Origin of the sequence: Citrobacter sp. Ce006, from assembly GCF_030336535.1 — a bacterium.
Classification (GTDB): domain Bacteria; phylum Pseudomonadota; class Gammaproteobacteria; order Enterobacterales; family Enterobacteriaceae; genus Citrobacter; species Citrobacter europaeus.
In genome coordinates, this window is record NZ_JAOWDO010000068.1 from 1 (window position 1) to 57,671 (window position 57,671).

Annotated in this window: 40 protein-coding genes, 1 other RNA gene and 5 pseudogenes (1 of these 46 running past the window's edge); 18 read left to right on the forward strand and 28 right to left on the reverse strand. The window is 49.7% G+C overall.

Annotated elements, in window-relative coordinates:
* On the forward strand, window positions 1-2,202 hold a 2,202-nt coding region (locus OGV94_RS12115), incomplete at its 5' end, for an autotransporter outer membrane beta-barrel domain-containing protein (RefSeq protein WP_286523158.1).
* A 36-nt stretch (window positions 2,203-2,238) separates the two neighbouring features.
* Window positions 2,239-3,753, forward strand: coding sequence for an EAL domain-containing protein (locus OGV94_RS12120; RefSeq protein ID WP_286523422.1), 1,515 nt, complete (start codon window positions 2,239-2,241; stop codon window positions 3,751-3,753).
* A 58-nt stretch (window positions 3,754-3,811) separates the two neighbouring features.
* Here OGV94_RS12120 and OGV94_RS12125 read toward each other — a convergent pair whose 3' ends face one another.
* Window positions 3,812-4,168 carry a KPN_00521 family repetitive protein gene (locus OGV94_RS12125; RefSeq protein ID WP_003826111.1) on the reverse strand — a complete coding sequence of 119 codons (357 nt, stop codon included), beginning with the start codon at window positions 4,166-4,168 and terminating at the stop codon, window positions 3,812-3,814.
* Window positions 4,169-4,624: 456 nt separating this feature from the next.
* On the opposite strand from OGV94_RS12125, the pseudogene OGV94_RS12130 reads away from it, so the two are divergent.
* Window positions 4,625-4,820, forward strand: a pseudogene (locus OGV94_RS12130) (tail fiber assembly protein); the annotation flags it as partial.
* Window positions 4,821-4,862: 42 nt separating this feature from the next.
* On the opposite strand, the gene OGV94_RS12135 reads toward OGV94_RS12130, so the two are convergent.
* Window positions 4,863-6,002, reverse strand: coding sequence for an acyltransferase family protein (locus OGV94_RS12135; RefSeq protein WP_286523424.1), 1,140 nt, complete (start codon window positions 6,000-6,002; stop codon window positions 4,863-4,865).
* 175 nt (window positions 6,003-6,177) lie between these two features.
* On the opposite strand from OGV94_RS12135, the pseudogene OGV94_RS12140 reads away from it, so the two are divergent.
* Together OGV94_RS12140 and OGV94_RS12145 are read left to right on the forward strand one after the other, a co-directional pair.
* A pseudogene (locus tag OGV94_RS12140) lies at window positions 6,178-6,267 on the forward strand (hypothetical protein); the annotation flags it as partial.
* Window positions 6,268-6,335: 68 nt separating this feature from the next.
* Window positions 6,336-6,555: pseudogene (locus OGV94_RS12145) on the forward strand (ogr/Delta-like zinc finger family protein).
* A gap of 321 nt (window positions 6,556-6,876) precedes the next feature.
* Here OGV94_RS12145 and OGV94_RS12150 read toward each other — a convergent pair.
* The 10 genes from OGV94_RS12150 to OGV94_RS12195 form a co-directional block, all read right to left on the reverse strand.
* Window positions 6,877-7,206, reverse strand: coding sequence for a TA system toxin CbtA family protein (locus OGV94_RS12150; RefSeq protein ID WP_238984293.1), 330 nt, complete (start codon window positions 7,204-7,206; stop codon window positions 6,877-6,879).
* A 47-nt stretch (window positions 7,207-7,253) separates the two neighbouring features.
* Window positions 7,254-7,595: a type IV toxin-antitoxin system YeeU family antitoxin gene (locus tag OGV94_RS12155; RefSeq protein ID WP_275300191.1), complete on the reverse strand. Its 342-nt coding sequence runs from the start codon at window positions 7,593-7,595 to the stop codon at window positions 7,254-7,256.
* Between the two features lie 21 nt (window positions 7,596-7,616).
* Entirely contained in the window at window positions 7,617-7,838 is a 222-nt protein-coding gene (locus OGV94_RS12160; protein ID WP_238984300.1) for a DUF987 domain-containing protein, read from the reverse strand.
* Between the two features lie 13 nt (window positions 7,839-7,851).
* Window positions 7,852-8,331, reverse strand: coding sequence for a RadC family protein (gene radC, locus OGV94_RS12165; RefSeq protein ID WP_238984292.1), 480 nt, complete (start codon window positions 8,329-8,331; stop codon window positions 7,852-7,854).
* A gap of 11 nt (window positions 8,332-8,342) precedes the next feature.
* Window positions 8,343-8,738 (reverse strand): antirestriction protein, encoded by a 396-nt coding sequence (locus OGV94_RS12170; protein ID WP_238984299.1) that lies wholly within the window; start codon window positions 8,736-8,738, stop codon window positions 8,343-8,345.
* Between the two features lie 332 nt (window positions 8,739-9,070).
* A complete protein-coding gene (locus OGV94_RS12175) occupies window positions 9,071-9,892 on the reverse strand; it encodes a DUF932 domain-containing protein (RefSeq protein ID WP_238984298.1) in 822 nt (273 codons plus the stop codon).
* A 79-nt stretch (window positions 9,893-9,971) separates the two neighbouring features.
* Window positions 9,972-10,313, reverse strand: a complete 342-nt coding sequence (locus tag OGV94_RS12180) for a hypothetical protein (RefSeq protein WP_196359164.1) — start codon at window positions 10,311-10,313, stop codon at window positions 9,972-9,974.
* A 20-nt stretch (window positions 10,314-10,333) separates the two neighbouring features.
* On the reverse strand, window positions 10,334-10,798 hold the full coding sequence (locus tag OGV94_RS12185) for a YfjT/YkfB family phage-associated protein (RefSeq protein ID WP_286523436.1): 465 nt from the start codon (window positions 10,796-10,798) through the stop codon (window positions 10,334-10,336).
* 28 nt (window positions 10,799-10,826) lie between these two features.
* Window positions 10,827-11,081 carry a hypothetical protein gene (locus tag OGV94_RS12190; RefSeq protein WP_286523438.1) on the reverse strand — a complete coding sequence of 85 codons (255 nt, stop codon included), beginning with the start codon at window positions 11,079-11,081 and terminating at the stop codon, window positions 10,827-10,829.
* A 211-nt stretch (window positions 11,082-11,292) separates the two neighbouring features.
* A complete protein-coding gene (locus OGV94_RS12195; RefSeq protein WP_286523440.1) occupies window positions 11,293-12,180 on the reverse strand; it encodes a GTPase family protein in 888 nt (295 codons plus the stop codon).
* Window positions 12,181-12,506: 326 nt separating this feature from the next.
* Between OGV94_RS12195 and OGV94_RS12200 the strand changes: the two genes are divergently transcribed.
* Complete coding sequence (locus OGV94_RS12200; RefSeq protein ID WP_238984288.1) at window positions 12,507-13,943, forward strand: YfjI family protein; 1,437 nt, start codon at window positions 12,507-12,509, stop codon at window positions 13,941-13,943.
* 426 nt (window positions 13,944-14,369) lie between these two features.
* Window positions 14,370-14,954, forward strand: coding sequence for an inovirus Gp2 family protein (locus OGV94_RS12205; RefSeq protein ID WP_238984287.1), 585 nt, complete (start codon window positions 14,370-14,372; stop codon window positions 14,952-14,954).
* A gap of 53 nt (window positions 14,955-15,007) precedes the next feature.
* Here the strand turns inward: OGV94_RS12205 and OGV94_RS12210 are convergent, their stop codons facing one another.
* Window positions 15,008-15,748 (reverse strand): hypothetical protein, encoded by a 741-nt coding sequence (locus OGV94_RS12210; RefSeq protein ID WP_286523443.1) that lies wholly within the window; start codon window positions 15,746-15,748, stop codon window positions 15,008-15,010.
* A 114-nt stretch (window positions 15,749-15,862) separates the two neighbouring features.
* Here OGV94_RS12210 and OGV94_RS12215 point away from each other — a divergent pair, with 114 nt between their 5' ends.
* Window positions 15,863-16,090 carry a helix-turn-helix transcriptional regulator gene (locus tag OGV94_RS12215; RefSeq protein WP_286523445.1) on the forward strand — a complete coding sequence of 76 codons (228 nt, stop codon included), beginning with the start codon at window positions 15,863-15,865 and terminating at the stop codon, window positions 16,088-16,090.
* A gap of 248 nt (window positions 16,091-16,338) precedes the next feature.
* Here the strand turns inward: OGV94_RS12215 and OGV94_RS12220 are convergent, their stop codons facing one another.
* The gene (locus OGV94_RS12220) at window positions 16,339-18,678 is read right to left on the reverse strand and encodes a KAP family P-loop NTPase fold protein (RefSeq protein WP_238984285.1); all 2,340 of its coding nucleotides are present in this window, start codon (window positions 18,676-18,678) and stop codon (window positions 16,339-16,341) included.
* A 617-nt stretch (window positions 18,679-19,295) separates the two neighbouring features.
* On the opposite strand from OGV94_RS12220, the gene OGV94_RS12225 reads away from it, so the two are divergent.
* Genes OGV94_RS12225 through OGV94_RS12240 form a run of 4 tightly spaced genes read left to right on the forward strand, consistent with a single transcriptional unit; the run spans window position 19,296 to window position 24,721 of the window.
* Window positions 19,296-19,535 (forward strand): hypothetical protein, encoded by a 240-nt coding sequence (locus OGV94_RS12225; RefSeq protein ID WP_055317743.1) that lies wholly within the window; start codon window positions 19,296-19,298, stop codon window positions 19,533-19,535.
* 51 nt (window positions 19,536-19,586) lie between these two features.
* On the forward strand, window positions 19,587-19,877 hold the full coding sequence (locus OGV94_RS12230; RefSeq protein WP_004104673.1) for a helix-turn-helix domain-containing protein: 291 nt from the start codon (window positions 19,587-19,589) through the stop codon (window positions 19,875-19,877).
* Window positions 19,858-20,829, forward strand: coding sequence for a reverse transcriptase family protein (locus OGV94_RS12235; protein WP_286523451.1), 972 nt, complete (start codon window positions 19,858-19,860; stop codon window positions 20,827-20,829). Before OGV94_RS12230 ends, OGV94_RS12235 begins: the two co-directional genes overlap by 20 nt.
* 40 nt (window positions 20,830-20,869) lie before the next feature.
* On the forward strand, window positions 20,870-24,721 hold the full coding sequence (locus tag OGV94_RS12240; RefSeq protein ID WP_286523453.1) for a hypothetical protein: 3,852 nt from the start codon (window positions 20,870-20,872) through the stop codon (window positions 24,719-24,721).
* Between the two features lie 606 nt (window positions 24,722-25,327).
* On the opposite strand, the gene OGV94_RS12245 is transcribed toward OGV94_RS12240, so the two are convergent.
* Window positions 25,328-26,773, reverse strand: a complete 1,446-nt coding sequence (locus tag OGV94_RS12245; RefSeq protein ID WP_206640345.1) for a caspase family protein — start codon at window positions 26,771-26,773, stop codon at window positions 25,328-25,330.
* Between the two features lie 744 nt (window positions 26,774-27,517).
* Window positions 27,518-28,420, reverse strand: a complete 903-nt coding sequence (locus tag OGV94_RS12250) for a LysR family transcriptional regulator (RefSeq protein WP_286523458.1) — start codon at window positions 28,418-28,420, stop codon at window positions 27,518-27,520.
* A 97-nt stretch (window positions 28,421-28,517) separates the two neighbouring features.
* Between OGV94_RS12250 and OGV94_RS12255 the strand changes: the two genes are divergently transcribed.
* Entirely contained in the window at window positions 28,518-29,126 is a 609-nt protein-coding gene (locus OGV94_RS12255; protein ID WP_049095464.1) for a short chain dehydrogenase, read from the forward strand.
* Window positions 29,127-29,244: 118 nt separating this feature from the next.
* Here OGV94_RS12255 and OGV94_RS12260 read toward each other — a convergent pair whose 3' ends face one another.
* Window positions 29,245-30,426 carry an MFS transporter gene (locus OGV94_RS12260; protein ID WP_286523461.1) on the reverse strand — a complete coding sequence of 394 codons (1,182 nt, stop codon included), beginning with the start codon at window positions 30,424-30,426 and terminating at the stop codon, window positions 29,245-29,247.
* A 99-nt stretch (window positions 30,427-30,525) separates the two neighbouring features.
* Between OGV94_RS12260 and OGV94_RS12265 the strand changes: the two genes are divergently transcribed.
* Window positions 30,526-31,422: a LysR family transcriptional regulator gene (locus OGV94_RS12265; RefSeq protein WP_286523463.1), complete on the forward strand. Its 897-nt coding sequence runs from the start codon at window positions 30,526-30,528 to the stop codon at window positions 31,420-31,422.
* 409 nt (window positions 31,423-31,831) lie between these two features.
* Here the strand turns inward: OGV94_RS12265 and OGV94_RS12270 are convergent, their stop codons facing one another.
* Complete coding sequence (locus OGV94_RS12270) at window positions 31,832-32,602, reverse strand: AraC family transcriptional regulator (protein ID WP_286523465.1); 771 nt, start codon at window positions 32,600-32,602, stop codon at window positions 31,832-31,834.
* 84 nt (window positions 32,603-32,686) lie between these two features.
* Here OGV94_RS12270 and OGV94_RS12275 point away from each other — a divergent pair, with 84 nt between their 5' ends.
* From OGV94_RS12275 to OGV94_RS12290, 4 genes are all read left to right on the forward strand, one after another.
* Entirely contained in the window at window positions 32,687-33,895 is a 1,209-nt protein-coding gene (locus OGV94_RS12275; protein ID WP_286523467.1) for an MFS transporter, read from the forward strand.
* Between the two features lie 38 nt (window positions 33,896-33,933).
* The gene (locus OGV94_RS12280) at window positions 33,934-34,569 is read left to right on the forward strand and encodes a DUF1349 domain-containing protein (RefSeq protein WP_053065101.1); all 636 of its coding nucleotides are present in this window, start codon (window positions 33,934-33,936) and stop codon (window positions 34,567-34,569) included.
* A 389-nt stretch (window positions 34,570-34,958) separates the two neighbouring features.
* The gene (locus tag OGV94_RS12285; protein WP_286523468.1) at window positions 34,959-36,833 is read left to right on the forward strand and encodes a beta-glucoside-specific PTS transporter subunit IIABC; all 1,875 of its coding nucleotides are present in this window, start codon (window positions 34,959-34,961) and stop codon (window positions 36,831-36,833) included.
* A gap of 9 nt (window positions 36,834-36,842) precedes the next feature.
* Window positions 36,843-38,246, forward strand: a complete 1,404-nt coding sequence (locus tag OGV94_RS12290; RefSeq protein ID WP_023345586.1) for a glycoside hydrolase family 1 protein — start codon at window positions 36,843-36,845, stop codon at window positions 38,244-38,246.
* A 91-nt stretch (window positions 38,247-38,337) separates the two neighbouring features.
* Here the strand turns inward: OGV94_RS12290 and OGV94_RS12295 are convergent.
* The 10 genes and pseudogenes from OGV94_RS12295 to OGV94_RS12340 all read right to left on the reverse strand — a co-directional run.
* A pseudogene (locus OGV94_RS12295) lies at window positions 38,338-38,469 on the reverse strand (VapC toxin family PIN domain ribonuclease); the annotation flags it as partial.
* Window positions 38,470-38,568: 99 nt separating this feature from the next.
* Window positions 38,569-39,798, reverse strand: coding sequence for a hypothetical protein (locus tag OGV94_RS12300; protein WP_286523470.1), 1,230 nt, complete (start codon window positions 39,796-39,798; stop codon window positions 38,569-38,571).
* Window positions 39,799-40,390: 592 nt separating this feature from the next.
* A complete protein-coding gene (locus OGV94_RS12305; RefSeq protein WP_286523472.1) occupies window positions 40,391-41,611 on the reverse strand; it encodes a diguanylate phosphodiesterase in 1,221 nt (406 codons plus the stop codon).
* A 235-nt stretch (window positions 41,612-41,846) separates the two neighbouring features.
* A pseudogene (locus tag OGV94_RS12310) lies at window positions 41,847-43,565 on the reverse strand (efflux RND transporter permease subunit); the annotation flags it as partial.
* Window positions 43,566-43,971: 406 nt separating this feature from the next.
* Window positions 43,972-45,213 (reverse strand): integrase, encoded by a 1,242-nt coding sequence (locus OGV94_RS12315; protein ID WP_238984276.1) that lies wholly within the window; start codon window positions 45,211-45,213, stop codon window positions 43,972-43,974.
* A gap of 203 nt (window positions 45,214-45,416) precedes the next feature.
* Window positions 45,417-45,780: a transfer-messenger RNA gene (ssrA, locus tag OGV94_RS12320) on the reverse strand.
* Between the two features lie 72 nt (window positions 45,781-45,852).
* Entirely contained in the window at window positions 45,853-47,016 is a 1,164-nt protein-coding gene (locus OGV94_RS12325) for a beta-barrel domain-containing protein (RefSeq protein WP_087050841.1), read from the reverse strand.
* Window positions 47,017-47,023: 7 nt separating this feature from the next.
* Entirely contained in the window at window positions 47,024-49,210 is a 2,187-nt protein-coding gene (locus tag OGV94_RS12330; RefSeq protein WP_043017243.1) for a type I secretion system permease/ATPase, read from the reverse strand.
* Window positions 49,207-50,616 (reverse strand): TolC family outer membrane protein, encoded by a 1,410-nt coding sequence (locus OGV94_RS12335; protein WP_213732882.1) that lies wholly within the window; start codon window positions 50,614-50,616, stop codon window positions 49,207-49,209. The genes OGV94_RS12330 and OGV94_RS12335 overlap by 4 nt, the downstream gene beginning before the upstream one ends.
* 100 nt (window positions 50,617-50,716) lie before the next feature.
* A protein-coding gene (locus OGV94_RS12340; RefSeq protein WP_286523475.1) for a BapA/Bap/LapF family large adhesin crosses the window boundary here: on the reverse strand, window positions 50,717-57,671 show its 3' portion. The gene runs 4,316 nt beyond the window's last position; the window shows 6,955 of its 11,271 coding nt (coding positions 4,317-11,271); its start codon lies off the right edge, out of view — the gene reads right to left on this strand; the stop codon is at window positions 50,717-50,719.

The window sequence follows — 57,671 nt, forward strand, 5'->3', positions numbered from 1 at the left end:
CTGGCCGCTGATACCGGTTTTGACATGAACGGTTATAGCCAGACTGTCGGTAAGCTGACGGCGGCGGCTGACTCACTGCTGGACATCAATGGCGGTAGCCTGACCCTGGCGCAGGGCGGCACAGCCGATGGAATATTGACCGGAAGTGGCGCGTTAAACATCAATGGCGACACGCTGACCATCACCGGTGAAAACAGCACGCTGACGGCAAAAACGACCATTGCAGAAGGCGCGCGCGTGCTGATGAACACGACGCTGGGTCTCGGCACCGGCGATATTGTGGCGGCGGGGACGCTGACGATGAGCAAGGCCGTAGGCGCGCTTTACAACAGCATCAGCGATGCCGGACGGGTTGAACTCAGCGAAAGCGATGTCGCGCTGGTGGGCAACAACAGCGCCTTTACGGGGCAATTTGCTGTGGATGCGGATTCCCGGCTCACCGCGTTCACAGCAGAAAATCTGGGCAGCGCAGAGGTGAGCAACAGTGGTTCACTGGTGCTGAACAGTAATACCGACTGGCAGCTTGATAACGATGTTTATGGTAGCGGCGATGTGACCAAGCTGGGAGCCGGCTCCATTACCGTCGGCAATAACGCCGCCTGGACGGGCAAAACGGAGATTGAGCAGGGCGGCCTGGTACTGGGGGACGGCACATCTCCGGTCACGCTGGCCAGTAGCGAAGTCAACATTGCGGCTGCGGGGATGCTCTCGGGCACGGGGGGCGTTGCAGGTCATGTGAATAACGCCGGTGTGCTGCTGGTGGGAACCGGGACCGGCGACAACCTCCTGTTCACGGTGGGGGGCGACCTGGTTAACAGCGGTACCCTCGCAACCGGTGTGAATGGTCAGCAGGCCGGTAACCAGCTGGTGGTCAATGGCAATTACACGGGTAATGATGGCCATCTTTCCCTGAACACCGCGCTGGGGGATGACAATTCCGTTACGGATAAGCTGGTGGTGAAAGGCGATACCAGTGGCACCACCTCCGTCAGCGTCACCAACGCCGGTGGGAAAGGGGCCGCCACGATTGATGGGATCGAAGTTATTCATGTTGATGGCGCATCGGACGGTGAGTTCACCCAGGCTGGCCGTATTGTGGCAGGGGCATATGACTACAGCCTTGGGCGCGGTCAGGATGAAAACAGTGGCAACTGGTATCTGACCAGCGGCAAAACCAATCCGGATCCCGAACCAAATCCGGATCCGGATCCCGATAAAGATCTGCGTCCGGAAGGCGGCAGCTACACGGCTAACCTGGCGGCAGCCAACAACATGTTCGTCACCCGTTTGTACGATCGCCTGGGCGAAACGCAGTATATCGATGCCCTGACCGGCGAGCAGAAAGTCACCAGTATGTGGATGCGCCACGTTGGCGGGCACAACAACTGGCGTGACGGCAGCGGCCAGCTGAAAACCCAGAGCAACCGTTATGTATTGCAGCTGGGAGGCGACATTGCGCAATGGAGCCAGAACGGACTTGACCGCTGGCACCTGGGCGTGATGGCGGGTTACGGGAACGACCACAGTAACACCCGGTCATCACGCACGGGTTATCGTTCCCGGGGTTCAGTCAATGGCTACAGTACCGGCGTGTATGCCACATGGTATGCCAATGATGCGTCGCATAACGGCGCCTGGCTGGACAGCTGGGCTCAGTACAGCTGGTTTGATAACAATGTTAAAGGCGATGATCTGCAGGGCGAGTCATATAAATCGAAAGGGGTGACCGCCTCGCTGGAAATGGGATATGCCCAGAAAATGGGCGAATTTGCCGGCAGTCATGGCACGCTGAATGAATGGTACATCCAGCCTCAGGCGCAGGCGGTCTGGATGGGCGTGAAGGCGGACGATCATCAGGAAAGCAACGGCACCCGTATCACCAGCAACGGTAACGGCAATGTACAGACCCGGCTGGGCCTGAAAACCTGGATTAAGAGCCATCATCAGATGGATAACGGTAAAGAGCGTGAATTCCAGCCGTTTGCCGAACTGAACTGGCTGCACAATTCACGAGATTTCAGTACGACCATGGACGGCGTGAATGTTCGTCAGGACGGGGCGAAAAATATCGCCGAAGTAAAAGTGGGTGTGGAAGGACAGGTGAGTCCGCGTCTTAATCTGTGGGGCAACATCGGGGTCCAGGCTGGCGACAAAGGCTATAACGACAGCGCTGCGATGGTCGGTGTGAAATGGAACTTCTAAGCTGATTCTGCCGGGCAAGTTCAGCCAGACTGGCGTATGTCAGTCTGGTTATTTCCTCCTGAAATAACATCTAAAAAGCGTCCTTCAGGGCGCTTTGTTCAACAACACGAGTTAATCATGTCTGTAACCAAGAAAATCACACCCATCATGCTGGTGTTGCTTTTTCTTCTGGCCGGTGTGCTGACGTCATGGCAGCAATGGGATAGAGAGGGACAACTTGTCAGGGAACACGCGATAAATAGCCTGATCGAAGAAATCGACACGATATTTGACGACGTAAATACGCTGGCTGTGTTGGCCAGCGCAAATATCCAGGAAAATTGCACCGACGATCTGCTACGAAAATTGCGTCTTCTTACGGCATCTGGCGAGAAGATTCGTTCAGTCAGTATTATCAGGAATGGTGAGTGGAACTGTTCTTCTCTCGAAGGCAGAGAATCGCCGGGGATTGTTTCCAGAGGAACGATCACACACTCACTGATGATTGAACAGATTTATCGGCTGAAGACGGAGATGTATATCCTCTATTTTCCGTTTCAGGGGCAGGTGGTGGCGGTTGCGGTATATAAAGCGGCGATCGATAAAATTCTCATGGATTTTGCCCGTAAAGCAAAAATTGATGTGCATTTTTTATTGTATCCAGCAAAACATCCTTTCGTGCAGATGGCCTCACAAAACTATCCTTTCTGGATTGTGACGGATTCACAGGATGGCATTGCAGATTATGTGCGAGATAATCATTATCTTCTTATTTTATTTGTTCTACTGTCGTTGCTGTTATATTTCCACTTACGCCGGGTGCAGCGGATTTCACCGATAAAAATACTGCAGCGTGCGATTCATAATGATGAATTTGTTCCATTTTATCAGCCCGTCGTCGAACTCGCTTCCGGAAAAATCGTCGGGGCTGAAGTTCTCGCTCGCTGGAATCACCCTGAGCAGGGAATTATTCCCCCTAACGAATTTATCCACACGGCTGAACATAGCGGCTTGATCAATGCGCTGACGCTGAAACTTTTGACGCAGGTAGAGACTGATATGCGGTGCCTCAGGGATCATTGCGATATACCCTTTCACATCGGTATTAACATACCTCCACTGTCACTGGAAGATAATGAATTTACCGATGCCACTATCGCCTTTATTCGGCGGATGAACTTGTTTCATATTGGTGTGATGCTGGAAATCACCGAGCGACAGCAGAATCTGATTCGTGAAAGCGTGCTGAAGCGCTTGAAGGAGGCGGGAGCGGCACTAGCCCTGGATGACTTTGGGACCGGGTATTCTAACTATGCTGCGCTGCAACGTATTTCGCCGCGATTTTTGAAAGTTGATAAGATGTTTATCGATTCATTGGGTAAAGGTGGCGTGAGTGATAGCATTATCAGCAACATTGTTCACCTCTCTGAACTGGCCAGGATCCCATTGGTAGCGGAAGGGATAGAAAGTGAAGAGCAGATGGAGAGGCTGCGACGGATGGACGTTAGCTTTGGTCAGGGATACCTGTTCAGTAAACCAGTACCCTTTAATGCGTTTCTGCATTTATTATAAGAATAGCTGATAATAAAAAACCGCTTTCGCGGTTTTTTATTATTCAATGTTTAGAAGATTACTCGCTGACTTTTTTCTCAACGGAGGCAGCACCTTCTTTGGTCTTATTCCAGCCTTTCTCGGTACCCTCTTTTGTTGCATTCCAGCCTTTTTCAGTACCTTCTTTGGTTGTATTCCAGGCTTTTTGTGAACCTTCACTTACTTTGCTGCTCAGGTCATCTTGTTTGCCTTCAGCAGCATGTTTGGCTTTTAATTTTTGCTCTTCGCCCTGATTCTGCGCCTGATGCAGTTTTTCTTTTGCGGTATTGGCGTTTTCGTGTGCGGCAGCTACATCATTATCAGTTGCGTGTGTCGTGGCGGCAATAACGGGAGAAGCCAGCAGAATTGCAGATAATGCGATAATTGTCTTTTTCATAATATCCTCGCTTAGCGTTATAAGTTATTAGCGTGGTTAAGCATGGCATACAAACGAAGCGCTGGCTTTAGGAAAAAACTGTAAGTGCGGATAACGCTATTTTTTCCACTTTTGCAGTGTGAGCAATTAATACGGTTACGTTGTCTTGGGGGGAAAACCACATTTAATATTGGGTTAAATAACGAGTTATCATCATTATTTAGCATGGGCCTGCATCATGATGCTGCCTGATATTTATTTGGGGCTGAAATTCGCTTATCAGAAGTGAAGTTGAATTTTAATCACACGTTCACACGTGAAACTATACGTGTACCCCTTTCTCTGGATTTGACCAGTGCTACTGGCAATACAGACACAAAAAAGCCCTCAGCTTTGGACTGACCCATAAAGTTGGACAGTTCATGTTAAGCGGCTATCAGCGCCCGGTTGGATATTCTGCCTCTTTCAACAGAGTAATTATTTGCCATTATGGAGCAGAAGAAAGCGAAACTTCGTTCGATAGCCGATGCTGAAATTAGCTGGCGACAGGATGCCGTTGATGCAGGGATAGCGACGAAAGAGGTTAACTGAATGGAAGAAATACCGTGTCTTGTTGACGCGTGTTGATACATCACTAGCCCCCAATATTGATTTGCCCAAAGTGCCTGTTTGAGTATTTTCAATACGTATTAGGGGGGATATCCCCCCTAAAAGATTATGCTGTTTTGAACTGTAAAAGCACTTTACTAATTCTTCCCGACAGTAATACAGCTGGTTTATCGAAAAGAAGATAGAACCCCCAGGACACTGGTAAGCTTATAGCTACGCAAATTATTATTGATATGAGGCTTGCTGCTAATTCATCAATGCGCAATGACAAGTAGTTAAATGATGGTATTGCTACTGCGTAAATTAAAACCATTTGTAATAAATATAATGAGAAAGATATCTTGCCTAAAAATATTGCTGATTTTGTAGATAGTATATTGTTAATCCCATTGCTCTTTAATGCAAATAAAACAATAAGAATGCCAGAGAATAAAAACAGGGTGTACTCAGTTAAGTAATTATTAATATCGGAGAAAATACTTGAATAGGAATACGATTGTACTTTATATCCAGCAAAGTATAATCCAAGAATTAGGATTGCGACTGATGATTTTTTTGATAGTTTAATATTCGTCTTGTATATTACGGAACCAGACATAAAACAAGCCAATCCATAATATAGTGCGTCGCCACCATTGTAATAGCCTAATGATAGGAATATAAGAAATGCAACCGCTGGGAAAAATGCGGAGTTTGTTTTCTTGGATATAAATAGTAAAGCCAGAATATATGATCCGATGAGTTCAATTTTCATGGTCCATAATACCCAGTTATAGGTCTTAACGCCATCCCCACCAAAAGCACCTATTAGTCCTGTGAATATGGCACCACGTAAGCTGTAATCAAAGGTTCCTAGATTTGAGGCCCATTCGGAAATGCCAGTCCTATTAATATCTATGTGTGAGTATACAGCCCATCCAATCAAACAAGAGAAAAATACTGGCACCATTAATCTTATATATCTTTTTAAAAGGAATGCAAAGAAAAGAATTGAATCAAATCGCTTAGAGAAACTTGAAGATAAAACAAAACCACTTAATACAAAGAATACGTAGACCCCCGCAGAGCCAGAGTAAAAAAAAGAGAAAGGAGAGTTCATTATATAACTCTCAAAAGAATACCTCATGGACTCTGCTGCATGCATATATGGGTAGAAAGTATATGCAAGATGTGAGAAAAACACAGCAAGACAGGCGATGCCTCTGAGACCGTCCGCATTACTATTGTGTTCTTGAGCAACACTCATGAAAATTAACCTATGTTTAGAGTAATGTAGCCTAAAACGCCTAATCAAAAAATAGGCGGATACCTTTGAGGCCATTCTAGCCTGAGGCTAATCAAGATACCATTATGCTTTCAGATCCAATCTAGCTGGAATCGTCGCATCTGTTTCTCGCTAAGTATCAACGCAGTTAGCATCTACCACCCTGAAGCATTCTGTCAGCCCGGATAATGGATTTACGACCAGCATGAAGCTTGTAGTAAAGATTGGTGATCTTGAAAATGAATAATTGGTTCTCAATATTGAATAATTCTGTATCATTATTGCGACTACGGCAAGAGTAGTGGGATAACAGTAATGATGAACTGTCCAGAGTGCGGTCATGCAGCACATACCAGAAGGCCGCTTTCAGGTGTTAGCTACGACAAAAGAACGTTACAACCAGAGCCAAAATATAAATTGTGGCTGTACGTTCGTTACTCATGAAACGTTTGTACGGCACATTATAAAACCGAATTTAATTTCTTCTGCGCCGCCACATCCTGGAAAAGGTGGTCAAGGCCACATGAGCTTCTGAACAGAACCCGCTTTAATGGCGGGTTTTTTGTTGCCGTCAGTCCGATACTCTGTCGCCATTTTGCCGCCACTACCAAAGAAAAAGGGGCTACGTTTTCACGTAACCCCTTGTTTTATTTGGTGGGCTGGCGGAGTCTGAATTGGTTGTGTAACTTGTTGTTTAATTGTTTGTAATCTTCAATTCAATTTTCAATTTGGTCCCATTGTTGGTCCTAAAAGAAAATGTCAGGTTTTTTGCAGGGGAGGGGAGGTTACAGTAGAAGTCTCTTCGTCTGTGAGATTAGCATTTTGCTTTCCTTTAGTCTGCTCTGTATTTAAGCGTTTATTTCACATTAGTTTTTAGTAAGCCGGTAGAGCGCCTTGCTCGCAAAATATCCACTACGGAAAGATACGGGGTCTGCTCTTGCCAGGAAAATCCTTTCCGGTCGATACGGACAAGCCCGTATTTTTCTACCAGAAAGTTCACCGCATCGCTTAGCGATACTCCAGCATCAATATGTTCCCGTATGGTGGTTTCATTACTGAACGGTGTGTCATTCAGCGTTAGGCCATAGTGCTGCGATAACAGATGGGTCAGCAGCCGTTGCCAGGTTTCAACGGGTGACAGACAGGGCTGAGTCGCCCGTGTCGGGTGTGATGATAAGGTTTGCATGATGTTTGCTCTATGAGTTTGAGGGGATAAGCGTTGAGTTACTGCGGTTAAGGCTGATCGGGATAAATAGCGATGTAGACATAACCACAGGAGCCGAGTGTATCCGCTTCGCAAGTCAGTCCATTGTGATATAGCGTGACGCGGTGCTGATGGTGGGAGGTGAGCTCACCGGAAACGAGCATCAACTCCAGCTGTTTAAGCAGCACCGGAAACGCCTGGTCGAGATGGCGTAAATCCGCGTCGCTGAATGACCCGATTATACTGGCCCGGTCAGCCAGATAATGCAGCCGGTTGCCTTCCTGTACCAGTCGTACGCCAAAGCATGGCATGACGGTGGGTTTAAGTCCCCACCAGGGGCCAGCAATATCATGATTTTTGATGTTTTTCATTTAAGCACTCCTTAAAATACATTAATTAAGGGTAACGCTGCGCAAGACGACATACGGGCCGTTGCGGTCCTGGCAGCGTTCAGCAAATACGGCCAGCACCCCGCTGATATCCTGTACTTCCCGACCGGCATAGTGGCAGATACTGCCGGACCACTGGTATCGCCCGGTACAGAAGCGAAACAACCTGGACTGCGGATGCTGGCGGTATATCGCCATCGCCTGGCGCTTACTGATGATTTTCATCACTGTTTACTCCCTACAGCCAGCCGCGTTCGGCAAACGAGGCGATATCCATCCCGCCAATAATCAGATGGTCCAGCAGATGAATATCAACCAGTTCCAGCGCCTGCTTCAGGCGCGCTGTAATCAGCCGGTCGGCTTTACTCGGTTCTGCCTCACCCGACGGGTGGTTATGCGCAAGAACGACAGCGGCGGCATTATTTTTCAGACCGGATTTAACGACCTCACGTGGATGAACGGTGACAGCGTTGACCGTCCCCAGAAACAGCGTGTCGTGGGTTATCAGGCGATGCTGATTATCCAGCCACAGGACGGTGAAGGCTTCGCGGTCAAGTGTGGCAAGCTGCAGACGCAGCCAGTCCCGGACCGCCTGACTGGACGTGAATGACGCGCCGGGTTCACGTAGCTGGCACGCCAGCAGGGTTAACGCATCCCTGATGGTCTGCTGTGCGGATGCCGGTAGTGCGGTGGCAAACAGGGGTAGCTGTTGTTCCATAGCGGCTGGCCTCAGTCGATGATGTGCATGATGGCGCTGCACTCTGGATGATGCAGCGCGTAATTGCGCAGGCGGTAATAGTGCTCCGTCATGGCATCACATTCCGTCCGGCAGGCGTGATGGCTGTACGCCATCAGGCAGACCGCAATCCCGGCAGCCTCAGCGCTGAGTTCACCGCCGTTACCGTTCATGCTGTTAAACAATGACCATTTTTCATCGCTGCCGGCATCGGGAGCCATGAACGCGCCACCGTTGCTGAGTGAATAAAAATTCCAGATACCGCCGCTGTAATCCGCGCAGAAGCGGTCCATCCAGGCAAAGATTCGCGGCTCAAGGGTTATCCACAGCGGTATGCGGCCAAAGTGCTGCGGCCAGAAGGCGGCACGCTGTTCATCGGGTACGGGCATGCATTCGATGCGGTCTGCATCAGTACGTGGTGAAGTGAGAGATTCAGTCACCGGGCTGGTCAGGGTGAGTATGTTGTTCATTTGGTTTCCTTTGTATTTTCATGTGGGTTGTTGTGACGAAGTGAAGGACAGAACTGCACATAGCCATCATCATCACAGCGCGAGGGCCAGTGCCCCTCAGGGATGCTTAAGCTGCACAGGCTGAGTTCACCGGGGCGATAAAAGAGATGAGGCGCACAGGTCGTCGTCACAGATGGAGCGGCAACCAGCCTGGTGGCTCACGGAACATGAATGTGGCGTGACCTGAATCACGCCATCGGGGATGTGCGGCATTACTTCAGGCTCTCCAGCAGGCTTTCTGCCATCACCCACAGGGCACGGTTAAGCTTCACGTCACCGTCGATACCTTTAACCGCACGGGTGTGGGCCCGTTTACCTTTTGTTGTTCTGCCCGGCAGGCCGCCTTTAATCAGGTTCTCCTGAATGCGCTGGTATGTCGTCCACAGGTCACCGCTTTCGTCCTGCCAGCGGCGCGGAGACAGGATTTGTGTTTCCGTCACCGGCTGGTGCTCTTCACCAAAGCGGTATGCCAGCGCGGCTTTTGCAAACGCCTGCTGCGCTGGTGGAGGTAGCATCAGCGACTGCATGGCATCCCGCTTCTCCTCCACCCGGTCAAATACGCCCAGCACTTCGTAAGCCCCTTCAATCACCTTCTCCACTACGTTGCCTTTATGCGGCACACGTACCTCACCAAAGGTTTCGCCACAGACAAGTCCGTTCTGACAGACAAAGCGAAACAGGCCGGGAAGCATCTGGTATGAACTGGAGCCGTCATGGCTGTTGAGGAGGATAATTTCCGGCACCTGCTGGCCGGTAATCTGGCCCTCACGGCGCAGGCGCAGCATATGCTTCGTGTGTTCGCGCTTATCGGGATTACGTACGCGGGTCTGGCAGGCAAAGAACGGCTGAAAACCTTCCCGCTGCAGATTATCAAGCAGGGTGATGGTGGGAATGTATGTGTAGCGTTCTGAGCGTGATTCATGTTTTTCCTCACTGAACACGCTGGGCACATAGTGCGCCAGTTCATCACGGGTCAGGGGACGGTCACGGCGAACCAGGTTCACCGCGCTAAAACGGCTGGCTAAACGCATGATAATTTCCTTTCTGAGAGACAAAAGAAAACGCCCCGCTCGGATGAGCAGGGCGTTGATGAATGGGGAACTAAAGTAAGTGTTACTGGCTGGTATTAAAGGACCAGGAGCCCTGGTCAGTATCTACTGCAATTTCCAGTATTCTGCAGGCCGACATAAACCCTTTACCGACGAACAGCCGGTCCACGGTATTACCGAATCCCAGTCTGACAGGTTTCCAGGGCATCGCTTCGGCATCCTGGCAGTTGCCACGGTTAACGAGAATTTTCTTTATCACCACCGAATCTGACCGGGAAGTGATATAGACCTTGCTGTAAAGTGCCCCTGCATTGCTGGGGCCGGCACTTACTGTAAAAGGTGCTTCAGCCGCCACAGCAGAATACGAAACCAGACCGAGTAATGCGGCGAGTAATATACTTTTCATCAATTTTTCCTTCAGCGATATCAGCGTGCGAACTCAGCCACACAGGAAGAATCTTTATATGCAGGTAAAGTTTTGCCTGCGCCTTTCAGGGTAAAGGTGGCAGGCTTCACGCCATCGCCGGAGACAGTTACCTGTTTACCTGTACGCAGTTTGTCCCACATCCAGGCAAAGTTATCCGCCCCTGCATGACTTGCTGTTTCACTGACATCAGCGGCCTCTTCCCTGTCAATTTTCACCATGAGTAGCTGATTCCTGTCCGTGCTGACCTGTCGCCCGGATTCATCAGTAAAAATAAGCATTTCAGGTTTGTCACCGTAGGTGTCGCAGGCCAGGTAAAGCTGTGACTGCCCTTTGCCGAGGATGGTGTATTCGGCAGTGCCCTGCGCATAGCCGCTGACCCAGGTATCACGGTTGCCAGAAGCCTGAGAGGCAACAGGCAAAATAGCTGACGCCAGAAGAGTGGTAATCAGAAGTGTTTTTTTCATGAAGTATTCCTGTCAGAAACCCGCCATGTCACCAGGAGTGAAGGTAGTGAACAGCAGGCAGGTCATAAAGATGATGAGAGTGATGAACCAGCAGGTCGCTTTTGCGGGCAGTTGCAGAGGGGTTTTCGTGGGCGCTCCCTGACGATAACCAGTACAACAGGCCAGCAAGTATCGGGTCGATAATAAGCCCAGGAGTAAACCAGCCCCGGAATGAACGGCCATTACCGGACGCAAAGAATCCCGGCAGCAGGGCCAGTCCGACCCACAGAAGAGTTAATGGCATACGCCTCCCTGACTACATGAAGATCCCTGCGATTCATCACATTGATTTCTAATGAATAAAAAAGTAAATGGAGCAGACCCTGAGGGATTTTATAACCTGAAACTGATTGGGGATAATGAATAAACCCGATCGGTTCGATCGACAAAATCGATCGTCGTTAAGCAAAATTATTTATCGATACAACAATTCTGGTTGTGCGGCAGGGAGGCGATTAACCAAAGAAAAATCCCCAGAGAGAACGGGCCGCACGGGCGACGGTATGGGTGACGGCCTGCAGTGCACTACGGGCCATCTGCGGTAAAGGAGCCAAATCAATGATCCGGTCAATTACGTCCACTACGGCATCACCGAAACTGCTGCTGGCAGTGCTGATGACAGCTTCCGTGCGATAGCCGGTCTGCAGGTGGGGAACCAGCGGACTGCGGGCCTGCTTTGGGAGCCGGATTATCATCGCCTCTACCAGACGTGACAGCCGGTAACGCCCCCGGACCGAGACAGGCAGAATATCGGTTTCGGCGATGCTGAGCTGGCGGGCGACGGCCTGCACCTTTTGTGTAATGCGTTCAGCCTGCAGTGCCGATGGCTGAGCGGACGGCCAGTTCCACTGCTCAGCAGGTTCAGTTTTGTCCACCTGATTGAGTACCCACAACACCGGTGGCAGTGGCCCGCAGTACTGCGCGAATACGTCCTGATAAAACTGCTCTTCAACCGCATAAGCCCGGTCATCGGCTTTGAGCACCCACAGCACCATATCGAGCTGCGGCATCAGTTCACGGTAAAGCTCACGATATTCACCGTCACGGGCCTGACTCTCGCCCACACCGGGCAAATCGACCAGTGTCAGATAGTGGTTGCCAAAGCGCAGCCGCACACGCTGAGGCTGTCGGGTGCAGGCTTCAACCGCATTCACGGCACAGACTTCACTGCGGAACAGCGCATTACACAGCGAGGATTTGCCGACACCAGTTTTACCCATAATGCCAATTATGGGTTCATACGTAACCAGCCGGTTAAGTTCCAGCAGCAGATGCTGGCGCAGCGAGCGCGGATAACGCCGCAGATGGCGGCGGATAAGGGCATAGCCCGAGGGATGTTTCATGCTGACCTCTGAATAAAAAGGCCATCCGAAGGAAATGGCCTGCTGAAGTGAAACGAATGGAAGTTCATGAAGGTGATATATAACTGAAAATTATTTAAGAGTGCATTTCGTGACATCTTAACCGGCCGGATTATTACCCGACAGGCGATGTCCGCTGGGCTTAATTAAAAAGATAAAGCAGGTAAAAGATAATTTTTGACAAAGCCGGTTAACTAATTTAGTCCGATACTATCCGACAGGCCTGAATATTATTTTGGCATGTTGACTTGCTACAGGGCTTGCGATTTATACTTCACCTGGAAGCTAAATAATTAACAGGTGATTTTATGAATGAATTCCCATTGAGTGCTGTTCCGTCATTTTTACGCGAGGCTATAAAAGATGTTAATAAGCTGACGCAGGCACCTTTCCCACTTATTGCATCGTCAGCAATAAGCGCGATGTCACTGGCCTGTCAGAGTCTGATTGATGTCAGGGTAAATGAGAGTGTGACGTCACCAGTATCACTTTTTCTGCTGATAATAGCAAACTCAGGCGAGCGGAAAACATCAGTCGACAGAAAAATACTTAAACCATTCTATCAACATGATGCGGACAACCTGCATCAGGTCAGATTAAAAGAAAAAGAACATGAGCCTAAGCAGATTGCCTGGCGTGAAAAACAAAAGGGCATTTTAAGTCAGATAAGAAAGGCTGCTGTAAAAGGGCAATGTACTAAAGCACTGGAGAAACGCCTACAGGAATTAAATGATGACAAGCCTGAGCCACCTAAAAACAGCAGGATTATTTACAATAACGTTACCCCTGAGGCTTTACAGTCAGCGATGTATAACCACTCATCCAGTGTCGGTTTGATTGCAGATGAGGGAGCCAATATACTGGACAGACAGGCCATGAACGATCTGAGTTTTATTAATTCAGTGTGGGACGGGGTCAGTTTCCACGTGGAGCGTAAAACAACGAAGAGTTTCACAATAGAGGACGGAAATATCACGCTATCCGTGATGGTACAAAAAAAGGTATTTGATTCATATATAAAAAGACAGGGGCAAAAAGCACGGGGCAGTGGTTTTTTTGCGCGTTGCCTGGTGGTTCATATCGATGAGAGCCTTTCCACACAGGGGGAGCGGTTTCTTCGTAATCATTACCATGATACATATTTTCTCGATCTCGTTCATCAGCGTATAGTCGATTTGTTAGAAGAGCAGCAGCCAGATGAAAATTCAGGGGTAAAAAAACATTCCGTTTTTGAGCCAGCAGCCCGGTACGAGTGGGAGAGTATTTACAACCATATTGAAAGCCGGATTCGCCCTGACAAAGAATATGGAGGCATGAATGACTTTGCCTCTAAACTGGCTAACAACGTTGCACGATTATCAGCCCTGTTTGCCTATTTTATTGACGGTTCCACTACAATTGAAAAAGATTACGTGGAAAGCGCCTGGATATTGTGCGAGTGGTATATGCAACAGGCCACGAACCTTTTTGCATATGAGGAAGGGTATTACGAGGCGTTATTATTGTCATGGTTGCATCGTAAAATGGATTCCACAGGAAAACGTCCTCTGAGGTTTAACGATATCAGGCGTTTTGGCCCTAATATCCTGCGAAAAGGAACGTTACTGGAAACCGTCATCAGTAACCTTGAAAAAGCAAAAGTGATAGATATTGATTATGGTCTCTACGGGGCCAGGATGGTGTTCAGAGGTCGTCATTTTAATGATAATGACTATACCAGAAACCCCGTTTTTTCATTCTATTGAGTTGCTACCGTTGCGACTGTAGCAGGTTATCACAGGGGCTGAAGGGTAAATAGTGGGGATAATATCAGGGTGAAATTATAACATTTGTTATTATCTGCGTTAGGCTTATTCAGGCAGAGGTGCTTATTGTTATATTTTTACTGATGGAATAACTGTCGGTATAGTAATATATGTTTATTAGTAATATATATCCACTATCTACCCGGATTAATTATTATTAACTTGCTAATACACTATACCTTACATTCGGTTAATTTTAACGCAATACCCATTGAGTGTGTGATGCCATACGGTTAATTATTACCACCCGATAATGTTGATGTACATATCTGCATGTAATATTACTACGAAGATTAATCGTATGGTTACTTATTCTTACTTACCTCAATGTTAATTATTGCGCGGATTATTTATACAGGTTTATATATGTCAAATGATTCCCTGAATGCTGATTACCAGAAGGCATTTTACGATCTTATCCGTAATGCAGTAGATGAGTTTCCACGTACGCTGGCTTTACGTGTTGATTTGCGTTTTCCGGGAGATTATCAGTATGGTGATTCGAACAGGGAGGTTACCCGTTTTATTGAATCCCTGAAGGCTAAGTTGCTGGTAGATTGTCGACGCAAAAACAGACGCTGGAGGCGTAACTGGAATAATCGCTTACGGTATGTATGGGTGCGAGAAATCGGTGAACGTAACCGCCGTAAGCATTACCATGTATTACTGTTACTGAATAAAGACTTTTATCACGGTGCCGGAAGTTATAATGCTGATGACAGTTTGTACGCATTAATCCAGCAGGCATGGTGTAGTGCGTTAGGCCTGGATACAGAGCAATATTCAGGTCTAGCGAATATGACTGAGAATGGGTGTTATTACTTAAACAAAAGATCACCTAATTATATGCAGCAGGTTACCGAATTGCTGAAACGTATGGATTACCTAGCGAAAGACCATACCAAGTGTTATGACGATGGGTATCGTTCAATTGGAATGAGCCGCAGGTAACATGCGCGTAGTGAGATGGCAGTTTGGTTTTTAAGTCTTAAACTGCCAGCATATTAGACCTCAAGTACATCTATTTTTTTAGGCTTTACGACACTATCAAAAGCAGCTTTGATTTTCTCATCCTGACTTGACCAGACCTCAACCTGGCGTATCTTCATTGCAAATATTTCAGCCCCGGTTTTGGACAGATTATTCTGGTCACGGGCAGATGGCCATTCCAGTTCATTAATCCCATTCTCTATGCCCTTCAAAGCTTCTGATTTAGTATCCCACCCGCCTGAGGGGCAAGCTTCCTGCAAAAGCCTGATAATTTTGGCTTTAACGGGATCAAAGCGAGCAGCTTTACTTCTGCCCCCCCGCACCGGAACATCTAGTTTTGTGGTCTGTTGCTGTTGCCACAATTCTTGATCTTCAAGACCGCAGCAGTAATCAAGGTATTCAATACCAAGAAGTAGGCACTTTATCGCTTCATTTTTATTCGTGTTCAGGAGCCCAAGCCCTAGGTGCCAGTTAACGTCAGCCAGAAAAACAAGCTCACCTATAGTTTCGCTAACCGTGTCCGGTTCATCAAATGACATCCTGTAGACTTGATCATCAAACTTACGGCGTACTGCCGGGTTCTTAAGCATGCTTTCAACCAGTGATAATACAAACTCATGATATTCATTTGCACCTGAAGCCACCTTTTCCTGTTCCCGGCCAGCCGCCTGGAGTCTATGGGACAATCTTGCGCTCTTATTATTGAACGTAGTTTTCAAATAAACGAGAAAATCATCAAAACTAAAATTATCCATTATTCAATCAGTTAAGCTCCGTAAAAAATGAGGTATTGCAGCCGTATGTCGTACAGTTGTACCAGCAGATAGTCTGGCTTCCGTACAAAGCATACCAAGAGAGGAAGCTTTTTAATGGAACCAAAGTCTGTAAAAATCCTGCGTTTACCCGCACTTGTCAAGAAGTTAGGCATTGGTCGTTCAACGGTATACGACTGGCTTGACCCTAATTCAGATCGTCATGATCCGACATTTCCCCAAAGGATTAAACTGGGAGCAAAGACGGTAGGTTGGCTAGAATCCGAGATTGATGCTTGGATTTTGAGCAAAATAAAACAACCACTAACGCCTGTTTCGCCATAGTTTGGAAGATTATGTGGGAGAGAGCGAGGATCCCACTCCTCCCATTAGCTTTAATTCTACTTCCGCATTTGCAGCCGTAGTTTTAGATAAAAAACACAGATCGCTGAAGTTGCTGAGACCGCTGAACAAGGCACTGCACAATATTTTCTTACTGCTCATGTGCACCTCTCTTTAAGGCATTTTAAATGACTCTGAGGTGTCTGTGAAACCCGTGGATATTCAATTTCGATGTAAGTAGCTACTGCCTTCTAGAAATCAGAAATGTCTTTTTCTCGCAATCCGAGCCACTTTTCGAGATTTCTAAGCAGAGTTCGCAGAGCCTCTTCGTGCTCGGGGAACTGGGTGGGATTAATCGCATCACACTTAGCCTTCGCCACATCAATGCCAATAAAATCGTCAATTGTCTCTTTGTTGAAACTGATGTACTGCGTGGAGACTCGATCATCATACGCATGGCTCGTGCCTATGCTCATAAGGCGTGTGACCATGGTTGCGAAGCCCAAGTCGGTTTGAATGGCTTTCCTCACCCACTCTCGAGGTTCATCCAATGAATCTGTATATTTTTTCCAGCGATAGAGCTGTGATATGAGATCCGGTTCAGCAATCAGCGCGTCGCTGTCTGCTGCGCGGATCTTTATCAACCGCAACCATTCAGCCTTCATTGCCACAACGGTGTTGAGATCTAACGCTGGCTCGAAGGCTCTACTCTCGCCCTCATTCCGATCGGTGGGATCGCTAAGATGGATCAGGATTGAAGCAACGGATAGTGCTTCAGTTTTACGGAGTGCTTCAAGAGCCAAACTGCCTCGAACATCTTCAGGAATCCCCTTCAGGTACCAATTTGTCGCTCGCCACGCTGCCATATATGACGAATTGAAAGTGCCAATGTTCGTGCCTGCTAATTTTTCAGCGATTCTGAACATCCCAGGGAGTAGAACAGCTGCGTTCTCGGACGGTAATCGATCGACGGATTCGTCGAGCCTCGCAACGAGCGAATTCAGCAGCCCGTCAGCTTCGACGGCTGCGATTGCAGCAAGGAGCTCGTCCTCTGTCGCTGTTGCATCGAGAAAATCAACGAAACGGCGCTCAGACATTTCTCCAACCGACGTTTGAAGCTCAAAGTAACGTGGGAAGTAGCGCGAAGTACATACTCTTTTCTCCATCAACCACCGGCGATGGAAACCGTCTGCATAGTTCGTCCCCCCATATGCCCATTCAAGGGGAGGAAATAAGTCTTTAAGCGCATCACGAATGATATTACGGCGCTCTTCTGAGACGATCTCAAGAAGTTCCTTAGCTGCTATTTGGTCCACCTCCCGTCGGCCATCACGGAAGAAGCGCCCTTCCTGGAGAACCAATCCTCTCTCACGGAACAGTGCATCGTGGAGGTCTGGTTCGAAGACCCGGAGTGTTTCCAGAAGCAAGAAATCTACAATGTTCACCTCGAATACGTTGCCGACCACATGCAGTGGCATGTGTACAGCAATAGATGAGATGAGACGACGTGCATCACGCATGTTGCGAAGCAGGGGCTGGATGCAGCCAATACAAGCGTTACCCCAACGTCTCTGAGAGAACCCGTTGGCCTCAGTCGCGTATGGGCCCGCTATTTCAGAGAGTTCTTCCTCGAACATACGATGCACGAAAGATGTCGGTACGACTGGTAAATCAAAGTTAGCCTGCACGATCTTTTCAAGGAAGGCTCGACCGTCGTTATCGGCAACCGGATCTAGCGCTCGCTCTACGATACTGGGCTGGAACAGGAGCACAAAAACAATATTCGGTAGATTAGCATTCGCCTTTACCTGCCGAAGCAGCATCCTAATCTGCTCAGGCTCGAGCCGGTCAATGTCATCGACGAAGACAACCAGCGGCCGGTCAAGTTCGCGAAGACGAGCCTCAAGTGCTCTGCGTACCTTGTCGAGAGACTCGCCGCTATGGTCACGCCCGAGATACGATAGTACGCGTCCGAGAAGAGGTACTCCGACCGAGAAAAAGGCAAGAACAGCCGCAACCTTTGCAACTGTCGGAAGGTCATATCCAATAGCCGACGCGATCGCTATAACCGAAGCATTTGTTAGCACCGTCGAGATTAGAAGGCCTGAACTCCCAGCTTCTTTAAGAGGCTTACTGACCCCGGTAAGGATCGCTCCGTAGCGTCGCAGTGCTTCGGCACGATCGAGTGCAGCCTTCGAATGCTCGCCTCCCAATCGATCTGCTATCTGGCCAAATAGCGCGCGGGCGATTGCATCGCCGTCTCCCCATTGCCATGGGTTAAAGTCGAGCCAGTCCGCTCCACTGCTCTTGGCATCGAGCCGTTCGGTGATAAGGTTTTTCAGTGATGATTTGCCGAAGCCCCATCCCCCACGAATAGCGAACACTCGGCCTTCGCGCAAACTAAGCTCCGAAAGAACGTCGGCTATACGAGCCGCGAATCCGGACCTTCTAAGGCGATCTTCGGATGCTGTCCGAATCGGCGCTTCAGCCCCAATCCCTCCGTCCGGCTGTTCGTTCCTTACCATATCAGCATTAGGCTTCGCGCGACGGCGAGCACGCCATGCCGCCAGACGGAACAACAGCTTACTCATCGCACACTATCTCCCAAAATGCATGTATCAATCGACCTATTGTTATAAGCTTCACTGGTTCACAGACCGAGCAAGTTAAAGCCCGTGCGAGCCTTGTCTGCACAAGTTCAACCTATTATGTAAGCAAACTGAAGGGGACCCGCTGCAAACGCAAACCAGTATAGCGGTTCTGTCTACTCAACATGAAGCCGCAGATAAAAGGTGTACTGACTAGGCAATAGAATTTCACTGTCAGTAAAATTCTATTGCCAAATATCGAAAGGAATGCTTTACTTATCACAGGTCAGGCGTTCCGCCTGAGCTGTGTTCTTTAAAATGATTGTTCTCATCGTAACAGCGAAGGTCTAGCGTAATTGCCTGCTTATCAGGCCGCTCCTTCATCCGGTGTTGGAGATTTTGACGGGCAGACTAGCGTCATCGGTCAGTCTGAAGCACGTTCGTCATGATGGTGATTTGTAGCCAGTCGCGATACGCGGCTACTAGGCAACTGCACTATCGAAATTAACGGGGCTTCATCGTCGCGAAGACTGGTGTTGGGCTTGCGCATCGGGTTGGCTCCTTTCGGCCATCGCCTTGTTACGGGGCTTCGGCGTTTTGCCGATTCAAAGGAGAGCAACATGAATCACGATACTTTAAAGAACACCATCGCAACGCTTGAAAAGCTGCGCGATGCTCACTGCAGCCAACTCGATGCTGGCGCTCTGGCAGAGCTGGAAGATGTATTGCGTCAGTTACGCATACATCTTGACAGCCCGGTAAGAAGCGGATTCCGGTTTGACGATATCGTCTTCCGGGCACTGCGTATTATTGACGTTGTAGTTCGTTTGATCACAAATATTGATGATTGGATGAAATAATGCAACAGAGCCAAGACGCAGCAGGCCCAATATTTATTTGCGGAGTTAATTATGAATATCGGACAGGCTATCAAGTTATGCCGAACCAGAAGGGGAATATCACAGACGGATTTAGCTCGGAAGGCAGAATGTTCTGTTTCTTATCTTTCCATGCTCGAAAACAATAAGCGAGATCCGACGCTTTCAACCCTTAACAGCATTGCTTCTGCTCTCAACATTCCTGTCAGCATTATTTTCTTTATTGCAGCAGAGGCCGGTGATCTTAACGGTATTGATAAAGGACTCCAAGGAGAACTTGCGCGTACTGCGTTGGAGCTGCTTAATGATTCACACTCTGTCTGATTCCCCCTTCTATAGCAAACGACGCATCAGCAGTATGACAGCGCTATCAAAAGCGCTGAACATCTCTCCTATCGAACTACTTAATCTAGCCAATCGTGCGGACCATATGTACCGACTCGCCAGCACGATCACTAAGCCTGACGGAAGTACGCGTCAGACTTGGGATGCATATGCACCTCTAAAAAAAGTACAACGCAATATCAGGCGCAATATTCTTGATTACGTTGTTTATCCAGCATATTTGACAGGTAGTCTGAAAGGTTGTGATTATAAAACCAATGCAACTTTACACGCTGGTTCTACGATTGTTATTAATGAAGATATCACGCGTTTTTTCCCGTCAACTTCAGACACAATAGTGCATAACATATGGCAACATTTCTTTGGCTTCGATAATGAAGTAGCTGAATGTTTAACCAAGCTGACGACCCGACAAGGGGAGCTACCTCAGGGTGCCATCACTAGTTCATTTCTGGCTAACCTGGCGTTTTGGAAAGATGAACCGGCACTGCAAGCCAGTTTTCGAGCAAGAGGAATAATTTATTCCCGATACGTTGATGATATCGCCGTCTCGTCAGTAAACTTTCTTGATAAACCAGCTAAAACGAATGTGATAGCCTCGATTTATGGCATGCTTTCCAGGCACGGTTACCAGCCTAAACGAGCTAAACATGAAATCAGAACATCTGGGCAACGGATGGAAGTTACCAAGCTTTCGGTGAATTCAAAACCTGGTCTCTCTTCAGCCAAGCAAAGTCAGATACGATCGGCAGTCCATCATTTGGAGCAAGCCATTCTTAGGGGCGAAATTCTCGAGTTCGATAAGGGCCCTTATGCACAAACATTGGGACTAGTTCATTTATTGGCCAGATTCCATCCTGGCAAAGCAAAAAAACTTAAACAGCGCTTGCTTGCTCTTAAGAGTTCGGGGCGCATGAATATGTATACATAGTGTAAGAACCAGGGCAAAAAATTTTTACTAAGGTGAATGCGTGGCAATCTTTGACATTGAAAAGGATGAATTACTTCGGCTCTCCGATACTCAGCTAGAAGAGCTGATAGCTCGGCTAGCAGAAGCTGAAGTGGCAATACATGGTCATAGCCCTGCATGTGTAAATTGGTCTGGCTCAATTACAGCCCCTGACGGAGGAATTGATATCCATGTTCAGGTTCCAGTTGATCAACTGAAATCAGGCTTTCTTATAAGGCCTAATACGGTCTTTCAGGCAAAGAAACATAAAATGCCAAAGGCTACAATTGAGAAGGAAATGGGCACCGGCAACGCGCTTTCACCCATAATCTCTGAACAAGCCAGAAAGCAAGGTAGCTACATCATTGTCAGCCTGGGTGATGATTGCTCGCCGTCAGGAAAGGCGGATCGTCTCAAAGCGATGAGGGATGCAGTAAAAGATGATCCTAACAAAAGCAATCTTCATCTCGATTTCTACGACCGTTCCAAACTCATTCAATGGCTGCGCCAACATTCATCAGTCATGCTGTGGGTAAAAGGGAAGCTTGGGCAAGGGTATTCCGGCTGGCGACCCTACGGAGCCTGGAGCAATCCACCACAAGGTGTTACAGACACTTTAATCTCAGCCCCAGGTGTAACCATTACTTTACCGTCGGGAAAAGGGCAAAAACTTAAAATTGATGAAGCAATTAGCCCAATGCGTGCCCTTATTCGTTCGACGAATAAGGCAGTTCGTATTACAGGATTGTCTGGTGTCGGGAAGACTCGGATCGTTCAGGCGCTCTTTGATGAAACTGTTGGAACAGATGCGCTTGACCGGACAGTAGCTATTTATGTTGATACTGGCTCTGAGCCAGTACCGTCGGCTACAGCAATGCTTGATAAGCTTATCGCTGAGGACCGACGAGCAATTATGATCCTTGATAATTGTCCATCAGAACTCCATGCTTCGCTTGCCAGCAAGATATCAGCCGCAGGTAAAGAGGTAAGCCTCATCACAATCGAGTACGACATAAGGGATGACAAACCACAGACAACTGAGGTCATCCATATTGAGACAGATGGTCCAGAGGTGGCAGAGCAACTTCTTATCCGTCGCTTCCCTTCTATTGGTCAGAATAATGCCCGTCGTATTGCTGAGTTTGCAGATGGGAATGCAAGAGTTGCTTTGGCTATAGCTGAGAGAGGGGAGGAAGGCGAGAGTTTGGCTCTACTTTCTGATGCGCAGTTGTTTAATCGCTTGTTTGAACAGCGTAATCATCCTGATGGTAATTTACGGGAGCAAGCTGAAATATTGTCACTGGTGTATTCATTCTCGGTATCTAGTCCAGATGCTGCTACCGATGAACTGGAAATATTAGGGGCGCTCTTTGGGTATTCCAGAACCCAGTTATTTAAAGCCGTTACGAAGCTGATGGAACGTCATATCATTCAGAAAAGATCTCACTGGAGAGCTATCTTACCCCATGCTATTGCTAATAGATTGGCAGCATCCGCACTCGACAGTATTCCCGTTGATCAACTTAGGGCGACTTTTGAAGCTCCGGATTGTGAGCGTTTATTAATGTCTTTTTCGCATCGCCTAGGGTTGTTGCATGACCATCCTGTTGCCAAAGAAATTGTAGAAGCCTGGCTTCAGCCTAAAGGGATGTTGGGAAGAATAGCCGAGTTAAATGATATTTCGTTACGAATACTTGGGTATATAGGACCGGTTGCACCTGAAGCATTGCTCAACAGAATTGAGGCCGTACTCTCATCATCTGATTTGAAAGGTATGGAACCGGGCTACAATCCGCAGCGACGTAGTATTTTGCGTCTTTTACAATTGATGGCATACGAACCGAGTGCCTTTGAACGATGCGCCAGGCTTCTTATTCAAATGGCAGAGGACGAAGCCGATAATAATGACCTGGATTCTGCTCGAAACATGGTCCCAAGGTTTTTCCAGGCGTATCTGTCTGGTACTCATGCCTCCCTAAGCCAGCGTATTGCTTTAATGAACGAATGCATTGCATCAAGCATTATTACGCGTAGATCTTTGGGCTTAAAGATGCTGTCAACTGCACTGGATGGCCCACCGTGGTCAGGGTTTGGGGTTGGTGAGTTTGGAGCTCGACCAAGAGACTATGGATACGAACCCAACTATGATGAACTTGTCGAATGGCGCAGCGCCTTTATTGACGTCATTATCCAATTAGCGGCATCCGGAGATCCTGAGCTTGAAAGGCCTGCAAGATCAATCCTGGCTGACAAATTCAGGGAAATTTGGTTTCAAGAAGCAATGCGAGACAAACTCGTCGATGCTGCCCGTACATTAAATGCTTTAAGTCCTTGGGGGGAAGGTTGGAAAGCCGTTCGTTCAACGGTCTATTTTGACTATACCAAGCGTAGCGATGGAGATGATGTTGAGCCGTTGCCGGATAATCTTGCTGCCTTAGAGAAGGAGTTGGAGCCCATTGCGTTAATTCCAACAATAAAGACATACGTGTTGAGTACAAATCATGATTATTGGGCGCTGGATGCGGATTTTGATCATGAGGACTCCGATAAATATACCGCAGCCGGAAAACGACTTGAAGCTAAAGCACTTCAATTGGGACAAGACTTTGCCTTATCAAATCATGTACTTGAGGAGTTAGGAGTAGATCTGTTCTCCATCGGTGGAATGCCTTATCGTGCTGTCTTTGGTCGAGGACTTGCTCGAGGGACACATGATCTACGTATTGGCTGGCAGCGACTTGTTGAACAAATTGAAAAACAGCCAGATGCTAACAAAGACTTTGGAGTTATTGGGGGGTTCATCGAAGAAGTGGACTCTGTCGATCCATCATTAGCACAGAAGTTTCTCGAACAATGTGCGCAGCATCCTGAACTTCGACAGGTATTGGTTGGCTTGCATCCTTGGGGGACATTTACGGTAACTGATTTGGATCGCTGCATAAAGCATTTGGATGATCCAGACATTAGCCCTTTCATGTATGAGCCTATTCTATGGCGAGAACAATATGCCAATTTGCCGAGAATTCGTCTTCTCGAGCTTGCTGAGCAACTCCTGAGTAAAGCAAGCGGAGATAATGTCATTTTGCATGCGCTCTCCATGAGACTGCATGGTAAAGACAAATCGGTAGATACGCTTGGCGCAGACTTTCGGTTGATTGGTCTTGCTGCTGCAATCCAGCGGGTTAAAAGCAGCGACAGAGGCCAAAGAGGGACAATTGATTTTTACATGGAGCGAGTTATCGATGCCGCATTGCGTTTCGATGGTAATGAGGCAAAAAAAATTGAGTGGTTGGACGCAATTTTCAATGTTATTGATGAACACTATGGATATTTTTTGGGATTCGAGAAGACTATAGCAACAACTGTTGCGTTAATGCCTGAATCATTTCTCAATGGCATTTTTGAATGCACCGAGGAACAGCAGCAGGGAAGACAGTTCTTTATTCGTCGTGGCGGTTTACGCCTTTCTCCTCTTGCTGATGTAAGTACTAGCATCTTGATTGAATGGTGCCGTGCCAGAAATGATCCCAGTGTTTGGGCTGCCATTGCGGCTGGTGTGACTCTCTGGTCAAAGAATGATGAACAGAATGTACTAACCCTACACGAAGCTGCTATAGAACTGTTAGAGGCCTCTCCTGAGCCATTAGCTGTGCTGGAGTCTTTTGCTGATCGAATCACTCCATCCTCTTGGACTGGTAGCCTGGCGAACATAATGCAAGCTAGATCAAGCGCCATCGGTGCGCTGAGTAAACACGAGCGTCCAGATATCGCCGAGGCTGCCAAAACAGTTTGTGAAAAAATGAATCAGTGGGTCGAACGCCAAAAAGAACGCGAACAAAGGGAAGATAGTGAAAGGGAACAGCGGTTTGAATAAAGGCTAGAAGCCTATACCAACGTTCTGCGATAAGGAGAAAGTAATGAAATCTGCACGTGATAAACGTGTAAGTATCCCTACAAAAAGAACTATCAACTTTTAGAGAGTCTCTGGCACACTTAGTTCCGCTCCTGGCACACAGCGGACCGCCTGCAGTGTTGCGAGGTCTGCTATGAGCGAGGAGCGGAAGTTAGCAATTGAACTCGCAGCCAAATAGTCGCATTGGCGTGTAAATCAACGGGTAACAGGTCAAGATATCTGAAGTGGTCTTTTTTTGCCTATTTGCCGATGATACGTCCTTTGTTTCACGGTGACGTGTTAATATCCATATCTCCTGCAATGTGGGAAATTTGAGTATGGTTTTCCCTCATGAGCGAGTAACGGATGTTAGTTATTTTCCTCACATATACTTAAGCTATTTTGTGTGCTAATAAATGTGAAAAAGTCATTAAATTTTCGGTATCACTAAAAATATTTATTCTGTAGGTGAGTGTCATTTCTGGTCCGCTCCGTGCCCTAAGCGGATGTCAGGGTAGCTATAAGCTTGGAGCGGACTTTAATACGATGGTCTTACTGTTTTTTTGTTTTAACCAACGCCTTTAAAATTTATTTTGCCACCGTATGGCCATACGGGAATAAAATTTTTGATTGACCATCAGCTGCAAAATCAAAATTGATTGTAAGTTTAGCATTTGGTATGAGCATTTCTTCCGACAAGCGTCTTTCAAATGCTAGCTTTCTTAGTGCCTCATATGGGACAACCCCCTCATCTTCATAGTATCCAAAGTCCTCATCTTGCCGGAGGAGGTTTACACCGCCCAGATAAACACCTATCACCTTGTATTCATCTTTATCATTAATTATAGTTTCCACATCTACTGAAACATTTCTATTTTTACCTGGGATTATATGAAACTTATTAGGGTAGATCGCTAAGATGTCTGATATGAATTTGAATGATTCATCAAATTCTGAATATCTTTGAAGTTCAAATACGCTATTGAACTTGGAAGTTTTGAAGTTATCTCTTAACTCACCATTTGAGTTAAAGAAAATCTCAAATAACATCCCATCTAATATGGCAGATCTCAATTCCTCTATGATGTCGTGAGTTTTATCACGGAACGAAGATATAAATTCGCTCGCACCATGAGCTCCTCCACAAGCTGCCTGATAAATATTCCTACCTAAAACAAAAACCGAGTCAATATCTGATTGATTAATATCTTCAGTCTTAATGCTTCTTGCGGCAGGAGTTTGAATGTACCAGTCATGAGATTTTAATTTGGTTATTACCCCGTGGAGCCTGATGCCTGCTTTAACATTAAATAAGTTATCGGCAATAGATTCCTTTCCATATTTTCCTATTGAGCTAACCAAACTTATGTTAAAGAAAAAATCGCCTGATAAAGAGGTATGTTCCCAAGATGTCTGTTTACTTTTTGTAAGAACAGCTAAAGAGTTTCTTACCCTCTTAAACATTTCTTCAATTGGAATATCTGGCGATTTTATATGTTTAAGTAAAGCTTCAGTATAACAACCATTTCTCCCTACTCCGTCGCCGGCGACCTCACCTGGGGAAGTCGCAAAAGCTACAATAGTTCCTTTCGGTGCAAACAATGGAGCTAAACCTCTTTGAGCTGGGGCTCTATGCCACGCTCGCTCGTAAGGATTATTCCGGCAAGCATCCAATATAATAATATTGGTTTTATTGCCACTTTTTTCCATTATCTCAATAACTTTATTTAATGGGTAGGATGAGTATTTTGCATCAATCTCGGTACCAAAATCAGTATCTACAGCAGTAATGTAGTTTTCGCCATTTATCTGCATCCCGTGACCAGCGAAATAAAAAAGGCCTATATCATTGCTGTTCAAGTTATCCCTGAATGATTTGACCGCCTCATCTATTTCTCTTTGGGTTGCATTGGATAAATGGATTACGGAGAATCCAAACTCACTAAGCGCCGTATACATATCTTCTGCATCGTTAGTGCTATTTTTTAATTCCTGCCCCGGATAACTTGCATTTCCGATAACCAACGCAGTCATTTTTCGATTCATTAGTTTAACATACCTTAAAAGTAAACAGCGTTTCTTCACAAGAATGACGTCTTAGGCCATCGTCATCAACCTATGCAATGTATCTTGATATGCTAAAAAACTATAAAGATACATTTATACATGAATTACAACAGAAATGATGGATATATGCTATTAACAAATGTGTTTTTTGGGCGGCGTCTATTGATTGACACTTCGAGATGTGAGTTATGTCCGCTCCTGGCACAGAGCGGACTTTACTGACCAGACATGATGCCAGAGGTCAGGGTGGACGTTCAGGGTAAATTAATGAGTGCCGCTTCGTCGTTGATTTGCCGGCAGGACGACTTATCCACTTTTAGCAATAATTAACCCCCTCTTTCCCATATGGCAATAATCCATTCATCGCAACAATCAGAGATGATTAGCGCCCTATCAGCACCAATTGTTTTCATCCTTTCCTGAGATCCGAAAAAAGGTAAAGTCGGAACCTGCGCTAATCCTTGCTGGCTTATGTCAGAACAGCGAATGGAAGAAGGTCGAATCCCACCTACAGACGTTGCATGATCTGTTGACTAAGTGGATCAGAACTGGCGATGAGAATCCTCCTTCTGAATATCAAAGCCAGGATTACAAATGAATAAGTTTGAGCTGATGCAAAAGCAGGAGAAAATTCAAAGGGAATCTGGAGCTATAGCTATATGCCATTTGATGTTGTATAAGCCGATCATTTTTTCTGGCTGATCGCAAATGTTAAATACAATTCGTGTCCCCGGAAATAGTCGTCATTTCCAGTATTTTGGTCAACCATACTCGGAGCGGATTATCATTACTTTTCCGATGCCAGGCGACAGTAACATCAAACGGGACCATTTTTTCTGGCATCTCCAGTTTACAGTAATTTCCCTGCGCTCCTATCGCTGATGGAATGAAAGCAATGGCGTCATTCGCAGTGAAAAAAGCGCCGAGCGTTGTATAACACGGTAACGTAGCGATGACATTATTTTTCATTCCGGCTTTGTTAAAAAAATCATCAACCAGATTTTCAATATTACCGGCACTCGGAGCAAATTTAACGGCAGGAATGTCTGAAAAGGACATTTTCATTTCAAGTTTTCCCGGAATAGCTGAGCCGTGTCTGACCACACAGCAGTACTCTTCACGCCGGATGTTTTTGCGTATCAGTCCGGGATCAATATGATTCGAAAAACCCAGTACCAGATCGACATCGCCGGAATTAAGACTTTCAACGTGGTGCCTGGAATTGAAGTCTTTGATTTCAACGCTGGCCCGCGGTGCCTGCATATGTAGTGTCTTCAGTAAGGATGGGATGATAGTAAGTTGAGCATATTCGTTTGCCATTATGCATATGCTGAAGTCCTGAATGTTCGGATTAAATACCTGGGGTGAACGAAGCTGGCTAACCTCATCCAGGATTTTTTCTACTTTAGGCACCAGAAAAATGGCATAGTCGGTCGCCTCCAGTCCTGCATTCCTGCGTAGAAACAGCTCGGTTCCGAAATAGGTTCTGAGTCTTTTAAGATATGCACTGACTGCCTGCTGAGAGATATCCAGCTTTGAAGCTACCCTTGAGACATTGAGTTCTTTAACCAGCAGTAAAAATACACGCATGTGTTTGATATCAATGAAATCCAATTCTAGTTGTACCTCATACAATTCCAGCTTTATTTAAATTGTATCATACCTCATATATGATTTCTCCCGTATTTCATAAACATATCCGAGGCAAATAATGAAAACTGTAATTCTGATTGGTGCTCAGGGGAAGATGGGTAAAGCGGCGCTGACCGGTTTGGGGGATCACAAAGTTATTACCGCCAGTCGCTCAGGAAAAGGTACGGACTATCAGGTAGATATTACCAGCCATGAATCTCTGAGAGCTCTTTTCAAAAGCGTCGGCGCATTTGATGCTGTTGTTAACGCAGTTGGTCACTGCGAATATGCCAGTTTTGTCGATATGACGGCTGAGCAGTGGGAGCTTACTGTCCAGAGCAAAATGCTGGGTCAGATCAATGTTGTTAAAATAGGCCTTGAGTACATCAACGACCGCGGCTCATTCACTTTAATTTCCGGCATTCATAATGTGAAACCTATCCCCGGCTCTATTGCTGACGCGACAACCAGCGGTGCTATCGACACATTTGTACAGTGTGTGGCTAACGAACTGCCCCGCGGGATCCGTATCAATGTAGTGAACCCAACCGTACTGGAAGAAGCCTGGGATGTTTACGGCCCTATGCTGCCAGGGTTCCAGCCAGTTCCGGGCAAACTGGTCGGAAAAGCGTTCCAGCGTTCTGTTGACGGATTTATCAACGGTAAAGTTCTCTTTGTCGATGCCTAACTGCCAGTCAGTCTGTTATTCAGTGTAACTGCTATAGCCTGAGGAGGAGCATAGCTCCGGACTCAGGCTATATGCGTTGGGAACTAAATGAATTTATGGGTGATGCTCACGACGGTTTTCAGTACGCAGCTTCAGTGCTTCTTTCCCTTTTTTGTAGCGCTCCCGCGAAAATACTGAGCAGGAAAGCGAAGAAAACGACCGCACCGGCAAGCCATGTGGTATGCAGGAGACCGAAATGGATTACGACCAGTCCACCTATCCAGGTTCCGCCAGCGATACCGATATTGAAGGCCGATATATTCAGCCCTGATGCCACATCCACAGCTTCAGGAACGAATTTCTCAGCCTGCCTGACAGCCAGATATTGCAGTACAGGGACGTTTGCAAATGCGGCAGCACCCCAGACAAATGTAGTGACCAGCATCAGCCATGAATTAGATGCTGTCAGATATAAAGCGAACAACACCAGGGACAGTAATAAAAATATAATTTTCAGGGCATTAATAGGGCCGTGTTTGTCAGAGATCCGTCCGCCATACAGATTACCCAGTGCAGCTGCAAAACCGTATACCAGCATGACACCGCTTACAGCAGCGGGTGAAAATCCGGATATTTCCTCAAGAGTAGAGGCAAGGTAGGTAAACGTTATAAACGATCCCCCGTACCCGACCGCTGTCAGGGAATATGCCAGTATCAGTTGGGGGGTTGTCAGAACCCTGAGTAGAAATCTTACTGGCGCGGGTTCAGATTTTTTTATGCCGCGAGGGATCAGTAACAAGCTGCCTGCAAAGGCGATCATCCCGAGAACAGACACTGACAAAAATGTGGTTCTCCAGCCAAGGTGCTGAGCGATGAAAGTCCCCAGGGGAACACCGGTGACCAGAGCAACGGTCAGCCCGGCGAACATGATAGCTATTGCACTCGTGGCTTTATCTTTTGGAACAAGGCTGGCAGCGATGGTTGAAGCAATGGAATAGAACACGCCGTGTGCCATGCCGGTGATGATCCTCGCCACAATCAGCGAAACGAACCCGGGAGCTTGCCAGGCATACAAATTGCTTAGAGTAAAAACGACCATCAGGCACAGAAGAAGCGTTTTGCGGGACATTTTTCCTGTGGCTGCAGTTAAAAGAGGTGCACCTACTGCCACCCCCAGCGCATAGAGACTGACAAGCAGACCCGCTGACGGTACTGAAACTGATAAATCAGCTGAAATGATGGGAATGATTCCAACAAGGACAAATTCAGCTGTCCCGATAGCATAAGCGCTGATTGTCAAAGCGAAGAGTGCTATTGGCATAAAAATCCTTAATCGATAAATGTAAGGATTAATACTGAAATATCTCTGTGAATAAGAACAGATTTATGCCGTTAAAACACTTTTGACTTCAAGGCAAAGATGAAAACAACTTTAGCAGAAATGCAGATATTTATTGCTGTTATAGAAACAGGGGCATTATCACGAGCTGCGTATGAGCTGGATCTTACCGTATCAGCTGTTAGCAGAGCGCTTCGACGACTGGAGGAGAAATTAGATACCGTACTGGTCAGACGCTCAACGCGGAGACTGGAATCCACTGAAGAAGGAAGGACATTCCTGGAATATGCCAAACAAATCATTGCTTCAGTAGAGGATGCAGAAGAACATGTCACCATGAAACGTCGTCATCCATCCGGGAAGATTCGGATCATTGCCTCCACGTCTCTTGTACTGCACGTCATTACACCGGTTCTGCATCGATATCAGAAATGCTATCCTGAGATAGAAATTGAAATAATTTCAAATGACAATGTTTATGATTTGCTTGAACACAGAAGTGATGTTGCTGTTTGCATCGGAAAACTCAAAGACTCCGGCTTACATGCGAAGATACTTGGGCTGTGCCAGATGATGTTTGTTGCCTCTCCGCGATACATTGCAGAGCATGGTATGCCTCATCGAGTTGATGCATTAAAAAGCCACAGGCTGATAGGTTACAAACAAAACTCCTTAATGAATGACTGGCCTCTGGATACGGGCGAAGAACACTATTATAAAATTCAGCCATCCATTGTCGCTTCAAACAGTGAGATTATAAGACAGCTGGCCATTCACTCGTCGGGTATTGCTTGCCTGCCAGAACCGTATGTAAAAAATGATATTACAAAGGGTGATCTTGTCAATCTTGATATAAAAGAGAAACTGCGTGTCCGCGAACCACTCAATGCGGTTTATTATAAAAACATTGTTCTTCCATCAAGAACCTCATCATTTGTAGAGTTCCTCGCGGAAAGTTTAGTGTTGCCCTCGGAATAAAAAATTATCCGGGAACACTGTTATTGTGAAATATTTATTCGCTGTATCTGACATTATAGCTAACCTGTATATTAGGGCTGGAATAAACATATAATGCTGAAGGACGGTCCAATAGAGAGAGAAAATCGTTATGTATTATGAGAAGGCTTCATTTTGTCTGAATGGATTCATATAACGAATTAATATCCTGCACCTTCCTGTAAACCTTGCCAAGATAAAAAGTTAATCGTATTTAATTTAAAATTCCTGAACACAGAGTCATTTTTTCCAGTCCTGTCAGTTCCTGATTATAATTTGTCGTTTATTCGATATATCTGCATGAAAGGAAAATAGCGAATAAAAGAGTGTCGATGGTCCCGCCCTGATAGGGCTGTAAAGGAGCCAGACCGTTCTGTTCATGTGAATCTGGTTATGAGAAATATTTAGATGGCGTGGTACCAAACATTGCCTTGAAAGCAGCAATAAAGCTTGAAGCAGACTCATAGCCTGACTCCAGCGCGACATTCATGACACTCTGACCATAAGCCAGACGTTCCAGCGCAAACAGCATTCGATGCCTCTGCCTCCAGGCTCCGAAGGGAAGATTTGTCTCTTGAGCAAAAAGTCGTTCTATCGTTCTTCCGCTAGCTCCTGCTTCTCGGGCCAGGTCGTGCAGCGACCGTCGTGATCCCGGGTCGTGCTCCAGTAATTTTATTAAGTGGATGGCTCTGGGATCTTTCGGCTTGATCAGTTCCAGTGATGCGAGCTGTAAACCTGAAAGACTGCCTACCAACACCTCTGCCAGTCGGTGACTGTGACTGTTTTCATCATAGGTCCATCCCATTTTTGCACACGTCATGATGAGCTCCCTGACCAGGTTGCTCACTTCAACCACGCAGCAGTGTTCAGGCTTATCCATGGAAAAAAAAGCGGGAGAAATATACAGAACAAAGAGCGAGGCTGGCTTCTTGGTTTCAACATAATGTTCAGTACCGGCATCAATCCAGAGTGCCCTGCTGGGTGGAAGAACCCACTCGCCGGCATGTGTTTTGATGTGAATGACGCCCCGGGAGGAAAAAATTAACTGGTGGCGCGCATGAGTATGCTTTTCAAGAACATCAGCCCCCCATTGTTCTGGCTGACCTACCAGAGGCGAGATAGCGAAATCTGGATTCATAATGTTTTGGCGTATATTAGACATAATTTGTCATCCTATCTGAATCATGACACGCTTGCTACTGGTATTTTTTAGGTTGTTTTTACACCGTCGCACAGGGCGTATCAGATGAAAAGTAGTGAAGAAATGACATCAGGGAAAGGAAATGATCTGGCTTATTCAGCAGACAAGATTAAATTCACAGAACTTACTGACGCAAAGCTTGCCACCAGATTGGCATTCTTTATCGCTGGTTTTGGGCTCGCCTGTTGGGCTCCCCTGGTACCCTTCGCCCAAAGCCGTATGCAGGCGGAGCCCGCTCTTTTGGGTGCCGTATTGTTATGTCTGGGTCTGGGGGCATTAATAGGGATGCCTGCTGCCGGTGGCATTTCTGCTAAAGCCGGCAGCCGGATGGTCATCATCATGGGTGCTGTGGGTATTGTGGTTGCTTTACCCCTTCTTGCCCTGCTTTCCACCCCCCTGGGAATTGGTGCTGCACTTTTCTTATTTGGCCTTTCGATTGGTGCGACTGATGTAGCAGCCAACATTCACGGTTCTGAAGTTCAGGATCGTGCGGGTATGCCTTTAATGTCAGGATTTCATGGTTTTTACAGCGTTGGAGGGCTTGCCGGCGCTGTGGTTATGACTTTGCTGATTGCCACGGGATTACACGTTTTTGTGGCATCAATGATCGCAATATTTACGATACTGATATGCCTCTCGGTTATCAGAAACAGGTTCCTCAGAACAGTTACGGTTAATGACGCGCCATTATTTGTACTTCCTAAAGGTAAAGTAATTGTGATAGGCCTTCTGGCGATGGTGATGTTCCTGGCGGAAGGTGCGATGCTTGACTGGGGAGCATTGCTCCTGATTCAGGAAAAAAGTATACCGGCAAACATAGCAGGATCGGGATATGTTGTCTTTGCAGTGGCGATGACATTAAGCCGCTTCGTCGGTGACAGGCTCGTCTCACTTGCAGGGGAGCGCTGGGTACTGACTCTGGGTGTAATATTTACGGCGATTGGACTTTTGGTTATTTCACTGTCCTCAACCGTTGCCATCGTCTTTGGTGCGATTGCGATAACGGGCTTTGCTGCCGGTAACGTGGTGCCTATTTTGTTCACGCGTGCAGGCAAACAGGATTCAATGGCCCCCTCTCTGGCTATCTCCGCTGCAAGCATGCTGGGATATCTGGGGGTGCTTATGGGGCCCGCTGCGGTCGGGTTTATTGCACATTATACAGGACTGGCCAATGCGTTTTGTTTCCTGTCCGCCCTGGTCATGCTTTTTTCCCTGACCATCATCTCTATTTTCTCTGGGAAAAAAACTCTGTAACTCATCAAAAATCAACAAAATACATAAAAGGAGTAGCTATGAACCATCTTTCACATGACAACATTAGTCTCTTACAGCCGTCAGAAGGCTCCGTATGGAACATTGATGCGCTTTCCCGGAAGATAGTCGTTAGGGCATTGCCGTACAGTGATATTTTCATCGATCCGGGAAGGGGCACAAGCCAGGTAACGTCTGCAAGCCGGTGTAATGCAGCAACACTTTTACGTCCGGCTCCTGACGGAGACTTTCAATTTCGTTCAACGGTAAAAGTCGAATTCGGCAACACCTTCGATGCCGGCGTGCTGCTTCTTTACGTTAACGAAAGATCATGGGCGAAGTTGTGCTTTGAATATTCACCCGAACGTGAACCCATGGTTGTCTCTGTGGTGAACAACGGATATACCTCCGATGATGCCAATGCTTTTACCGTCAGTGGACAGGAAGTACATTTACGGATCTCCCGCAAAGATAATGTATTTGCCTTCCATGCTTCGCTGGATGGTCAAAAATGGATATTTGTGCGCGCATTTCCCCTTGATGTGCTGAACGACGCGGAACAGATTTTATACACAGGGTTTGAGGCACAAGCGCCTAACGCCTCCGGATGCGAGGTGGAGTTCTCTGATTTCTCGCTCGTTTCAGAAAATGTTCCTGATTTCCGTAGCGGAAAATAGAGAACCGGATTTCAGAGTGAATGCAGGGCATACCGGTAAAAACATATCATGTTGTCCCGCCACCTCAATTTTTCCCTGCATGTTAATAGATCTGTATAAATAAAGCCTCATATCATATGAGGCTTTATTTTTTGCTATCTGTATATTTTACGACGATTGATATCGGTAATCCGCCAAACTGCATTTCTGCTATTCATATGAACTCAGGCACGGTGTATAACATTTTTGAGGAGACAATTAGGTATCTGGCAACCCCAGTTATTTATACATTTCTCAGACGAATTTTTAGAAGCTGGATTGTTACTGCATTTGCAGGCAAAACCTACTTCAGACCAGTGTTACCTGGGCGGAGTGGGTTTTTTTTTGCTTTTTGAAAGGTAAATGTCCCTATGAAATATCAGTCACTTGCTGAATTTATAATTAACCGGGTCGGCGGCCCGGATAATATTAAAAGTTTGACCCATTGCGCAACAAGGCTTCGCTTTCAGTTAAGAAAATATGATGTTGTTCTGAAGGATGATTTGAGCAACCATCCAGAGATTATTATGGTGGTAGAAAGCGGGGGCCAACTCCAGGTGGTTGTGGGTAATAGTGTTTCTGAAGTTTATAAGGCTATCGAAGCTACAGGCATTACGGATGAGACTGATCTAGCTGCAGGGAGCAGCGACGAGGAAGTCATAAAAGAAAATATCTTTAACAGGCTGATTAATGTGGTTTCGGGGATTTTTACCCCTTTTCTGGGGATCCTGGCCGCTTCCGGGATTATGAAGGGGCTGCTAGCCCTTGCTATCGTTTGCGGAATTACGACTGAGTCGAGCGGAACCTACAAAATACTGGCGGCAGCTGGTGATGCCCTGTTTTATTTCTTCCCTCTCGTGCTGGGTTACACTGCAGGCAAGCGTTTTGGCGGGTCACCATTCCTGTCGATGGCGATTGGCGGCGCACTGATGCATCCGGCAATGATAGCGGCGTTCGACGCTCAGTTACAGCACGGCGCGTCAGTTGATGCCTTCCTCGGAATTCCCGTCACTTATATTAATTATGCCGGCTCGGTTATTCCGGTCATATTTGCTGCCTGGCTCAGTAGTGTGGTGGAGAAATTCTGTAATAAAATTCTCCCTTCAGCGGTCAAAAACCTCTTCACCCCTCTGATAGCGCTTCTCATCGTCGTTCCTGCTGCGTTCCTGCTTATTGGACCGCTCGCTACCGGCCTCAGCCACCTTATGGCAAATGCGTTTCTGGCCGCTTATGAGTTTGCGCCTGCTTTAGCGGGTACGATCATGGGGGGACTGTGGCAGGTCTGCGTCATGTTTGGTCTGCACTGGGGTCTTGTTCCCATCATGCTTAACAACATCAGCGTGTTAGGCCATGATATTATGCAGCCATTACTGGTACCGGCCGTGGTAGGCCAGTTGGGCGCAGCGCTGGGTGTGTTCCTGAGAACCCAGGATCCAAAATTGAAAACCCTTTCGGGTTCGGCAGTCAGCGCGGCCATTTTTGGTATTACAGAACCTGCAGTATATGGTGTTAACCTCCCAAACCGACGGCCATTCATCTTCGGCTGCACGGCCGGAGCCATAGGCGGGACAATAGTCGGAGCATTCCACGGTAGTGTCTATTCTTTCGGTCTGACCAGCTTCTTCACTCTCGCTCAGATGATCCCACCTACCGGTATGGATATGACCGTGTGGGGGGCCATAATCGGCACGGCCTTATCGCTCGTGCTTTCTACCTTACTGACCTATTTCTTCGGTTTGCCGGCATCAAAAGAATCGCCAAGTGCTAACCCAGGTATCGCACCAGAAACAGCAGAGATCGTTATTCTCTCTCCACTACAGGGGAAGGTTATTGATATTGCCGAAATCCGCGATCCGACCTTTGCCAGTGGCCTGCTGGGTAACGGAGTGGGGATTATTCCAACCTCCGGTAAAGTTATTGCGCCCTTTGACGGAGTTGTGTCGTCAATATTTAATTCCCGACATGCAATCAACCTAGTCAGTAATGATGGTGTGGAACTGCTGATCCACGTCGGGATCAATACCGTAAATCTGAAAGGTGAAGGTTTTACGGCACATGTAAAAACGGGTGATTCGGTAAAAGCCGGTGATCTGTTGATTGAATTTGATCTCGATTTTATTCAAAGCGCAGGATGTCTGCTGGACACGCCGGTATTAATCAATAACAGCGATGAATTCAGGGCAGTACATCTAGCAGATAAACAGACTGTTTCATATGACACGGTGTTGATGACAACGATTAAGTGAGGAAGATTCATGAAAAAATTCCCGGATAATTTTTACTGGGGCGGAGCAATTGCCGCAAACCAGGTCGAGGGTGCATGGGACAAGGACGGCAAAGGGGTGTCCACCTCGGACGTTCAGCCCGCAGGTATCTTCGGCGAGGTGGTGGAGCGTGACGGGAGCGTCAGCAGCATCAAGGACGTGGCCATCGACTTTTACCACCGTTACCCGGAGGACATTAAACTCTTCAGCGAGATGGGGTTTACCTGCCTGCGCGTTTCCATCGCCTGGGCACGCATCTATCCACAGGGTGATGAGCAGACCCCGAATGAAGCCGGTCTGGCCTACTACGACAGGCTGTTTGACGAGCTTCTGCAGCACGGAATTACGCCGATGGTGACGCTCTCCCACTATGAGATGCCCTGGAATCTGGTGACCCGCTATAACGGCTGGGCTGACCGCAGACTGATTGGTTTTTTCACTGACTACGCCGTCACGGTTTTCGGGCGCTACAGAGAGAAGGTCAAGCTGTGGCTGACCTTCAACGAAATCAACATGTCCCTTCACGCGCCGCTGACCGGAGTGGGCCTGCCTGAAGGCAGCAGTCAGGCTGATATCTATCAGGCTATCCACCATCAGCTGGTCGCCAGTGCCATCGTCGTGGGGCGGTGCCATGACATCATCCCGGATGCAAAAATCGGCAATATGCTCCTGGGCGGCCTGCTTTATCCGCTGACCTGCAAACCGGATGACGTGCTGAAAACGATGAATGAGAACCGCGGCTGGCTGTTCTTTGGCGACGTGCAGTGCCGCGGAGCCTACCCGGGGTACATGCTGCGCTTCTTCCGTGACAATAATATTGTGCTGGATATTACAGAGGAGGACCGCGAGCAGCTGAAGAACAACACCGTGGACTTCATCTCGTTCAGCTATTACAACAGCGGCTGTGCGACAACCGACGAGGACACCATCGAGAAGTCACGGGGTAACGTGCTGAGCATGATACAAAACCCGCTGCTGCCGGTGTCGGAGTGGGGCTGGACAATTGACCCGACGGGAATGCGCATCCTGTTAAACATGCTGTGGGATCGCTATCAGAAGCCGCTGTTCATTGTCGAAAACGGACTGGGTGCCAGAGATATTCTTCAAGACGACTTTACGGTTGACGACAACTACCGTATCGCTTATCTGAATAACCACCTGTACCAGGTCCGGGAAGCTATCGAAGATGGCGTGGATGTGATGGGATACACATCATGGGGCCCCATCGATCTGGTCAGTAACTCCACCGCGGAATTAGGTAAGCGTTACGGCTTTATCTACGTCAATCGCGATGATACGGGACGGGGCGATCTTAAGCGCTACAGAAAAGCGAGCTTCTACTGGTATGCCGATGTTATAAAAAGTAACGGTGAAACGCTGGTGCCAAATATCTGAATATCCGGATTGTGTCATACAGAAACGATGAAGTGAATACGACTTTTATCGCTGAATGACTGTCTGGCCGCCGGATGGCGGCCAGACTTCGTTAATTCACCCAGTCTTCCAGTTTCAGCCCCGGCACCCGCTCAAACTCCCGCACATTATTCGTCACCAGCACGGCGCCGGCGGCAATGGCATGCCCGGCAATGAGTGTGTCGTTCGGGCCGATCGGCGTCCCGTGTTGGTATAATATTTTTTATAACCCCGTGGCGACGTGCTTTTTTGTCTGCAAAAGAAAGCCCTCTGTCAAAGAGGGCCGGTATCGATTTTTATCGCACTACCTGAATTTGTCGAGAATGACGTCAACACATCGCTGCGCGTGTTGGGTGGCTTTTCTGTCGATGGTTAAATCACCCAACTCTTTCACAGATTGATTCAGGATGTCGTCAATCACATTCCCGGCGACGTCTTCAAAGGACGAAGCCCCGGTTAGATGTTCCTCGCCGTGGAATCGATCAAGTAAGTTTTCAAGATCTAAGTCACTGGCAACCGTTCTTCCGTTAATGTTACTACTCAAAAGACGAAGATAAAATGAGGTAGTGACATCATCAAAATCATCACCTAAAGATAGTGAGAGTGAGCACAGGTTGTTTATTACACTCTTTTCTCTACCCGTAGTTCCCGCATCGAGGAATCCCTTAACACCTTCAAGCAAAACAAGATGTATAGCATCTTCATTCACATAACGTTCGCTCATTTCCAACCGCAGAACAGCCAGAGAATAAAGTAAAAGTTCAATGGTAGCGGTATTGTTCTTTAATCCCGTTATGTTGTTTCTGTCAATATACTCAGATCTTATATATGCTATGTTTCTTAATAAGAAACCAGTAACTTCCTTCCTGATGACCTCACTCCCTGTCCTGCCATCGCCATTAGAGAAAAAATTAAAAAAGGAATCGACCCCTTTTTCAACCTTAATCTTGTGCATCAACCCATCATCAGATAAGTTTCTGTATAATGACGGGTGACTGTGCGGCGCAGAGATCTGAAACTCAACCTGGGCAGGGGCCGGAGTTTGAACCGGAGCTTTTGCATGAGCCGGGGCAGAAGTTTGTACCTGAGCTGACACCGGATCCGATACCTGGGCCGGTATCGTAGCTATGGCCTCGAGCGAATATTGCGCTTTTATGAAAGAATTAACATTATCGAATAAACGTGCCAGGTCTTTATAGGATGGCTGAGTGGTATTTGTCAGATTAATGTTGTTAATGAATATGGCTACCGCCATTATCTTTTTCTCAACAAAAAATCTCGTACTTCCATCAAAAGAGTATGCCCGGGGTTTCTCCATTTGCTCCTTGGAAAAAATCTTATCCCTGGTAATTACCAGGCCATTTTTTGCGCTGCCGAAAACAGTGTCATCAACCAGTATCAAAATGTCGTCGTGATTTAAGCCGTGACAATACGAACTGATTGCATTTTCGGTTTTAGACCGGGGAATATCGGGGTATATGTAAATTTTATCTGCACCGGCAATGCTATTACCAATAAATTCCATAACGCTCATTTTTATTCCTTTTGTACTCAGATGTTACTCATTTCAGTTCAGGCGGCGATAATATATCAGGGAGTCCCGATCCCGACCTGTTGCTCTCCTGAAAAATGTGTTTCAACAGTGTATTCTCTGATATTTAATACATTATTAATTTGTCCATTTAAATTTCTACATTAAGCATTAACGCTGACATTGATGTCTTCCGTTATGGCGGCCATTTTCATGTTGCTGGCGCTCAAGGTAGCCTGCGGCAACTGATCTATCCATCTATCCTGAAGATAGTATATCCGAGTGCGATCTCTCGCAGTAGAGCAGAGCCGTAACCTGCAACTATTTTTTGCCGTTTGCCGTGTTCAGATCGGTTCAATCTGCAGGTGTGACAGCGTTCCGGCTGCCGCACGGGTACGATCCCCGCGGTCCTGATATTTGCAGATTCGCCCGATACACCGCATAAGTCTTCTGTTTTCACATGGCGGGTTCTCATGTGCACCGGAACAGCCTGTGAGCTCCATTTTTCCGTTCGGGGTGCAGAAGTCGTGTCAGGCAGATCATAAACGATCTATCGATCCACCTTATTAAATCCAGCCTGATACAAATCATACTGTCAGATTATCTGATTTCTGACTGGCCACCGGATAAGGCAGGTATCATTAAGAACAGGTCTGGAAAATAAATAACCCTGAAACAGATGGATGCCAATGGACTCCAGCCAACACCATTCTTCCATTTTTTCCACGCCTTCGGCCACTACCATAATTCCAAGCTCTTCGCAGCACCGTGCAATCGAGCGCACAATGGCCTGCTTGACCCCACTCAGGTGTATATCCTGTATCAAAGTCATATCAATCTTAATTTTGTCTGGCTGGAAACGGGCAAGAAGTCCTAAACCGGAATATCCTGCACCAAAGTCATCGATAGCACATCCCGTGCCGGCTATACGAAGCGATTTTAATGCGCGATAGAAAGACTCCTGATCGGTGATCGCCTCCGTTTCTGTTACCTCGACGATAACCTGTTCTGGCCTGAGACCTGCAGCAGTAATCTGGTTTAAGAGTATCTCCACCGCACCGGGTATCGAGCTTAAGACCCCGGGCAGCAGATTCACGGACAGTCTTTCATCCTCCTTCAGGATCTGGCTAGCCAGAGCAAAAGCCTGCTTTTTATTCTGAAGGTCAAAATGATATAGTTTGTCAGCCGCCGCTGCCCCCACCATCTTAATGGGAGCCGTACCGGAAGGACTCCGGATTAGCGCCTCATAGGCTGAAACTTTTCCAGTAAACGCTTCAACAATGGGTTGCAGTGCAAACTGGCATAACTGTTCCGGAAGGCGGGCAGGCCATTGAGACCGTGTAAAATGTATCCGGTCTTCCAGGCGCCACATAGCGCTTCTGAAATCTGATGGCAACGTATGGCGGCCACAGTACGTGAGAAATGCACTGATAAGTCTGATTATTCGTTCATCCTGAAGATATTTTTCCCTTATTTTACTGAAGGTTAGTATATCTTTCAGGATGGCATCTTTGTCGCTGCTCTTTACATTAAAGAACTGCATGCCTGCCGCACCGAATCTTCTGCAGGCCGAATAATCCTGCATTAACAGGACCACAGAACTATGCCGCTTATCGTCCCGGATCCGTCTGAAGAGTTCGGCAATGACGGCTTCTTCCCCCTCAAGCACCTGAAAAAATGCTGAACCGTCATAAATCAAAATACCCGTGATACTGTTTTCGGTATTTTTGATAATGGCGTCCAGAACAAGCTTATCAATGCTGGCCTGCCGTAAATCCGGTTTTACCTGACTGCGGTATATCAAAGTGGTCAGCATGTTCTGCTTCCAGTCATAATTAAAAAGGTTTCGACGTGTCAAACGCACTGTTTTTACATCAGAGAACTGAAATCCTGTGATCGAATTCTCTCAACAGATGGCGTGTTCGCTTCCTGTTTACAGTAACCCCTGACTCTCAGGAAAGTCGTGCTAAACAGAGCTCAACCCGCAGAGCCGTTGTAAGCCGGCCGGTATGTAACAATACCACCCGGTTTACAGTTTGTTGATCCGCAGGTTACTTTCTTCCCGATCGGCGGAGCGTCATGTACTTCTTGACCAGAACGAAAAATAACGGAACAAAAAACAGCGCCAGTACGGTGCCGGCAAACGTACCGCCAATGATGCCGGTACCGATAGCGATACGGCTGTTAGCTCCCGCTCCGGTCGCAATAGCAAGAGGGACCACGCCCGCAATGAATGCCAGCGACGTCATGATGATGGGACGCAGTCGTGTGCGGGCTGCCTGAAGCGCGGCCGAACTCAGCGACCGCCCCTGCCGTAATGCATCCTCGGCAAACTCAATAATCAGAATCGCATTTTTTGACGTCAGCCCCACGGTGGTTAACAGTGCCACCTGGAAATAGATATCGTTATTAAGTCCGCGCATTGTTACCGCGAGTACCGTCCCCAGGACTTCGAGCGGGACGGCCAGCAGGACGGAAAACGGTACAGACCAGCTCTCATACAACGCTGCCAGACAAAGGAATACGACAAGGATAGAAATAGCATAGAGCGCCGTGGACTGCCCGCCAGCCTGCTTTTCCTGGAGGGAGAGCCCGCTCCAGGCCCCCGTCGTTCCGGCAGGTAACCCTCCGGAAAGCTCTTCCATGGCTGTCATCGCATCCCCTGAACTATAGCCATTAGCATTTTCTCCCTGAATTTCATACGAAGCCGAACCATTAAAACGGTTCAGGCTCTCCGGGCCGGATGTCCAGTGGGTCGTTGCAAAGGCTGAAAATGGCGTCATACCGCCTTCACTGTTGCGCACATACCATTTGCCCAGGTCCTCCGGTGCGGAGCGATACTGGCTGTCCCCCTGAACATAAACACGCTTGACGCGTCCGCGATCGATGAAATCGTTTATATAGGCGCCGCCCCAGGCGCTGGTCAGCGTATCTGTCACGTCATTCAGCTGCAGACCAAGGGCCACGGCTTTGTTGGTATCGATATCCACCTGCAGCTGAGGTGTCTGCGGCAGCGTGTTAGCCCGCACGGCAGAGAGTTCGGGGCGCTCCCCTGCCAGCTGAAGGAGCTGGTCGCGTCGTTTTTCCAGTTCATCACGCGAGGTTCCCCCGCTGACCAGCAGCTCAAAAGTAAAATCATTGTTCTGGCCGAGACCCGGAACGGCTGGCGGTGTCAGGGCAAAAATCTGCGCGTCCCGTATTGAGGAGAGTGCGGCGGTGGCTCGGGAGGTTATGGTCTCCGCCGAGTTTTCGCTGCCCTTACGTTGATCCCAGTTTTTCAGCTTTATAAACGCCATGCCGGCTTTCTGTGCAGATCCACTGAAGTTGAAGCCGTTTATGGTGAATACCACATCGACGTTGTCTTTTTCGTGGTCTAAAAACCAGTCAGCAACCTGGCGATTCACGGCTTCGGTGCGGCTTGCTGTTGCTCCTGCGGACAGCGTGGTCTGCAGCATTATGCTGCCCTGATCTTCGGTGGGCAGAAAGCTGCCCGGCAGGCGAGTAAATACCGCCAGCGCCAGCACACATATTGCACCGTACACAAAAACCATGAGTAAAGAACGTCGCAGGGTGCTCAGGATCTTGTGACGATACTTACGCTCCGTGAGTCCGTAGAAACGGTTAAAACCTCCAAAGAACCCTTTGTTGTGTGGCTTTCCGGGGCGAAGTAGAATTCCGCATAATGCAGGTGTAAGTGTCAGGGCTACCAGAACTGAGAAAGTCATGGCGGCGATAATAGTTACGGAAAACTGGCGGTAAATGACACCTGTAGGGTGATCAACTATTGAACAAAATGACATTGATTAAAGGTGTGATTATTGACTATGTATTCAAGACATAGGAGTCATCATACCTAGTGCCCCCTTCAGCTCCCCGGCGTTGCCGGGGTGTCAGCCCGACTGCAGTAACCGACAGGCCGGTAAGCTTCGCCGACTCACCAGACGCGGCATTTCTGGGGTCTGATGTAAAAAATTAAACACTAAGGATCAAGGATGGTTCGCTCTGAGCGAGGAATGGATGACATGCTTCCGGCAAACTAACATAGCCCGATGTAAGCAAGTTCCGCTTCTGGCACAAACCAGACTGTCAGATTCGATTGCGATCTATCTACGATTCCTCCAAGACAGGTTTGAGCCAATTCACCTTTGCTGGGAAAACACCAGTCCAGCTCAAAACTCAGCCCACAAGTTTTAACCCCGTTTTCCCACTTTCAACAATGCACCCGCTATCGGCCTCGCTAACAAAATTAGCCCACCATTGCATCATAGGACGACGTTGCTCAAGGTAATCACTGCGGTTATAAGCGCGACGTACCTCATTTTTGTCTACATGGGCCAGTGCTGCTTCAATGACATCAGAAGGAAACCCTTCCTCATTGAGTGCCGTACTAGCGATAGAACGTAAACCGTGTGATACGAGAACGCCTCCTAAGCCAGCACGCTTAAGGGCTGCATTCACTGTTTGGCTATTCATTGGCTGGGTAGGCTTAATGCGACTGGGAAAAATAAATTCTCGGCCACCACTAAGTGACTTCATCATTTCCAGAACAGAGAGAGCCTCATCGGATAGTGGAACCGTATGGTCTCGGTTCATCTTCATTCGGGCTGCAGGAATTTTCCATTCGTTAGCATCAAAATCGATCTCATCCCATCGAGCCTCAGCAGCTTCGGCAGGGCGGGTGATGGTAAGAAGTTGCCACATGAATAGACATCTTGTGGACAAGCTGATACTTGCCGTACGCATAGTCTGCATTAGCTGTGGAAGTTGATCCGGGCGGATGCTTGGCATGTTTTTCTTTTGCGGTTTCTCGAAAGCTTTCCCGATGTTTACGCTGGGAACCGCATCAATCAGGCCTGTGTTCTGCGCATAAATCATGACTTCGTTAATACGCTGACAAAGGCGGCGGACAGTCTCTAATGCCCCTCTGGCCTGAACAGGCTGAACTGCTTTAACCAGAATATGAGCCTTAATCTCAGTGATACTGATATCACCGATTGCTGGGAAAACATCTCTCTCAAGCGAGCGCCAAATATCGTCAGCATAGTCCTCTGTTACACTGGCTTTCTTCACATTCCACCAACGCTCGGCAACTAACAAGAAGGTATTAGTTTTGGCCTCTTGAGAATTCCTCACCTGTTCTTTCTGATGCTCCTGAGGATCAATGTCTTTCGCCAATAAAACTCGAGATTCGGCTCTGAGTTTACGCGCATCAGAAAGTGAGACGGCAGGGTAGGCACCGAAGCTCTGTTTGGTTCGCTGTTTGGTCAGAGGTCGGTAGTAACGGAACTGCCAGAGCTTACTACCGCTGGATTTGATTAATAGAGTAAGCCCGTCACCATCATACAGCTGGTAATCGGCATCTTTAGGTTTGGCGGCTTTGATTTCCGTATCGGTTAACGGCTTGGTTTTTCTTGCCATGAGGAATCTCCATGCGTTTAGGCCCAACGAAAACAATAGAGCTTTTCGTTGGGCCTATCAATGGGCCTAAAAGGTTCGGATTTAATTAGTTCTCTTCGGACTTCGCGGGACAAATTGAGGGAACAAAAAAGCCCGCAGGGCTTGCGCCGTGCGGGCTCTTAGGACTTCATCGGATGACTCTGGTAATCACCGATGGAGAATTTTGGTGGAGCTGGCGGGAGTTGAACCCGCGTCCGAAATTCCTACATCCTCGGTACTACATGCTTAGTCAGTCTTTACATTCGCCTGGCACCTGCGGACAGACACGCCACTACCAGACTAGCCTGATTAGTTTTAACGCTTCAACCCCAGGCAGGGCCTCCACGCGATCTCTTTTGGGTTTGACCTCTCTTTGATCCCCGTCTTAAGAGCGGAAGCTAGGGAGAGAGGGCTCAGAGCAGGTTATTAAGCTGCTAAAGCGTAGTTTTCGTCGTTTGCGACTATTTTTTTGCGGCTTTTTACGAGGCCAACCGCCCCTCGGCATGCACCTTGGGTTTCGCGAATCCCGTCGAATCCAGAATCAGCCCCAATGTGTTAGAGCAAGTATAACAGACTTGTGACACGCGTGACCAGCCCCCGCAACCCCTAATCCTCAAGGATTTATCGTTCGCGCAGCGCTTCTTTTGCGCGATTAAACGGTTTGATTAAATAGTCGACGATGGTTTTTTCACCTGTTTTTATATCCACTGTGGCAATCATGCCTGGTACGATGGAGAAATGGCGTCCCAGTTTGTTCTGCAAGAAGTCCTGATGGGTGCGGATAAACACGCGGTAGTAGAAGATTTCCGGTTTCACTTTGTCCTGAATGGTGTCCGGGGAGATGGTTTCGACTACCCCTTCCAGACCGCCGTAAATGGCGTAGTCATAGGCGGTTATCTTTACCAGCGCCCGCTGACCGGGGTGGATGAACGCGATATCGCGCGGCGACAGGCGGGTTTCTATCAGCAGATGGTCGTCAAGCGGCACAATCTCCATCATCTCGCCATTAGGCGGGATTACGCCGCCAATGGTGGTGACCTGGATGTTTTTCACGATACCGCGCATCGGCGCGCGAACGGTCAGACGGGTGACGGAATCCTCGCGTCCTTTCAAAATAGCCGCCAGCATGTCCACTTCGGCGTTAGCTTTTGACAGCGCTTCCCGCGCCTGCACGAAATATTGCGAGCGCAGGTCGGTGATTTTTAATCCCAGATCGCTTTTTTGTCGTTGCAGGCGCAGCACTTCTACGTGGCTGGCCGCGCCGCTTTTCTCCAGCCGTTGGGTGATGGCCAGCTCTTTATTGACCGAGACCAGCGCATCCTGCAGTTCCGCCATTGAATCCGCAAGCTGCGCGCGGCGGCTTTTATACAGGCGAGTTTCGGAGGCGATGAGATCCGGCCAGGCGCGCAGTGAATCGGGAAAGACCAGCGGCAGATCGTTAACTTCGGCATTAAGCCTTGCGCTGGAAGCCAGTGAGGCGCGATAACGGGCGGCGCTCTCCCCAACGTTGGACTCAGAGCGGGTGGGGTCGAGGCGCGCCACAATTTGATTGGCCTGCACTTTATCGCCCTCGCGAACCGTAAGCTCGGCGAGAATGCCGCCATCCAGCGACTGCAAGATCTGCTCTCGCGAGCTGGGTATTACTTTCCCGCTGCCGGTTGAGACTTCATCCAGCTTGCCGAAATATGCCCAGATACCCAGGACGGCAAACAGCAGCGTGCTGAGCAGAATAATGCGGCTGGCCCCGGAAAAACGGTGCTCGCGACGGATATCAAGGTCATCCATGGCGGCGTCATGCGGATTGGTTTTCATTTTTCCACTCCCGACCGTGAGTTGGGGCGGGTGCCCGGCTCGCATTCAACGCCTGCGCTTTCGGGGCATCCATGACCAGTTGGCCTTCTTTTAACACCACCACGCGCTCGACCAGTTCCAGGACCGGTACGCGATGGGTGGCGACAATCAGTGTGCGGTTGCCCAGCCACTGGTTCAGGCGCTGAATAAACTCCCGCTCGGTATGTTCATCCAGCGAGGCGCTGGGTTCATCGAGCAGCACGATATTGGGCGATCGCAGCAGCATTCTTGCCAGCAGGATCGACTGCCGTTGTCCACCGGACAAACCGTTGCCGCCCTCCATAATGGGATGTGCCAGCCCTTTGGCGAGTTGTTTAACGAAAGCCGCCGCGCCGCTGACCTCCAGTGCTTCGAAGATCTGCGCGTCGCTGGCGTGCGGTGCGCCGAGGGTCAGATTCTCGCGCAGGGTGCCGAAAAACAGCCGTGCGTTCTGGCTAAGAAAGCCGATGTTGCGGCGTAAATCAGCCATATCGATCTGCGCCAGACTGAGGTTGTCGAGTCGGACATCGCCCTGGATAATCTCCACTCCGCCCGCCATGGCCTGTAGCAGGGTTGATTTTCCGGCACCGTTACGCCCGAGGATCGCCACCCGTTCGCCGGGCATGACCTCCAGACGCGAGATGCGCAGTGGAACGCGCTGATCGTCGCTGTGGTAGCGAAAGTGCGCGTTTTCAAACAGATAATGACCGTGAAAAATCTCCTGATGCACCCGGTCTTCATCGTACTGCGTTTCGGTGGGAAGCTGCATGATGCTGTCTAACCCCATCTTCGCGGCCTTGACCTGTTGCCAGCGCGCCAGCACGCCGCACAGATTAGCCATCGGGGCAATCATTCTGGAACCGAGCATCGAAGCGGCCACCACCGCCCCGGTGGTCATGGTGCCTTCAATGACCATCGGCGCGCCGAACATAATGATGGCGGCGTAGACCAGGCTTTGTACCGACATACCCCAACCAATCAGCCCCTGAGTCAGCCTGCGCGTGCGCAGCCCGGACTCTCCGGTAATGCGGATGTAGCTGTTCCACTGCTGTAAAAAGCGGTTTTCCGCCTGCATCAGCTTGATGTCTTCCAGCCCCTGAACGCTTTCGACCAACACTGCGTTGCGCAGGGTGGATTCATGGGCAGCCTGGTTGGCGAGCACCGCCAGCTTCTTCTGTAATAGCAAACCGGGCAGGATCATCAGCAGGGCTGCGACGGGAGCTATCCATGCCAGCGGCGGGGCGATAAAGGCCAGCACCACGATAAACAAAAAGAAAAACGGCAGATCGACAATGGTCGACATGGTCGAAGAGGTGATCATCTCGCGAACCTGTTCCAGCTCGCGCAGTTGAGAAATGAAGCTCCCCGTCGAACGGGGAACGGCGCTGTTGCGCAGCCTCAGCGCGTGGCTGAACACGCGATCGGAAATGCGCATATCGGCGCGTTTGCCGAGCAGGTCCATTATGTGGGTACGCGCTTCGCGCAGCAAAAAGCCAAACAGCACCGCGACCAGAACGCCGGTGGAGAGAACATACAGCGTTGGATAAGACTGGGCAGGGATCACCCGGTCATAGACCTGCATGGAGAAGATAATCCCGGCGAGCGACAGAACGTTAATCAAAAAGGCGGCAATCATGACCGGCAGGTAAGGGCGGATGTCCTTTAACACCAGTTCGCGCATCCAGTCGGGCTTGAAGCGCGAAATATAGCGGTCGACCCGACTGTCTTTCAGCGCCGACAGCGGGCGCAGCGCGGTAATGCTCACGATCTCCGGCAGAAGTTCTGCAATCGTTAACCGGTTACGCTGGCCTTCTTCGGCGATGATAAAAACATCTAACGTATCTTCACCGTTGAAATGTTCTATCACCATCAGTTGGCCGTCGCGTAGCTCCGCGACTACCGGCAGACGCCACTGACCGAACGCCTGCGTGGCGGTATCCAGCGCATGAAATGATAGTCCCGCCTGACGCGCCAGTTGCGACAGGGCCGTGGCCCGGCTTTTTCCCGCAAACCATGGGGCGTTGGCCTGGATTGCGCCGGGCGAACAGGTAACGCGATAGTGGTTGGCAATATGCGTCATCGCCTGCGCCCACTGGCTCAGGGCGTGTTCGCCAATCGCATCTTCCGCATGTGAATCGAGGTCGCTCATAGCTTGATCTCCACCGATTGAATACTGCGGTTATTTAAGGCGAACGCCTGGCGAAGAGAGCCCGTGTTATAGAGGCAGTTCAACTGGAGCTGGCGCAGCTGGTTTTGAGTCTGGAGTTCCGCAAAACGGGCCTGATACACCTCTTGCTCGGCGTTAAGCACGTCGAGCAGCGGACGCGAGCCGAGGTCCAGATACTGCTGCTGATAAAGCTCACGCGTTTGTTCACTCAGCCGCTGCTGGCGACGCAGAATCTGCAGAGCGGTGGCGAGGCTCAACGCCTGGCTGCGGGACTCCAGTAATTTCTGCCGTACTTCGAGTCGGGTGCGCTGGATGGAGTACTGTGCAGACTCTACCGCGTGACTGGCGGCGTTGCGCCTGGCGGTGAGTCCGCCCCCCTGATACAGCGGCATCTCGACCTTTACCCACGTGGAGTACTGGGTTTTGTCGAGCACCTCATGGCTGGGGTATTTGTCGTTGAGATAGTGCTGAACCGACGGCTCAAGAGAGATAGTGGGCGTCATCTGCGCGTTGGCGTAATCGAGGTTTGCCTGCGCCACATTTGCCTGCGCCCAGGCCGCCAGCACCGCAGGAACCAGTTTATCTTCCGGTTTGACCACATCGCAGCTGCTGTCCAGTTTGACCGGAAATTCGTTGCTGATGCCGTTAAGCGAGTTCCAGCCGAGGTAACTCATCAGAGTGGCCTTGCTGCTGTCGAGATTGGCCTGATACTGCGCCAACTGAGAACGCGCGGACTCGATGCGCGCATCGGTTTGCACCACGTCGGACAGCGAGGTTGCCCCTTCATCATTGCGTTGTCGGGTCAGTCGACCAATGCCGTTTAAGGCAGTGAGCTGCTCTTCGGCGGCATCCACCATTTGCTGCCACGTCTGCACCTGGACTATCGCGTTGGCGGTTGCGTGGGCGATGGTATCAATACTGAGTAATACATTCGCCTGCTGTTGCGCAGCTCCGGCGGTTTCGGCGCGAACCTGGCTTGCCACTTTGCCGAAGTCGTACAGCATTTGTGACACCGAAATAACCAGCGCCGGGCTAAAGCCGTGGTCGGTGTAGGTATTGCTGTAACCGTTGTTCATTCCGGCAGAAACTTGCGGGTAATATTTCGATTTCGCCACGTCTATCTGCTCGTTTTGCGAAAGCAGTTTGCCGATCGATTCACGAATGGAAGGATGCCAGCTCACGGCGCGACTTACCGCGTCGTTGAGCGTCAGGCTGCCGGGGGCGGCAGCGCTCAGCGGCAGATCGGCAACCGCGCCGTCCAGCGAGGGAAGCATCTGGCTGGTAGCCAGTCCTTCCGGCGTAATAATTTGCGGTTCATCTTCGGCATTCACCCGCAGGGTACAGAGCGTTAATGCCAGCAGCAGGGCAACAGGCGCGACATTTCTCATAGTTTATCCCTTACAAAATACGGCAGCGACGACTGTTATTGCCCCGGACGTCATGGCATCCGGGGCTGTAGTTATGGCGCTTTAACGCATTGCGTTAACGTCAGGATACAATGTGATTTTGTTGCACCAGCTCATCGAGCGTGGTGTGTACGTTCTCCAGCGTTATGAGATTGGTTGAGTGATAAGTGTTGCCCGTACCGTCGCGGTCGATAGCAATCACCGTGTTGTTACCGCTGGTGGTCACGGTGAGGTAGTTGCCGAGCGTAGCGTTCTGCCCGTTCCAGCCCACCAGCAGGTCGCCGATATCGATTTTGTCGCCCTGGGCCAGCGAGAAGTTGGTCCATGTGTCCGCTGTTCCGTTACCGCCGGTAGCGTCGTTGGCATTGAGCAGGTGATAAATCAGCGTATCGCCGTAGGCGCTGCCAGTCAGGCGATCGGCATCGACGGTACTCACCACTTGCGGATTCATATTGATGGTCAGCGTAGCGGTATCGGTATGTCCATTCTGGTCGTTAAGGGTGTAGGTAAATGTCTCTTTGGTGACGATGGTGGAGAGCGAGACATCGCTGTTGAGGGCATAGGTGTAATGACCATCAATGCCAATGGTCAGTTTGCCGTACAACCCGTTAATGATGGCGCTGGTCGTGCTGCTCAGCGGATCCAGCGTGGCGGCGCTGCCGCCAGTGCCATTCACCGTTAGCAAGGTATGCACGCTGGCAATATGGTCTCCGTCATAAATATTGCCGGTGACGCTGTTCGCTGTTGAAGTCTCGAAGTTTTGCAGGTCGATTATCGTGCCTTTCACGCTGGGGGTGATGGTGATATTCCCCAGCCCCAGAGCCCCGACGCTGCCGGTATAGTCGAGGCGATAGTTGCCGGGGTGCAGTACTACCCCGCTGAGGGCAATATCGATATTGCCGCCAATCAGCAATCCGCCATTGAATGAGTTACCGGCAATCTTGACGTTGTTGCTGTCATACAGCGCCCAGGTGACGGTCAGTCCGCCCAGCGTCAGACCTGAAGCGACGTTAAAATGCAGTATGGCGTTTTGCACCGCCGTTCCCGTCGCGACTTCAATGACGCCAGTACCATTTTGTGAGGTGGGTGAAAGGAGTTGGGCGCTCCAGCTGGCGTTCCCAACGCTGTTGTCGGTAAACGACCTGGATGTATCGGCCTGGGTGGTGACCGCCATCTGGCTGCTGATGTCGTTTACGGCATCCAGCGCCTGTGGGGTTGCCGTAATGTTCAGCGACGCGCTGCCGGTATCGCCATTTGGCGCTCTGACCTTATACACGAAGCTGTCCGGCGTGTTGATACCGTCTGCGCCCAGTCCGCTTCTCAGCGTGTAGGTGTAGTTCCCTCTCGCATCGATAGTCAGCGTGCCGTACTGCCCGTTAATGGTGGTAATGCCGGTGCCGCTAACGGCGACACCATTCACTTCGGTAATAACGGTATTGGCCGGAGCCGAATCGTTGACCAGCAGGTTTCCATTGGTTGTCGCTGCCAGACTGTCGACGGCGTAGGTGTGATCCGCCTTAATATCCAGGGTGTAACCGGTCAGCAGCGTCAGACCGCCGGAGGCGTTAAGCAGGAACAGATAGTTACCGCCCGGCAGGGTGATGGTGTAGTCCGTTGAGTTACCACCTAACAGCGCCGTGACCCAGTTAGGTTTCACGCGGAACTGTTCATACTGCTGAATAGACTCGTTGAAGCGATAAACATAGAGATCAAAACCGCCCACCGTGACGCCGAGCACGCTGGCCTTGACGGTCAGCGTGCGGGTTGCGCCGTCATCTACGTTAAATTTGATCGGATTGGTTAAACCGTTAACCAGGCTGACATCCAGCACATTACCCAGTCCGACGTTGGCGAGCGTGAACCCGGTTTGCTGTGATGTGCCATGATCAACTGCGATGACCTGCGTCCCGTAAGTCAGCGCAGCTACATCGTCTGCCGCGGTTACCGTACTGGTGGTTGGAGCCTGACCGAGCGTTACCACCAGTTTTGCCGAGGAGTGATCGCTGCCATGCGTCAACGTGTAGGTGAAACTTTCAGAACGACCATACACCGAGATTGACGTATTGGTCAGGGTATAGGTGTAGCTACCGTTCTGATTGATATGCAGAATACCGTATTTCCCTTGCACATCAATGCCGCCCGTCGGGATGTTCACAACGTTGCCGTTGCCGTCGGTGATGGCTGTGACCAGCGTGCCGGAAGGCGCGTTATCCTGCCCGTTGGCGGGATCGGTATCGGTGATGATATTCCCAGATTCCGTGGTACCACCGATGATGGTCCCTGCGCTGGCTTTTACCACTGAGACATCAAGGCTGGTGTATGCCCCGGTCGCCAGCAGGTTGGTGTTGTAGCTGACCACGCGGTAATCACCGCCAGTCAGCCCGCTGTAATTGAGCGTTACGCCCGAGGCACCCAGGGTGAGCAGGCTGGCGAAGTCTGGTTTCCCGGTATCCACCACTGTCACCCAGGCATTCAGCCCGGTGTCAAAGCGCTGGATAACGACTTCAAGCGTGTTCAGCAGTGACAGCACCACGCCGGTCGCAGCGGCATTGATTGTAATGGATCCACTGCCGCCAGAAGCGATGCTGAAATTCACGCTTGCCGTATCGTTCCCCAGTACGTTGGCGACATTCCCCAGCGCATTGACCAACAGGAAACCATAATCGCTTTGGTGCTCGGTGCTGACGGTCACATCGGTTTGTAGCGGCAGACTGGTGACATTGTCTTCCGCCAGCAGCGGCAATACCGGTGCGAGAGCGCTTGTCGGCGATGAGGTATTTCCCGCCGCATCGGTCGCCGTGGCGGACAGCGACTGTCCTTCAATCTGGCGAACCGGTAGGTTTACGCTGTAGACCCCGCTGCTGTTGGCGATTGCCGTCACGCTGGTGCCGCCGGGCAGAGAAATGGTGACCGTGCTTCCCGCTTCGGCGACGCCGCTGACGGTACCGCCATCGGCGCTGATCAGTATTGTTGGCGCGAGCGGTGGCGTGATGTCCACAATCACGCTGAACGAACCGGACAACCCACTTGCGCCGTTGGCGTTGGTTGCAGTGGCGGTAAACGCGTGGTTACCTTCACTGAGCGCGCCGGATGGGGTAAAGCTCCACAGCCCGTTACCGTCTGCGGTCGTGGTGCCCATTAGTACGCCGTTGTTGAACAGGCTGACGATGGCGTTAGCCTGCGCCGTTCCGCTAAGGGTTGGCAGGGTGTCATTGGTGGTTTTGCCCGTCGCGACCGGCCCCGTGATCGTGCCGACGTCATCGAACACGCTGGCAATAACAGGCGCAGGCGGTACGCCGGTAAACGGTGCCAGCACGTTACCCGCCGTGCCGATGTTGCCTGCAGCATCTTGTGCGCTAACCAGCAGCGTTTGCCCACTGATTTGCGGTGGGTTCAGCGTGAAGGTGAAATTACCGGAGGCGTTGGCGGTTGCCGTGCCGAGCACCGTTCCGCCGCTGGAGGTAATAATGACCGTGCTGTTTGGCTCGGCAACGCCGGTGAGCGCGGTGCCGTTGGCGTTTACCGCCAGCCCGGTTGGGATCCCCGGGGCAACGGTATCGACCACGATCGCGGCCGCAGACGACATGCCACTGGTATTACCCGCACTGTCCGTTGCGGTGATGGTAAAGGAATGGATGCCTTGCGCCAGCGCGGTAGCCGGGGTGTAGTTCCAGTTGCCGCTACCATCCGCCGTCACGCTGGTGACAAAACTGCCGTTATCATAAATATCAACCCGCGCGTTGGCTTCCGTGATGCCGTTTAACGTTGGGCGCGCGTCGTTAGTTGGCTGATTGCTGCCAATCGGCCCGGTATTTGGCCCAATATCATCAATAATGCTGCTGATCGAAGGCTGCGTCGGCGCCGTGGTGTCGACCACCACGCTAAAGCCTGGCGTCGCGCCGCTGGTGTTGCCCGCCGCATCGGTGGCGGTGATGGTGAATGTGTGCGATCCATTCGCCAGCGGTGTGGTTGGGGTAAACGACCAACTGTTATTGCTTTGCACCACAGCGGTACCCAGCAGGGTGCTTCCGTCGTAGATGCTGACGGTGCTGCCTGCCTCGGCGGTGCCGTTCAGCGTCGGGCGCGCATCGTTGGTCAACTGTCCGTTGCTGAGCGCCGCATTGAACACGCCGCCTGCGATATCATCCACTACAGAGACCAGCAGTGGGACGGATGGCGCAATGGTGTCGACATTAATAGTAAACCCGCCTGAGACAGGACTCACGTTCCCGGCAGCGTCGGTGGCGATGGCGATAAACACATGCTGGCCGTTGCCAAGTGTGGTGGTCAGATATTCCCAGGTGCCGTCTATCGTCGCAGTCACCGTTGCCAGCAGCGTGCCATTATCGTAGATGGCTACCCGGGCACCGGCTTCCGCTGAGCCGTTGAGTACGGGGCGGGTGTCGTTGGTAAAGGCTCCGTTCGACAGCGTTCCGGTTCCCGGCAACACGTCATCAAAAGCCTGGATAATCGTTGGTGCAAGCGGGGCGACGGTATCAACAACGATGTTAAATCCTGCAGACGTTGGGCTGATATTTCCGGCCGCGTCGGTGGCTGTTACCGTCAGCGCGTGGTTACCGTTGCCAAGCTGGGTTCCAGGCGTGAAGCTCCAGGCGCCCGTACCATCCGCGGAAGTAAAGCCGATTAACGATCCGTTATCGTAAATTCTCACCGTGGAATTGGCTTCCGCCGTACCGCTAAGCGTCGGAAGTGGATCGTTCGTGGCCTGACCGTTGTTCAGATTACCGATCAGCGGGCCGACATCATCTGCAACCTGAGTAATCACCGGTGCTGTCGGTGCCAAAGTATCGACGGTGTAGGTAAAGCCGCCAGAAGGCAGACTGGTATTGCCAGCGCTATCTGTAGCCGTGACGGTCAGAGTATGCAGGCCGTTACCTAATGCCGCGGAGGGCGTAAAACTCCAGGTTCCGCCTGCGCCGACGATGGTGGTGCCAATGGGTTGACCATCGCTCAGCACGGTAATGGTCGCGCCAATTTCACCGGTACCGCTGAGCGCCGGGCGACTTTCGTTGCTGATTTGCCCGTTGGAGATAGGCCCGGTTGTCGGCGCGGTATTGTCCTGAACGGTCAGAATTACCGGTGCCGACGGGGCAATTGAATCGACCAGAACGCTGAACGAGGCGGAGGCTCCGCTGGTGTTGCCAGCCGCGTCCGTCGCCGTCACGGTAAAGATATTTTCGCCCTGAGCCAGCGCGCTGGTAGGGGTGAAGCTCCAGCTACCGGAGCCATCGGCATTTGCGGTGCCGATGATCGTACCATTACTGCGAATAGTGACAATGGCATTGGGTTCGGTAGTGCCATTCAGCGTGGGTTGGGCATCATTGGTCAGTTGGCCGTTGGTCAGCAGAGTGCTTCCCGGTTGATCGTCGATAACTGACACAATCGTTGGCACTACTGGTGGGAGTGTGTCGACCAACAGTGAGAATGGCGCTGTTGCCGGACTGACGTTACCAGCAGCGTCCGTGACCGTGGCGGTCAACGCGTGATTGCCCTCGCCGAGCGCCGGAGAAGGCGTAAAGCTCCAGATGCCGCTTCCGTCGCTGGTGGTTGTGCCAATCACCGTGCCGTTATCGCGGATGGTCACTACGCTATTGGCTTCGGTGGTACCTGCCAGGGTTGGCGTATTATCGTTGGTTGCCTGCCCGGAAATGAGCGTGGACGTTACACCTACATCATCGGTTACTGACACAATGATTGGCGCCGAAGGCAGGCCCGTATCAACCGTAATCGGGTAGGGGGCAGATGCAACTCCCTGGTTCCCGGCGGCGTCGGTGGCGCGCACGGTAAAGGTGTGAGTACCGTCGCTCAGGGCATTCTGCGGGGTAAAGCTCCAGTTTCCGCTGCTGTTTACGGTCGTGGTTCCGATGGACACGCCGCCGTCATAAACCGTAATGGTCGCCCCAATTTCGCCAGTACCACTCAACGTTGGACGCGTGTCGTTGGTGCTTTGTCCACTGCCGACATTGCCCGTCACCGGAGCCACGTCATCAGTAACGGCGGTGATGTCTGGCGCGAGCGGCGCGGTGGTATCGATGGTAATGGCATAGTTTGGCGACAGGCCGCTGGTGTCAGCGCCCACCGTTTGAGAGACCGCGTAGTTCCAGGTCGTGCCGTCCGCCAGCGCGCTGGGGATGGTGTAGCTCCAGGCACCGGTACTCGCGTCAGCCGGGACGGTGATCAGCAGAATTCCGTTTTGGTAGATATGTACATCAGCGCCGGCTGTTGCCACGCCTTGTAAGGTTGGCTGCGTGTCATTGGTCGTTTTTCCGTTACCAATTTCAGTTAAACCGGAAGGAACATCGTCGATGATTTGCAGAGTCGGTGGGTGTGGAAGGCCCGAGATTGAGGCGGTAAACGATGTTTCTCCGCTTTGGTTGCCCGCCTGATCCTGAGCGATCGCGTTCAATGTTTCACCCGCCGTCTGAGCCGGTGAAATCGTGACGGTGTAAGCGCCGGTAATGCTGTCAGCAACGGCCTGGCCGAGGACCGTGGTGCCATTTCTGATGATGACGGTGCTGCCCGGTTCGGCTGTCCCGCTCACCAGCGTACCGTTATTATCTATGATGGTTACGATGGGGGCAGGTGGCGCTTGCGTATCGGTTGTTATAATTACCGGGTTGCCCGCCGGGAGGCTATTACCTGCCGCATCCTGTGCGCCAAAGGTCAGCGTATGTTGCACATTGGCAGAAAGCGGAACGTCCACGCTCCATTTACCATCTACTCCTACCGTGATGCTTAGCGGGATGAGATTGCCATTATCATAGATTAGGATCGTACTGCCCGGTGTTCCCGTTCCGCTGACGGTGGGGGAGAGATCGTCCGTCACGCTTCCATTGCCGAGTGTACCGGTAATCACGCCGACGTTATCTTCGATATCCGTCACCTGCGGGGCGGTAAGCGGTGTCGAATTCACCGTAAACGAAATGCTGTTTGAGGTGCCGCTGGGGTTGCCTGCAGCATCGGTGGCGACTGCCGCCAGCGTGTAGGTGCCGTTGGGCAGCGCCGTCGTCGGTGTG

What these genes read in the sequence shown, in the direction of transcription:
- OGV94_RS12335 (WP_213732882.1), bottom strand. Translation starts at nt 50,616, where the DNA reads ATGAGAAATGTCGCGCCTGTTGCCCTGCTGCTGGCATTAACGCTCTGT.
- OGV94_RS12260 (WP_286523461.1), bottom strand. Translation starts at nt 30,426, where the DNA reads ATGCCAATAGCACTCTTCGCTTTGACAATCAGCGCTTATGCTATCGGG.
- OGV94_RS12230 (WP_004104673.1), top strand. Translation starts at nt 19,587, where the DNA reads ATGAATATCGGACAGGCTATCAAGTTATGCCGAACCAGAAGGGGAATA.
- OGV94_RS12255 (WP_049095464.1), top strand. Translation starts at nt 28,518, where the DNA reads ATGAAAACTGTAATTCTGATTGGTGCTCAGGGGAAGATGGGTAAAGCG.
- OGV94_RS12285 (WP_286523468.1), top strand. Translation starts at nt 34,959, where the DNA reads ATGAAATATCAGTCACTTGCTGAATTTATAATTAACCGGGTCGGCGGC.
- OGV94_RS12280 (WP_053065101.1), top strand. Translation starts at nt 33,934, where the DNA reads ATGAACCATCTTTCACATGACAACATTAGTCTCTTACAGCCGTCAGAA.
- OGV94_RS12190 (WP_286523438.1), bottom strand. Translation starts at nt 11,081, where the DNA reads ATGCCATTAACTCTTCTGTGGGTCGGACTGGCCCTGCTGCCGGGATTC.
- OGV94_RS12125 (WP_003826111.1), bottom strand. Translation starts at nt 4,168, where the DNA reads ATGAAAAAGACAATTATCGCATTATCTGCAATTCTGCTGGCTTCTCCC.
- OGV94_RS12215 (WP_286523445.1), top strand. Translation starts at nt 15,863, where the DNA reads ATGGAACCAAAGTCTGTAAAAATCCTGCGTTTACCCGCACTTGTCAAG.
- OGV94_RS12235 (WP_286523451.1), top strand. Translation starts at nt 19,858, where the DNA reads ATGATTCACACTCTGTCTGATTCCCCCTTCTATAGCAAACGACGCATC.
- OGV94_RS12300 (WP_286523470.1), bottom strand. Translation starts at nt 39,798, where the DNA reads ATGAGCGTTATGGAATTTATTGGTAATAGCATTGCCGGTGCAGATAAA.
- OGV94_RS12185 (WP_286523436.1), bottom strand. Translation starts at nt 10,798, where the DNA reads ATGAAAAAAACACTTCTGATTACCACTCTTCTGGCGTCAGCTATTTTG.
- OGV94_RS12265 (WP_286523463.1), top strand. Translation starts at nt 30,526, where the DNA reads ATGAAAACAACTTTAGCAGAAATGCAGATATTTATTGCTGTTATAGAA.
- radC (WP_238984292.1), bottom strand. Translation starts at nt 8,331, where the DNA reads ATGGAACAACAGCTACCCCTGTTTGCCACCGCACTACCGGCATCCGCA.
- OGV94_RS12270 (WP_286523465.1), bottom strand. Translation starts at nt 32,602, where the DNA reads ATGTCTAATATACGCCAAAACATTATGAATCCAGATTTCGCTATCTCG.
- OGV94_RS12160 (WP_238984300.1), bottom strand. Translation starts at nt 7,838, where the DNA reads ATGAAAATCATCAGTAAGCGCCAGGCGATGGCGATATACCGCCAGCAT.
- OGV94_RS12200 (WP_238984288.1), top strand. Translation starts at nt 12,507, where the DNA reads ATGAATGAATTCCCATTGAGTGCTGTTCCGTCATTTTTACGCGAGGCT.
- OGV94_RS12135 (WP_286523424.1), bottom strand. Translation starts at nt 6,002, where the DNA reads ATGAGTGTTGCTCAAGAACACAATAGTAATGCGGACGGTCTCAGAGGC.
- OGV94_RS12325 (WP_087050841.1), bottom strand. Translation starts at nt 47,016, where the DNA reads ATGGATGACCTTGATATCCGTCGCGAGCACCGTTTTTCCGGGGCCAGC.
- OGV94_RS12170 (WP_238984299.1), bottom strand. Translation starts at nt 8,738, where the DNA reads ATGCCCGTACCCGATGAACAGCGTGCCGCCTTCTGGCCGCAGCACTTT.
- OGV94_RS12210 (WP_286523443.1), bottom strand. Translation starts at nt 15,748, where the DNA reads ATGGATAATTTTAGTTTTGATGATTTTCTCGTTTATTTGAAAACTACG.
- OGV94_RS12150 (WP_238984293.1), bottom strand. Translation starts at nt 7,206, where the DNA reads ATGCAAACCTTATCATCACACCCGACACGGGCGACTCAGCCCTGTCTG.
- OGV94_RS12305 (WP_286523472.1), bottom strand. Translation starts at nt 41,611, where the DNA reads ATGCTGACCACTTTGATATACCGCAGTCAGGTAAAACCGGATTTACGG.
- OGV94_RS12330 (WP_043017243.1), bottom strand. Translation starts at nt 49,210, where the DNA reads ATGAGCGACCTCGATTCACATGCGGAAGATGCGATTGGCGAACACGCC.
- OGV94_RS12195 (WP_286523440.1), bottom strand. Translation starts at nt 12,180, where the DNA reads ATGAAACATCCCTCGGGCTATGCCCTTATCCGCCGCCATCTGCGGCGT.
- OGV94_RS12120 (WP_286523422.1), top strand. Translation starts at nt 2,239, where the DNA reads ATGTCAGTCTGGTTATTTCCTCCTGAAATAACATCTAAAAAGCGTCCT.
- OGV94_RS12205 (WP_238984287.1), top strand. Translation starts at nt 14,370, where the DNA reads ATGTCAAATGATTCCCTGAATGCTGATTACCAGAAGGCATTTTACGAT.
- OGV94_RS12290 (WP_023345586.1), top strand. Translation starts at nt 36,843, where the DNA reads ATGAAAAAATTCCCGGATAATTTTTACTGGGGCGGAGCAATTGCCGCA.
- OGV94_RS12275 (WP_286523467.1), top strand. Translation starts at nt 32,687, where the DNA reads ATGAAAAGTAGTGAAGAAATGACATCAGGGAAAGGAAATGATCTGGCT.
- OGV94_RS12220 (WP_238984285.1), bottom strand. Translation starts at nt 18,678, where the DNA reads ATGAGTAAGCTGTTGTTCCGTCTGGCGGCATGGCGTGCTCGCCGTCGC.
- OGV94_RS12225 (WP_055317743.1), top strand. Translation starts at nt 19,296, where the DNA reads ATGAATCACGATACTTTAAAGAACACCATCGCAACGCTTGAAAAGCTG.
- OGV94_RS12180 (WP_196359164.1), bottom strand. Translation starts at nt 10,313, where the DNA reads ATGAAAAGTATATTACTCGCCGCATTACTCGGTCTGGTTTCGTATTCT.
- OGV94_RS12245 (WP_206640345.1), bottom strand. Translation starts at nt 26,773, where the DNA reads ATGACTGCGTTGGTTATCGGAAATGCAAGTTATCCGGGGCAGGAATTA.
- OGV94_RS12315 (WP_238984276.1), bottom strand. Translation starts at nt 45,213, where the DNA reads ATGGCAAGAAAAACCAAGCCGTTAACCGATACGGAAATCAAAGCCGCC.
- OGV94_RS12155 (WP_275300191.1), bottom strand. Translation starts at nt 7,595, where the DNA reads ATGAAAAACATCAAAAATCATGATATTGCTGGCCCCTGGTGGGGACTT.